This is a genomic window from Bacteroides ovatus (genome assembly GCF_001314995.1).
Lineage (GTDB): Bacteria > Bacteroidota > Bacteroidia > Bacteroidales > Bacteroidaceae > Bacteroides > Bacteroides ovatus.
This window is the reverse complement of the sequence record NZ_CP012938.1, coordinates 3,572,058-3,629,728: the sequence shown is the minus strand read 5'-3', so window position 1 is coordinate 3,629,728 and position 57,671 is coordinate 3,572,058. Positions and strand designations below refer to the sequence as shown.

Below are 57,671 nucleotides of genomic sequence, written 5' to 3'. Positions count from 1 at the left end.
CATCTTTATATGTCAGGCACAGCTGTTAATGGTGAAGATATTGAAATCTTGCCAATGGAAAGTCAGCCGAAGCGTTATGTTTCCATTTGTGACTTGAAGGCAGGTAACCTTCACTTCCCGATTGTTTGGAAAGATGAAAATAAGATTAATGCCATTTCACCAGTTACTGCAGAACAACAGATTACTGATGGAGCAATGGAAGCTAAAATTAAGGGAACAGATAATGCTGGATATTGGGTGATTCCTGAAGATGGGCAGTATCGTGTAGTGGTAGATTTTGAAACACGTACCGTTACTATAGGTTTGGCTAGTAATTTTATAGAAGCTGATAAAATCTATATTGCCGGAACTTGTGTTAGCGCAGATGTAGAGATGACTCGCACGATAGAAGATGAAAATCAATATGCGTTCCATGCAGAACTGCAACCTGGTACTATTTATTTCCCGATCTTGTTTAATGGACAGAAAGATATGGCTATTGCTCCCGAAGAATCGGGCGATTTTACAGATGGTACAGCAATGAATATCTCGACAATGAGCCCGGAAGCAGCTGCACTTGCTTATCATTGGAATATTAAGACTGCAGGTGTCTATCGTGTTGTGATTAATATAAATACTAAAAAGGTTACGATTTACTCCCCCGAAACAGATCCTAAACCAATGGTTGTTTCGTGGACATGGAATAATAATACGGTGACTACCACTATTGAAAGAGTCTTTATTTGGGGACCATACGATGGATGGGCTAAAGATGGCACTGGTGATACAGGATTCACTATGGCTCATTCTATGACACCTAGTTTGGCAAATCCTTATTTGTTTATATACAAAGGAGCGGAGTTACCCAGAAAGAATTCCATTAAAGACAAAGATGGAAATGCACATCCGGGTGGATTGAACTTTAAAGTCGGACCGCAAAGTGCCGGTTGCTATACCTTTGGTTCAACAGCAGATGCCATCAGAGGATCTTATGACGGTTGCCTTGATATTGCAGAGAGTGACTACAATCAGAAACAGACTGTAGTCGGTGGCCAAGCTAACAACCGCTATGCTTTCTTTAGTGTACCTGTAGGAGTTAATTACATAGAATTAGATATTAAAGAACTGACAGTATTCTTTGATAAGAGATAATCAAGCAGGATAAAATTAAGAGTGCTATATCAATCTCGTGATTTTTATATGAATAAAGAGAACAATGATATAGCACTCTTTAAAAAAACAATTAGTAGTATGGTTATAAGAAAGATTAGTTATTATAGAGTAATTGTGTCTCTTTGTCTGTTTATGTTCCTTTTATCTCCTGTTTTCGGAGACGAGAATTCAGCCGTTTCATTTGATAAGGAACTATCAGAGAATAACATAGTTACGATTCAGCCTGATTCTTTGCGTATTCTTCATAACCCGCTTACAGGATGGGTGCTCTATGCAAGTATGGGAGTGGATGCTGCAGATTTTTGGGCACAGTATGACCATATGTATATTCCTGAACTGGGACACAATGTTAGTGTGACAGATTATGCTCATACGCTTTATATTCGCGCTAGTTGGACAGATTTTAATCCACAGGAAGATGTATATGGTTGGAAGATTGATTCTAATTTGAGAGCATATATTGAAGGAGCTTATCAGCGGAATATGCGTTTGGCATTTCGTGTTGTAGTTGACAGTCGTGATAAGAGAACAGAATTTACTCCTCAATTTGTAAAAGATGCCGGTGCAAAAGGATTTATGAATAAAGGTAAATGGTCACCTTATTCTGACGATCCTGTTTTTCAGAAGTACTATACTAAATTTGTGAAGGCCCTGGCTAAAGATTTCAACGATCCTTCGAAAGTTGAATTTATAGATGGATTCGGACTTGGGAAATGGGGAGAATATCATACAATGATTTATTCAACAGGTGATGATACTCCAAAGAAAGCAGTTTTCAATTGGGTGACAGATATATATTCTCAAGCTTTTGATAAAGTTCCGGTAGTAATTAACTACCATAGATGGATTGGTGCGGGAAAAGATTGGGTAGATGATGAACATTTTGCTGCTGACAGTGAAGAAATGCTGGAAGAAGCAATCAAGAAAGGATATTCATTACGTCATGATGCATTTGGTATGACAACCTATTATGGTAGTTGGGAACGTAGGTTTGCAGAAAAATATCGTAATATATGCCCCATTATTATGGAAGGTGGCTGGATTGTCAAATCACATAATTATTGGCAGGATCCTAGAGGATATCGCAAGGATTCACACGAGGACGTAAGACGCGGTGAGTTTGATGACAGCAAAGAGGCACATGTCAATATGATGGATTTTCGTTTTGGTGATACAAAGTCCTGGTTTAAAGATGCTTTTGATTTAGTACGCCGATTCCTTCGGGAAGGCGGGTATAGGCTCTATCCCAGTGAAATCTCTTTGCCGTTAGAAGTCTCTAAAAAAACACCGCCGACTATTAAACATTGCTGGAACAATCTGGGATGGGGGTACTGTCCTACTAATATTCCGCAATGGAATCAAAAATATAAAGTAGCTTTCGCTTTGCTTGATTCTGAAACGAATGAGGTGCGATATACATTTGTGGATACGGATACAGATTTATCCAAGTGGATAAAAGGAAGTCCCGCTGAATATGTATTTGAGCCGGATATGTCCAAAGTTGAAACGGGTACTTATGTTTGGGCTGTGGGCTTGGTTGACCGGAGTAATAAAGATCTCGTAGGGCTGGATATTGCCGCCAAAGGGGATATATTGGATTCGGGCTGGTTAAAATTGTCGAAAGTAAGCATAAAAAAATAAGAGCTATAGGTATGAAGATTAATTTTCAAAATATGTGCAGTTTGAGAAAAATAAGTTGCGGGCTTATTTTTTCTATGGCTATATCATTAGTCGCTTGCGGCAGTGATAATGATGAAGAAGGAGGTGATAATGGTGATGATGGTTTGGTAGAAGATACTTCTATTCCTGGGAACAGCATTGTCACGGTAAAGCAGAATCGAAATATCATTTTGCATAATCCTCTTTCCGGATGGGTATTATATGCGGGTATTGGTGATGGTTTATCTTCCACATTCTGGCAGGATTATGATAATTTCCCGTCATCAGAAGGCACTGTAAAGGTCTCTGATTATGCAAATACCTTATACCTTCGTGGTGCCTGGGCTGATTTTAATCCTGAAGAAGGAAAATACGCATGGAATTCCGATTGTGATACCCCTTCGGCTAAGCGACTGAAGATGTTGATAGAGGGAGCTAAGCAAAGAAATATGAAATTGGCCTTTACTTTTGTGGTGGATAGCCGTGATAAGCACTATAATTTTACTCCGAATTTTGTAAAAGAGGCTGGCGCGAAAGGATATGAAACACAAACAGGTTCAGTAAAAGTATGGTCTCCCTATCCGGATGATCCTATTTTCCAGAAATATTATGAGAAATTTATCAGGGCTTTGGCTAAGGATTTTAATGATCCCGACAAAGTACAGTTTGTAAGTGGTTCAGGATTTGGAAAATGGGGAGAGTATCATAGTGTATGGTACTATCAGGTGCGTGAGTTGGGAAAACCGGAGCTGCCGACTCGTGAGGCTGTTTTCGATTGGGTGACAGATTTATATTCTCAAGTATTTGATAAAGTTCCTGTGTTTGTAAATTATCATCGTTGGATAGGTACAAGTAAGGAATGGGACGGCAATAATTATGATAAAGATACTGAAAGATTAATAGGAAAAGCAGTAGCTAAAGGATATTCATTACGTCACGATGCGTTTGGTATGAAAACTTACTATTCTACTTGGGAACGCAATTTTATAGCCAAGTGGAAGTATCTCGTTCCTGTAGTAATGGAAGGTGGCTGGGTGAAAAATTCTCATGGAAACTCGATTCTGGGAGATGGATATGCCAATTATGCAGAAGTACGTCAAGGTGAGTTTGATGAGGCTAAAACAGCTTGCGTCAATATGATGGATTTACGCTATAATTCAGACTTTCATAATGGAGAAGCTTATTCATGGTTTAATGAAGCTTTCCAATTAGTTAAACAATTCTGTACAGAAGGAAGCTACCGTTTATTTCCGGACAGAATTTCTTTGCCTACAACTATCTCTAATGGTAAACAGATTGAAATAGCGCACCGTTGGAATAATTTTGGTTGGGGATATTGTCCGACAAATATTCCCCAGTGGAAGAATAAATATAAAGTAGCTTTTGCTTTATTGGACACCAAGAATGATAAACCGAAGTATGTATTTGTTGATGGAGAACCGGAAGCTTGTGATTGGGTGAAAGGTGCGGCTAAATCATATACGTTTACAACCCGGGTTGAAGGCGTGGAGGCAGGTAAATACATGTGGGCTGTTGGTATTGTTGATACGACAAAGCAGAATGAGATTGGAATTCACCTTGCTGTGAAGAACAATGTGACATCTGCCGGATGGTTGAAATTATTTGAAGTGACAGCTCGGTAAGTCATAATCAATTGAAAAATAGAAATGATAACTAACCGACGAAAAAACAGATGAGAAAAAAAGTTTTGATTTTGGGATTGTGCCTATTGGGAGTCACACATTCTCTTTCGTCAAAAGATAAAAAGAGTATTCCTTTGTATAAGGATGCCAAAGCTCCAATTGAAAAACGTATTGATGATTTAATATCGCGTATGACATTGGAGGAAAAGATTTTGCAGCTAAACCAATATACATTGGGACGAAATAACAATGTGAATAATGTTGGCGAAGAAGTGAAAAAAGTACCGTCAGAGATTGGTTCTTTGATTTACTTTGATATAAATCCAGAGTTGCGTAATAGTATGCAGAAAAAAGCGATGGAAGAATCTCGTTTGGGCATTCCCATCATTTTTGGCTACGATGCTATTCATGGATTTCGCACCATATATCCTATTTCGTTGGGGCAGGCCTGTTCATGGAATCCGGGATTGGTAGAACAGGCATGTGCGGTATCTGCACAAGAAGCCCGCATGTCTGGGGTTGATTGGACTTTTTCTCCCATGATCGACGTGGCACGTGATCCTCGATGGGGACGTGTAGCCGAAGGATATGGTGAAGATCCTTATACAAATGGAGTGTTTGCCGCTGCTTCGGTGCGTGGGTATCAGGGAGATGATATGTCAGCAGAGAACCGTATGGCTGCTTGTCTGAAACACTATGTAGGTTATGGTGCTTCGGAGGCTGGGCGAGATTATGTTTATACCGAAATTTCAGCTCAAACTCTTTGGGATACTTATCTACTGCCCTATGAGATGGGGGTGAAAGCTGGTGCGGCCACTTTGATGAGTTCTTTCAATGACATCAGTGGAGTACCTGGGTCAGCTAATCCTTATATCATGACCGAGATATTAAAGAAACGCTGGAAACATGACGGGTTCATTGTGTCTGACTGGGGGGCTGTGGAACAGTTAAAGAATCAGGGATTAGCCGCTACAAAGAAAGATGCTGCTCGGTATGCTTTTAATGCGGGGCTTGAAATGGATATGATGTCTCATGCCTACGATCGTTATCTGAAAGAGCTTGTAGAGGAAGGTAAGGTAACAATGGCACAAGTTGACGAATCAGTCCGTCGAGTATTGCGTGTAAAATTCCGTCTGGGTTTGTTCGAACGTCCTTATACTCCGGTTACTAATGAGAAGGATCGTTTTTTCCGTCCGCAAAGTATGGCTGTGGCCGCTCAACTGGCAGCAGAATCAATGGTGCTGTTGAAAAATGACAATCAGATATTACCACTTACAAACAAAAAAAAGATTGCCGTAGTAGGTCCAATGGCAAAAAATGGTTGGGACTTATTGGGTTCCTGGTGCGGACATGGAAAAGATACGGATGTGGAAATGCTTTATGATGGGTTGACTGCCGAGTTTGGAGGAGATGCCGAATTACGTTATGCAATGGGATGCAAACCGCAGGGCAATGACCGTTCAGGTTTTGCTGGCGCATTGGACGTTGCTCGTTGGTCTGATGTAGTCATTGTTTGTTTGGGTGAGATGCTTACCTGGAGTGGTGAGAATGCTTCCCGTTCTACGATTGCTTTGCCACAGATTCAGGAAGAATTGGTGAAAGAACTAAAGGAGGCTGGTAAACCTATTATATTGGTGCTTTCTAATGGACGTCCCTTGGAATTAAATCGCATGGAACCTCTTTGTGATGCTATATTGGAGATATGGCAACCGGGAATAAATGGTGCACGTTCAATGGCAGGAATTTTATCCGGACGTATCAACCCTTCCGGTAAACTAGCCATGACGTTCCCTTATTCCACAGGACAAATTCCTATTTATTATAATCGCCGCAAGAGCGGACGCGGACATCAGGGATTTTATAAAGATATAACAAGCGATCCGTTATATCCGTTCGGGCATGGATTAAGTTATACCGAATTTAAGTATGGCACTGTTACCCCTTCTGCTACTAAGGTGAAGCGCGGCGATAAACTGTCGGCAGAAGTGACCGTCACCAACACCGGTGCCCGCGATGGAGCAGAGACTGTTCATTGGTTTATTTCCGATCCTTATTGCTCTATCACCCGTCCGGTGAAAGAACTGAAACACTTTGAGAAACAATTTATCAAAGCCGGAGAAACGAAGACTTTCCGTTTCGACATCGACCTGGAACGTGATTTCGGTTTTGTCAATGAGGATGGTAAACGCTTCCTTGAAGCCGGCGAATATCATATTCTGGTACAAGGACAGACCGTTAAAATAGAACTGATAGACTAAAAATGTAAAGAACAAAAGTGTGTGAAGAGCTGATAGCTAAGTTGGTTTTTACACATATTATATTAACACAGAATCACCATGAAAAAGAAAATAGGAGGCATAGGTTTATGTATGCTTGCATGGAGCATATTAACCTGTGCACAGACAATCACTCCCCAAGCCGAACAACGTGCGAAGGACATTGTATCAAAAATGACTTTGCAAGAGAAAATAGAGTATATTTCCGGATATACCAGTTTTTCTCTGCGTGCCATTCCCCGTTTGGGAATACCTGAAATTAAGTTGGCTGACGGGCCGCAGGGAATTCGTAATCATGCTCCCAAGAGCACTTTATATCCTTCCGGAATACTTTCCGCTTCTACTTGGAACCGGGAATTACTTTATAAGTTAGGGCAAGGCTTGGGACAGGATGCCAAGGCAAGAGGAGTTAATATTCTGCTTGGCCCGGGCGTGAATATCTATCGTGCTCCATTGTGCGGCCGTAACTTTGAATACTTCGGTGAAGACCCTTACTTGACAGGTGAAACGGCGAAACAGTATATCCTGGGAGTACAATCGGAAGGAGTCATTGCTACAATCAAACACTTTGCTGCCAACAACCAGGAATGGAGCCGCCACCATGCCAGCTCTGACATAGACGAACGTACTTTGCAGGAAATCTATTTCCCGGCTTTCCGGAAAGCAGTACAGGAAGCCAATGTCGGCGCCGTAATGAACAGCTACAATCTGTTGAACGGTGTCCATGCCACCGAACATAAATGGTTGAATATTGATGTCTTGCGCAATCTTTGGGGCTTCAAAGGTATTCTGATGTCGGACTGGACTTCTGTATATTCCGCCGTAGGCGCTGCTAACGCCGGACTTGACCTCGAAATGCCGAAAGGACGTTTTATGAATTTGGAGAATCTGTTGCCTGCTATCAAAGCCGGCACAGTGACAGAAGAAACCATCAACCTGAAAGTACAACACATCCTGCAAACTCTGATTGCTTATGGTATGCTGGATAAGGAACAGAAAGACAGCAACATCGCAGAGGATAATCCTTTCTCCCGCCAGACAGCTTTAGAACTGGCGCGCGAGGGTGTAGTCCTGTTGAAGAATGAAGGAAACTTGCTCCCACTGAAAGGAAAGACAGCCGTAATGGGGCCTAATGCAAATTTGATTCCTACCGGTGGCGGCAGTGGTTTTGTCACTCCTTTTTCTACCGTCTCAGTGGCTCAAGGCTTGAAAGAATTGAAGAAAAAGAATCTGTTACTATTGACGGATGATGTGATTTATGAAGATATTGTCCATGAGTTTTATACTGATGCTAATCGTCAGATGAAAGGCTTCAAAGCTGAATACTTTAAAAACAAGACCCTTTCGGGCCAGCCTGAAGTAATACGCACGGAATCCTCTGTTGATTATGACTGGGGATATGGAGCACCTTTGGACGGCTTTCCGACAGATGGATTCTCTGTCCGTTGGACAGCCTGCTACATGTCACAAACTGACGGGCAGTTGAAACTTCATATCGGTGGTGATGACGGTTATCGTCTGTTTGTGAATGACAAGCATATTACAGGAGATTGGGGAAATCATTCATACTCTAGCCGTGAAGTTGAACTGCCGGTTGAGGGTGGTAAGGAATACCGTTTCCGGATTGAATTCTTTGATAATATTTCTTCGGCCATCATTCGTTTTAATGCTTATAGCCTTAATGAGGCGAAACTTCGTCAAGGATTGGCAAAGGTGGATAATGTTGTGTTCTGCACAGGTTTCAATAGTAATACCGAAGGCGAAGGCTTTGACCGTCCGTTTGCCTTGCTTCGCTATCAGGAATTGTTTATCAAGAAGATTGCGTCTATGCATCCCAATGTTGTGGTTGTACTGAACGCCGGTGGCGGTGTGGATTTCACCAACTGGTATGATGCTGCAAAAGCGATTCTTATGGCCTGGTATCCGGGGCAGGAAGGCGGTCAGGCAATTGCTGAAATCCTGACCGGTAAGATTTCTCCAAGCGGAAAGCTACCGATTTCTATCGAGCGGAAATGGGAAGATAATCCAGTGCACGGCAGTTATTACGAGAACTTAAAGGCGGAGATTAAGCGTGTAGACTATTCCGAAGGTGTCTTTGTCGGTTATCGTGGATACGACCGTTCGGGAAAAGAACCTTTCTATCCGTTTGGCTACGGTTTGTCCTATACTACTTTCGCTTATAGTAATATGGCTGCGGAGAAAACGGGTGAGCATCAGGTTACCGTTAGCTTTGATATAGAGAATACAGGTAAGATGGATGCTTCGGAGGTGGCACAAGTGTATGTGCATGATGTACAGTCTTCTGTTCCCCGTCCGTTGAAAGAACTGAAAGGATATGAAAAGGTATTCTTGAAGAAAGGGGAGAAGAAGCGGGTTTCTGTTGTGCTGGATGAGGATGCATTCTCTTTTTACGATATGAATCAACACCGCTTTGTAGTGGAAAAAGGAGACTTTGAGATCTTAGTCGGTCCTGCTTCCAGTCAATTGCCTTTAAAGGCTATGGTTGAACTGTAATGACCGAATGATAAACAAATAAATATAGAATGAAAAAAACACTTTTATTGGGAGCGTCTCTGTTATGTTCCGTTTTTATAATGGCAACAGAGATTCCTTTTCAAAAAGCAGAAATAAAGTCTATCATGCGAAAGGTGGCGGATTGGCAGATTGCCAATCCACACCCCGCTCCTGAACATGACGACTTGAACTGGCCGCAAGGTGCTCTTTATGTCGGCATGGTGGATTGGGCGGAATTGGCTGAAAAAGAAGACAATGATGATACATATTATAAGTGGCTTACCCGTATAGGCCGACGGAATTGCTGGCAGCCGGACAAACGGTTTTATCATGCTGATGACATCGCTGTATCACAGTCCTTTTTGGATTTATACCGCAAGTACAAAGACGAAGCAATGATTATCCCTACGCTCGCCCGTACGGAATGGATTGTCAATCATCCATCCGAAGGTAGTTTCAAGCTGGTGGAGGGAGACTTAAAGACCTTGGAACGTTGGACTTGGTGTGATGCTCTCTTTATGGCTCCCCCTGTATATGCCAAACTGTATATGCTGACCGGAGAGAAAAAATATATCAAATTTATGAATCGTGAGTATAAAGCGACTTATGATTACCTGTTCGATAAAGAAGAAAACTTGTTCTACCGTGACTGGCGTTATTTTGATAAGTGCGAAGCCAATGGCAAGAAAGTCTTTTGGGGACGTGGCAACGGTTGGGTGCTTGGTGGTCTGGTTGAAATATTAAAGGAACTGCCCAAGAAAGATAAGAACCGCAAATTCTATGAGGAATTATTTGTAAAACTGGCTACCCGTGTTGCCGGATTACAGCATCCGGACGGTTTCTGGCATGCCAGTCTTTTGGATCCTGCCTCTTATCCATCACCGGAAACAAGTTGCACTACTTTCATTGTCTATTCCATTGCTTATGGAATAAACGAAGGTTTATTGGATAAGGAAATTTATCTTCCTGTAATGATAAAAGGCTGGAATGCATTAGTCTCGGCTGTGGAACCGAATGGGAAACTGGGTTATGTGCAGCAAATCGGTGCCGACCCGAAGAAAGTGACTCGTGACATGACGGAGGTTTATGGAGTTGGTGCTTTTTTGATGGCAGGCAATGAAATTTACAAAATGGCGAGATAATCTGTTCCCTCTGTGAAGATAGTAGACAATAATCATAAAAACGCTGTACTGTGATGAAAAAAATCTTATTGACATGCATAGCCGTAGCCTGTAGCCTTGTGGCTGTAGCCGAAGAACTGCTCATCGAAGCAGAAAGCTTCAGCCAGCGAGGCGGCTGGGTGCTCGACCAGCAGTTCATGGATCAAATGGGTTCGCCCTATCTCATGGCACATGGCATGGGCATCCCTGTGGTGGATGCTACGGCAGAAATCAACATTCCCCAGGCGGGCACTTACTACGTATATGCCCGTACTTACAACTGGACTTCACCTTGGACCGATGCCGAGGGCCCCGGAAAGTTCCGCCTGGCTTTAGGCGGCAAATTGCTGAAAGCTACATTAGGACATACCGGTAATTCCTGGCAATGGCAATTTGCCGGAAAGACAGTATTGAAAGCAGGGACTACCACCCTTGCCCTGAAAGACCTCACCGGTTTCGACGGTCGTTGCGATGCCATTTACCTTACGACCGATGCGAATACGCAGCCCGCTACCTGGGATGCGGCAGAGACAGCCGCACTTCGTACCCGCCTGCGACAACAACAGCCGGTGCCCGCTCATCAATACGACTTTGTGGTAGTAGGAGGGGGAATAGCTGGAATGTGTGCTGCCGCATCTGCTGCCCGATTAGGTTGTAAGGTGGCATTAGTGAACGACCGTCCTGTATTGGGCGGTAATAACTCGTCGGAGATTCGTGTACACCTCGGCGGTATCATCGAAATGGGACCTAATCAGGGATTGGGGCGTATGATACGTGAATTCGGTCATGAACGTTCCGGCAATGCCCAACCGGGCGACTACTATGAAGACCAGAAGAAGGAAGACTTTATAGAGGCCGAAAAGAACATTACCCTTTATGCTTCTCAACGTGCGGTAGCCGTGAAGATGCAAGGAGACCGCATTGCGTCAGTCACTATCCAGCACATCGAGACAGGCAAACAAACCGAACTTACCGCTCCTCTCTTTAGCGACTGCACAGGTGATGCTACCATAGGCTATTTAGCCGGTGCCGATTGGGCTATGGGGCGTGAAGGTCGCGATGAATATGGCGAGAGCCTTGCTCCCGAGCAACCCGACTCATTGGTGATGGGGGCTTCTATACAATGGTATAGTAAGGATATGAAGAAGAAAACCTCATTCCCTCATTTTGAATATGGCGTGCGCTTTGACGCTGAAAACTGTGAGCCTGTAACTATGGGCGAGTGGAAATGGGAAACGGGTATGAACCGCAATCAAGTCAGCGAAGCTGAACGTGTACGCGACTATGGACTTTTGGTGATATATTCCAACTGGAGCTATCTGAAGAATCACTATAAAGACCATAAGAAGTATGCCAACCGTTCCCTCGACTGGGTGGCGTATGTTTCAGGCAAACGTGAATCACGCCGTCTCTTGGGCGACTACGTACTGTCACAGGACGATATAGACAAGAATGTGGCGCATGAGGATGCTTCGTTTACCACGACCTGGAGCATCGACCTTCACTTCCCCGACAGCGTGAACAGTGTCCGCTTTCCCGGCAATGAATTCAAGTCGGCTACGGTGCATCGTTGGATTCATCCTTATGCCGTTCCCTATCGCTGCCTCTATTCGCGCAATGTGGACAATCTCTTTATGGCAGGTCGTAATATGAGTTGCACCCATGTAGCTTTGGGTACGGTACGTGTGATGCGTACTACCGGCATGATGGGTGAAGTAGTAGGTATGGCAGCCGGACTCTGCCACAAACGTAGTGTAGAGCCGCGCGATATCTATCATCATCACCTGCCCGAACTGAAGCAACTTATGCAAGCGGGTCTGGGCAAACGCGATGTGCCCGATAACCAACGCTTCAACGAACCCAACAAATTGTTGGAAGTTCCGGGAGCTTACATCAAACCGTAGACAAACTATGAGCAAAAAAAATATTATTACGATATTTCTATCGGCAATATGTACCTTGCCGCTTTGGGGAGGACAACAGTATTACGCTTTTCTGAAAGGTGACACGCTACGTATAGGCAATAACTATATGGAACGCGCCATGCTGTGGAATAACGGTGCACCCGTTACCATCAGCCTTACTGACAAGCAACACGGAAAAAACATTCCGGTACAGGGCAAACAACCCGATTTCTCGATTGTGAAAGGTATCCCTACGGATGCCACGCTCACCGTGAACGAGATACCGACGAACGGCATCCACGCCAGTTATCTGCAGGCTACCGTGGCTTGCACTATCGGTTCGCTGAATATAGAGCGTCGCTATCGCATTTATGCAGACTGTCCCGCCATTGCTTGCGACACCTATCTGAAAGGACAAGTGGAACTTTATCAGAATAAGGAGGATAACCGCTCTAACGCTGACCGCAAAAATATAGAGCACACGGCCGATATGGCTACGGGGGTGAAAACTCCCACGCTCGACAGGCTGCAACTATCCGGCAATCATTGGAGTGCCCGCACAATAGAGTTTTTCGACTACACCGATTGGAACGACAATCTGGTGACCGGGCGTACCTGGCTTCCTTACCGTCGCAATACGTATCGTGGTAATTTGCTTTTTGCTCATGACGTAGTTACGCGTCAAGGCTTCTTTTTTTTGAAAGAGGCTCCTAGCAGCAGTACCCAATTACATTATCCGGGTTCTGACTTCGTGGCGGACTTTAGCGATTTTATGGTAGTGGGGCTGGGCATTGCGTCTCATGATGTAAAGCCGGATAGCTGGACCCGCGTTTATGGATGCGTTACCGGCATCTATACCGGCGGCGAGCAAGAAGCGCTTACTGCCTTGCGCCTCTATCAGAAACAACTGCGTCATCATACCGCCGCACAGGATGAGATGATTATGCTCAATACCTGGGGCGACCGTAGCCAGGATGCCAAAATAGATGAGGCTTTCTGTCTGGCAGAACTAGACCGTGCCGCACGCATGGGCATCACCCTCTTTCAACTGGATGATGGCTGGCAGAGCGGAAAAAGCCCTAACTCAAAGACCGCCGGAGGTAGTTTTAAGGATATTTGGAAGAATACCGGTTACTGGACGCCCAACCCCACGAAATTCCCTCATGGTCTGAAACCTATTGTAGAGAAAGGCAAGAAATTGGGTATTCGCATCGGATTATGGTTCAACCCCAGCATACAGAATGATTTTGCCGATTGGCAAAAAGATGCGCAAGCCATTATCGGACTTTATAAGAAGTACGGCATCTGCTGTTTCAAGATAGACGGCCTGCAGATACCTACCAAGACAGCCGAACAGAATCTGCGCCGACTGTTTGATACCGTGTTGGAGCAAACCAACTATGAAGTGATTTTCAACCTCGATGCCACTGCCGGTCGTCGCGGCGGGTATCACTATATGAACGAGTACGGCAACATCTTCCTGGAAAACCGCTATACCGATTGGGGCAACTATTACCCTTATCGCACCTTGCGCAACCTCTGGATGCTGTCTCGCTATGTACCGGCGGAGAAGATGCAGATAGAGTTTCTTAATAAATGGCGTAATGCCGACAAGTATGACGCTGCCGATCCTTTTGCCCCCGCCCGTTACAGTTTCGATTACCTCTTTGCTATCACCTTGGCGGCACAGCCGTTGGCTTGGATGGAGGCTTCGAACTTGCCCGAAGAGGCTTATATTACGGCATCTCTGCTCAAGAAATACCAACCCTTGCAACTCCGGTTTCATCAAGGCGTCATACTGCCTATTGGTGAAGAACCCTCGGGACGCTCGTGGACCGGATTCCAATCGACCGTCTCCGGCACGCAAGGTTATCTTGTTGTTTACCGTGAAGACAACGAGCAAGCTAGGGGGACTATTGACACCTGGCTTCCTGAAGGCAAGAAAGTGGATTTTATCCCTGTGATGGGAAGTGGCAAGAAGTTTGCTGCAAAAGTCGGCGCACAGGGTAGAGTAAGTTTCGAGCTAAATGACAAGAACTCTTTCGCACTCTATCAATACGAAGTAAAACCATAAAAAGGCGGCTATCTGCATTCTACGCTAATAACGAGTGATGTGTTAACTTCTGATTCGCAGAGTAGTATGGTAGGTGGAGAGAAGCATTAATACCTCTGCTGTTGGATGTTAATAGTTGAGTTGTCAGGTATTAATAGCTGAGCGGATAGGTATTAATAGTTGAGATAATGGGTATTAATAGTTTGAGACAATGAGTATTAATAGCTGATAAATGGGATATTAATATAACAACGACAAATGAAATAAAATAGGGAACTATGGTAAAAAGTGTACGTTTTCTTCTTCTCCTGATAGCATTTGTCTCCATGCAGATAGTTGCATGGGGACAGCCGCAGGAAAGACTGGTTCAAGTGCAGGTCACTCCAGACCACACCAATTGGCTGTATAAACCGGGAGAAAAAGTGAAATTCAAAGTAGTGGTATTGAAATGCAATATCCCACAGGATAATCTGGAAGTACGTTATGAGATTTCGGAAGACATGATGAAACCTCATCAGACAGGCAAACAGCCTTTGAAGAATGAAAAGCTTGAAATTAACGCAGGGACTATGAAAAAAGAAGGGTTCCTGCGTTGCCGTGCTTTTGTCACTTGCCAAGGGCGTGAGTATGAAGGCGTGGCTACCGTCGGCTTTTCTCCTGAAAAATTGCAACCGACCACTCCGTTGCCCGTCGACTTTCTGGAATTTTGGAAAAGTACCAAAGAAGCCGCTGAAAAGTGGGCACTGGAACCGATAATGACTTTACTGCCAGAAAGGTGCACGGATAAGGTGAACGTATATCATGTCTCCTTTGCGAACAATGACTATGCGTCCCGTATGTACGGCATCCTTTGTGTTCCGAAGGCTTCCGGGGAATATCCGGCGATTCTGAAAGTGCCGGGCGCAGGCATCCGTGCCTATAACGGAGAAGCCGAACGTGCCGGAAAAGGTTTTATTATTCTGGAAATCGGTATCCACGGCATTCCGGTCAACCTGACGGGAGATGTGTATCACCGGCTTTATAACGGTGCTTTGAAGAATTACCACTCGTTCAATATGGACAATCGGGACAAGTACTATTACAAACGGGTTTATACAGGCTGTGTGAGAGCCATTGATTTCATTTACACACTTCCCGAATTTAACGGTAATCTGGCGACTTTTGGAGGAAGCCAGGGCGGTGCGCTTTCCATTGTAATTGCCGGACTGGATGCTCGTGTCAAGGGATTGGTTTCTTTCTATCCTGCTTTGTGTGATATGGCGGGTTATGCCCACGGTCGTGCAGGCGGTTGGCCGCATCTGTTTAAGGATGAGAAGAACCGGACACCGGAAAAGATTAAAACCATTCAGTATTTTGATGTAGTCAACTTTGCCCGTCAGGTTAAAGTGCCGGGATTTTATATCTTCGGATATAATGACAGAGTTTGTCCGCCTACCACCACTTACTCCACTTATAACGTGATTAATGCTCCAAAAGAACTGTTTGTAGCTGAAACGACCGCTCACTATGCCTATGCCGAACAGTGGAGCGCAGCCTGGAACTGGGTAATGAATTTCCTAAAAAATAAATCGAAATAGGCACGGATTACACGGATTAACACTGTTGTTTTACCTATTCTATTCTAAAAGCCGTGTAATCCGTGCCTGAACTTATTATATACACTAATTATAACAACATACTTAAATGAAAACAGGTGAGAAATTAAGTCTATGTCTATTGTTGCTAATCGCTTTTGCCGGAAGCGTTGCGGCACAGGAGCTGATAACGAATGTATATGGTCGCAACATCCATTCGCTGAATGGTAAATGGAATGCCATCATCGACCTGTACGACCAGGGACAACGGATGAAAATCTATGAAAACCGGCAACCGGAAGGAAATATTGATTTCTACGAATATGCGTTTGAAGGCGGGTTGCGTCTTAATGTTCCGGGAGACTGGAACTCTCAATCACCCGAATTGAAGTATTACGAAGGCACTGTATGGTATGCCCGTCACTTTGATGCCAAACGCTTGGCAGACAAACGCCAGTTCCTTTATTTCGGTGCTGTCAGCTATCGTAGCAAAGTCTACCTGAACGGAAAAGAGATAGCAGAGCACGAAGGCGGTTTTACTCCTTTCCAAGTGGAAGTGACAGACCTGTTGAAAGACGGTGACAACTTCTTGGCGGTAGAAGTGAACAACCGCCGTACCAAAGACGCCATTCCCGCTATGGCATTCGACTGGTGGAACTATGGCGGCATCACAAGAGATGTATTGCTGGTGAAAACTCCCCGGACATTTATAAAAGATTATTTCATCCAATTGGATAAAAACACTCCAGACCGCATCATCGCCCGCGTGCGTCTTTCTGATAAAAAGGCTGGTGAGAAAGTAACAGTTGCCATCCCCGAACTCAAAATCAACGCGGAGCTCACCACCGACGCAGAAGGAAAGGCGGAAACCGTATTGAATGCGAAGAGGCTGCAACGCTGGTCGCCGGAAGAACCGAAACTCTATGGCGTGACTGTATCTTCAAGTGCCGACCGTGTGGAAGAGCAAATCGGCTTCCGCAATATCACCGTGAAAGGAACTGATATTTACCTGAACGGGAAGCCGACATTTATGTGCTGTATCTCTTTTCACGAAGAAATCCCGCAACGTATGGGACGTGCTTTCTCGGAAGCCGATGCGGCCATGTTGCTGAATGAAGCGAAAGCGCTTGGCGTGAACATGATTCGCCTGGCTCATTATCCGCAGAATGAGTACACGGTACGCCTGGCGGAAAAGATGGGCTTCCTTCTCTGGCAGGAGATTCCCATTTGGCAAGGCATTGACTTTACAGACAATGATACCCGTAAGAAAGCGCAGAGGATGCTTTCTGAAATGATTAAGCGTGATCAGAACCGCTGCGCGGTAGGTTATTGGGGTGTCGCCAATGAAACACAGCCTTCCAAAGAACGGAATGAATTCCTTACTTCCCTGCTCGAAACGGGAAAGCAACTGGACACTACCCGCCTGTATGTTGCCGCTTTCGACCTTGTGCACTTCAATAGCGAAAAACAGCGTTTTGTAATGGAAGATTCTTTTACTTCCCAACTGGACGTCGTAGCTATCAATAAATATATGGGCTGGTATCATCCGTGGCCTGTGGAACCGAAAGACGCTATATGGGAAGTAGTGACGGACAAACCGTTGATTATCTCGGAATTTGGCGGCGAAGCATTGTACGGTCAGTCCGGTGATGAGAACGTAGTCAGCTCTTGGAGTGAAGAATACCAGGCACGCTTGTACAGAGACAATATCCGTATGTTCGACAATATCCCGAACCTGCGTGGCGTATCTCCCTGGATTCTGTTCGACTTCCGTTCCCCATTCCGTTTCCACCCCACCAATCAGGATGGCTGGAACCGCAAAGGGCTCATATCCGACCAAGGTATGCGTAAGAAAGCGTGGTATCTGATGAGAGATTATTACATGAAAAAGAGAAATAACCGATAAGTTTAGTTATATTTGAATGTGATGAAGCAATATAAGATTGTAGTGATTTGTATGTGCATACTGCTCCTTCTTGCCGGAGGAGTGTATGCGCAGCAAAAAACGGTCAGGATACTTGCCATCGGCAACAGCTTCTCCCAAGATGCCGTGGAGCAATATCTGCATGAACTTGCCGAAGCCGAAGGCATTTCAACCATAATCGGCAATATGTTTATTGGCGGCTGTTCCCTGGAACGTCATGTGAAAAATGCCCGTGACAATGCTCCTGCCTATGCCTACCGGAAAATCGGTACAGATGGAAAAAAACGGGAAAAGGGTAAGATGTCTTTGGAAACGGTGCTTGCAGATGAAGACTGGGATTACGTCAGCCTGCAACAGGCAAGTCCTTTTTCGGGAATGTATGAGACGTATGAAGCTTCTCTTCCCGAGCTCATAGAATATGTAAAAGCACGCCTTCCAAAGAAAACAAAGCTGATGCTGCACCAAACCTGGGCGTATGCATCTACTTCCAGGCATAGTGGATTTAAAAACTACAACTGCAATCAACTCACCATGTATCAGGCTATTGCCGATGCAGTGAAGAAAGCGGCTAAGGCGAATAAGATAAAGATTGTCATCCCTTCGGGCACTGCCATACAAAATGCGCGCACCTCTTTCATCGGCGACCACCTGAATCGGGACGGCTATCATCTGGATGTGAAGATTGGACGTTATACCGCTGCCTGTACCTGGTTCGAACGCATCTTCAAACACAATGTAGTCGGGAATCCTTATACCCCGGAAGGGCTGGATGAGGCACGAAAAGCTGTTGCTCAGAAAGCTGCCCATGCAGCAGTAAAGCATCCGTATAAGGTAACCGATCTGTCTATTACTAACTAACAATGGACATTGCCGCCCGTCTTGCAGCAGAATCCATGGTATTATAGATGACTTGATTCAAATGTAAATGCAGCACACCAAAGGCGATTTGATTGCTCGTGGCAACCCGATGGTGTACTGCATTTATTTTTCGTATATTGTATGGTTTACTCCATTAAGAACTGGCGTATAGAACAATGGCGTATACCCTCGTAGCTATTTCCGCTGAATGTATCTTCTGTTACCACTATTTTGGGATAGTTGTCCTGTATCTTTAGCAGGTTTCCAAATTCTCTTTCTGCTGTCTTGTCGCTATCTATTTTTAAAGCGACCTGTATATATAGTTTTTCTCCATTCTTTTCTCCGACAAAGTCAATTTCCTTATCTCCGTAATAGCCAACCTTAATATCGTAACCTTTGTATAAAAGGTGGTTATACACTAGATTTTCCAATATTTTGGCTTTGTCTGTAATGCGATATCCGATGACAATGTTCCGGATTCCCATATTTTCGAAATAATATTTCTCTCCTATCTCAAATACGCGTTTCCCAATTAAATCATACCGCTCTACTCGGTGGATAAGGAAAGCATTGTTTAAATATTCTGTATAGCTTTGTATTTGGTTTACTGATATGGCGGTATGTTGTGATTTTAAATAATCACTGATATTCTTTGCCGAGAAGAGATTGCCTATGTTTTCGGATAAAAATTGAATCAGTTTCTCAAGGAACAAAGTATTGCGTAACTTGTATCTACTGACAACATCACGAAATACAATCGTGGAATATACACTCTTCAAATATTCATTGACTGTTTCATCTTCGAGAGGTAGATTTAATAAATAGGGAAGTCCGCCATAACGGCTATATAATTCGTAACTCGTTTCACTTTCAGTTAATCCGTGGAATTCAAGAAACTCAGAATAGGAGAGACTATATATTTTGAATTCGATATATCTGCCACTTAAATAAGTGGCGAGTTCTCCTGAAAGCATCTTGGCGTTACTACCTGTAATGTATATATCATTATCTTCATTGAGTAGGAGCGAACGGATGACTTTTTCAAACCCGGGAATATCTTGTATTTCATCGATAAAGATATAATTCTTAACTTTTTCTTTGCTATGAGAAATGATGTACGAGTGTAAATCTTCTGCTGTTTGTAGAGAACTGAATGTAAAATCTTCAAGATTGACATAGATAATATTCGCATCCGGTTCTTCTGCTAAAATTTCTTCAATAAGTTGGTAAAGGAGGAAACTTTTGCCTACACGGCGTTGCCCTGTTAACACCTTGGCTACTGATTTTTGCATAAAAGGTTTTATTCGGTCAATATAACCTTTTCTTTTTTTGAGGATTCGAGGAAAGTTCATGGGCCTGAAAGTTTTAATTATACCTTAAACTCTTGCGAATATACGGAAAAGTTTTAATTATACCTTAAACTTTCGGAGATTTAATGGAATGTTTTAATCAAAACCCTCTTATTGAACTTTCATGCTATAATCCGCTTTCAGCCGTTTCTGCTTTATCTGTAAACGCTTTGCTGGAAGGAGATAGCGGCTGAAACCGGAAAATATCATCCCTTGCAGGAAGGTACTGTAGGCAAGGGGGAGTGCTTTCAGCGCATTCAGCTTTTCAGGCTTACTAGTAGAGCTATATATTCAGCGTGATGGGTATATATACTCACCATGCTGAATATACATGTCCACCAAGCGGGATCTATAGATCCACCACGTGGGCAAAAGTGAGGTGAAATGTGGGCTTATGGCTGCTTGCGCGTGGGCTCGAACACGCCAGCACGTGGGCTGAACAAAACAGAGCCTGTATTTGGGTAAAACAGAGGCTCTGTTACAATGAAATGCAGGCTCCGTTTTGTTACAACAGAGCCTCTGTTGAAAGTAAATATGGCAAAAGGAACTGGAGTTAAACACTTTTGCTTTCAGGAGTGCTTTCAGCAAAAATCACCGATGAAAAGGGGCTTTTTTAAAGAACTGAAGGCTGAAGGCGGTTTTTATTCTAATAGTTAGTAAGGAATTTGACTGTAACAAGAAAGGGAATCAAGTTTCTTTCTCCATCTTTTATTTTTCATTGCAACAAAAGCATGCTTTCTTATAGGGAATCAGTCCTTTTTACAGTTGAATTCTGAAGGCAGGCATCCGAACTCTTCTTTGAAATATTTAGCGAATTGTTTGGGTGACAGTCCCACTTGATAAGCTATTTGAGAAATGCTTTCCTGACTCTGTTCTAATAATTGCTTTCCTCTTTTTATGCGCAAGACACGGATAAATTCAAGAGGGGACTTGCCTGTTATCGTCATTAGTTTTTTGTATAAGTGACCACGACTCATTCCGACAGTCATGCTTAGGTCTTCGACAGAGAAATCTGTATTGTCCATATTCTCTTCCACTGCTTGTATGGCTCGCTCAATAAGCCTTTCATCAATAGTGCTGATGGTAATCTCGGCAGGAGACACTTCAACTTTTCCGAATCGTTGATGGTTGCGGCTACTCCATTCTAACAGCTTTTGGATACGGAGTAGAAGAATATCCAGATTGAAAGGCTTGGTTATATAGTCATCGGCACCTTCACGCAATCCTTCCAGCATATGTTCCTGGGCGGTTCGTGCAGTTAGTAAAATAACAGGGATATGTGAGTAACGGAAGTCTCCCTTTATCTTATTACATAGCTCCAGTCCGTTCATTATCGGCATACGGACATCGCTTATCACAAGGCTGATATCATGCAGGGCCAATATCTCCATTGCTTTTTCACCTTGTTCGGCCTCATAAACAGTAAATCGGTCTTTCAGGCAGTCAACAATGAATTGTCGGAAATCTTCGTTGTCCTCCACAATAAGTAATGAACGACCTGTTGGCGTTTTTGCTTGCTCCGGTTCTTCCTGTATGTCTGGTCTTTCAGTTGGCGTTGCCGTGGGATTTATGTTCTTGCATTCATGTCGTATGGGGAACATAAATTCAAAGATAGTACCTTGGGGATGATTATCGCGAATTTGAATGTCGCCATTATGGAGAGTAACATATTCTTTGACTATATGCATGCCTATGCCACTGCCGATATAATCAGTGGATGAGTGCTCTTCTTGATAGAAACGGTCGAATATTTTAGCTTTGTTTTCTTCACGTATCCCGATTCCGGTATCCGCCACTTGGATGCAGGCATATTCTCTTTCATCTTTTATGATACGATCCAGCACTACGTTCACGCTTCCGTGATTCACGTTGTATTTGAATGCGTTCGATAATAGATTAAGCATTATGCGCTGCATTTTATTCTTATCAAAGTCTGTTTCCAGATTATCGGTTTTCAATGAAAGGCTGAAGGCAATATTCTTTTTGTCGCCGTACGAATAGAAAGAATCACATACTTCTTTGATGAAATCTGCCAAATCACCGTGGGAAGGATTGAGTTGGGCTTTACCATTATCCAGCCGACGTAAATCAAGCAGTTGGTTGATAACGTCCAGGAGTGCCAATGCATTGCGATGAATCAACTTCAATTCCTTTTTTATGTCTTGTGCCGTATTAGTAGCCAATATTTGCTCAAGAGGAGTGATGATAAGTGACAAAGGAGTGCGCAGGTCATGGCTTACATTAGTGAAAAAGCGTAATTTGGCTTCGTCAATTTCATGCTGCTGCACCGTTTCCATATCACGTTTTTGTTGAAGCAATAATCGACGGTGTTTCCGTTTCATGTGGATAAAGATAAGTGATATGGCACTCACCAACAGTAATGCATAGATGCTATAAGCTATATTAGAAAGCCAGAATGGCGGATACACATTGATGGAAAGTGTAGCACTTGCATCGTTTTCATAATCATGAACCTTCATTACCCGTACTTGAAGTTGATAAGTTCCGGGAGCCAGTTTATTGAAATAAATCCGGTTTCCCTCCAGCTTTGTCCATTCTTCGTTTTTATTGAGTCTGTATTCGTATTGTAGCTTGTGCAGATTGCCATAGTCCATAGCCGAGACTTCCACAGCAAAACTGTTGTCTGAATAGTTCAGGTTGAGGTTGTTAAGCAACTGGATGTTCTTTGTGAGAATGATACGTCCGTTGTGTGCGGGCCTGTTTGCATTGACACACTCATTATCAATATATAAGTCGGTGAATATTACTTGGCGGTCGAAGTAAAACAAGTCATTGCCGCGTGGGATAATTTTTACGTATCCTCCTCCGCCTCCGGCAATTACTTCATTCCTGTGATTGCAGAAGATTGAAAAATTATTGAAAGTAAGGTTACCGATTCCATCCTCTTCATAATAAGGGTGGCAACGGAAGTCGGGCATACTGGTAGCATCGGATTCCACTACTTCCACGTGGGTGATGCCATGGTCTGTAGTGAGCCACATATTGTGAGATGCATCTTCGATAATGGCACGTATATATGAATGGGAAACACCGTTTGCGGTATTCAAATTGATTAACTTATTTTGCTTCGGGCTATACACATTGACCCCTTTCCGTCCGCCTATCCATAGTAGTCCGCGTGAATCTTGATAGATGCAATTGGCGAACTTATCTTGTATCACTTCTTCACCGTCGGCAGTTTGTTCCAATATCGTCATTTCCCGGGTGGAAGTATTCATGTGGTACACTCCGGAACTGGTAGCCACATAAAGAGAATGACCATCAACATATGCCAGGTCGGCAATGTAATTGGTCAGTAAAGTTGAATTACTCATTGTATAATCTTTGAGCATTCCGGAAGGTTCCAGGCAGTAGAGTCCTTGCGAGTAAGTGGCAAACCATAAGTTACCGGCATTATCCTGTGTGATACGACGTATGTATTGAGGCAGTTCCACCGGATTATTTTCCGCCGCTTTGAGCGGAGTGAACTGGCCGTTCTGATAATAAAACGCTCCACCGCCGAAACTTCCCCACCACACTCTGCCTTTGTTGTCATGGAAAGAACAAACAATCAAGTCGGAAGGAATTTCTTTGTTCTTTGATTTATAATAAGTATAGGTGTTTTTATCCTTGTCGTAACTGGCTATGCCTTCACCGTCAAATCCCAGCCATAGTTTGCCCTCTCCGTCTTCGTAGAAACAACTGACATCCTCCAGTTGGGGACAATAATGGTTTTCGAATATCAGATTGTTCAAACCTGAATAGGCTACGCCCTGTTTGCCGGTTCCTATCCATATCACGTCGCGGTTGTCCTTATAGATATAGGTCACGTGATTGTCCGGCAGGGAATATAATTTGTCGACATCCTTGAATAGACGCGTCACCTTGCCCTTTTCTTTATCATACGGGCATATGAATATTCCTCTGCCATCGGTTCCTATCCAGATATTCCCTTTGCCGTCGTCGGTTATTGTGGTAATCATGGTTCGTTCTCTACTGAGTTCCGTTCGGGCGGCAAAGTCAATCCAGTTGTTTTCTGTCAGAGAATAACATTTGACATCCGCGCTGTGCGGGGCGTACACCCAAAGCTGGGAAGAAAAGTCCAGATAAATGTGAGGCACATAAGTGGTATGTATTTCCGTATGAAACAGTTTGGTTATGGATTTATGCATCCAGTCTATGTTAATTACATTTCCATCGGTCATGAGAATGTAACATCTTTTGTTGCGGCATGCCATGTCGGCAATGTTTACGCTGCCCGGAAGTGACTGTTTGTACAGCGTTTCATCGGAGAAGATGTAGTAATACAATGTGTTGTCTGCAACACACCACAGGTTCTTGTCGTCATCTATGAATAATTGCCTGGGGCTTTCAAAGATACCTATCTTGTGCAGAAGAAGCTCCGTTCTGTTATCCAGTTCGTCCATTTCACGGTCATAAAAACAATAGTTAACCGGAGTTTTTATCCATATATTGCCTGCTGCATCTTCTGCTACCCATTCTACGCTATTGTTGTAAGCTCCTTGCCGGAGGGTGGTATAAGTCTTGAAATGATACCCGTCATAGCGGTTCAGGCCATCACGGGTAGCAAACCACATGAACCCATATTTATCCCGTTCTATCGCCTGAATATAATTGTCGGACATGCCTGTTTTTACTCCCAGCTGGTGAAAACTCATTTCGTTTGAAGCGTATGATGCCAGGCTATTCAGCAAGGAGATAAGAAGAAACAAAGGAATTCGTAAGTGTCTTTTCATAATTGTATCTTTTCACGTTGCTAAGTTAAGAATTCCGTTCATAAATCCCTTATCCCGAATGTATCATTTTAGGGGAAGATATGTGTCTTTTGTATCTTTTTCTATCCCGAATCGATTATTCTCCGGTCGGGATACAATTCGGATAGTTTGAAAATCAAATGAGAAATAGGCGGTACTTTTTTATTCGTACATTTGCCACAGTCAAAAGGAAGTCCTTAAATCGACAGAATAAAAACCTATCAAATATTTATATTATGAATCTAAAATCCAGAAAAACAGTATTTATCACAGGGCTCTGCTTGGCATCTCTGGTTAGTGGTGTTCCTCTTCCCGCTAATGCGTCTGCCGACACGACAGCAATGATACAACAGCAATCCGTTAAAATAAAAGGACGGGTGACGGATGCTTCGGGAGAACCGGTGATTGGTGCAAATGTAGTACAGAAAGGTACGACAAACGGAACTATCACTGATTTGAACGGTGATTTTACATTAACCGTTTCGCAAGGGGCGGTTTTACAGGTCAGCTTTATTGGCTATAAGCAGCAGGAAGTATCCTTAAAGAACGGACAGGCCCAGGTGACTGTTGTTCTTAAGGATGATGCGGAACTGCTGGACGAGGTTGTCGTAGTGGGTTATGGTACAATGAAGAAACGTGATTTGAGCGGTGCCGTTTCGCAGATAAAAAGTGACGACCTGATGAAAGGCAATCCTACTGATTTGAGTAAGGGGTTGGCGGGCAAGATTGCCGGTGTGCAGGTGAATCAGAGTGACGGCGCTCCGGGGGGCGGCATCAGTATTCAGATTCGCGGTACGAACTCTTTCTCTACCAACTCACAACCTCTTTATATTGTAGACGGCGTGCCGTTTGATACGGGAGATACCCCAGCCAGTGACACAAATAACAGTCAGAATAAATCAAACCCATTGGCATTTATCAATCCGCACGACATTCAGAGTATTGATGTCTTGAAAGATGCTTCCGCGACTGCCATATATGGTTCCCGTGGGGCGAACGGGGTTGTTATCATAACCACCAAACGAGGTGAGAAGGGAAATGAAAAGGTGGAATTCAGTGCCAACTTTACATTCTCGAAGATAGCGAAACGTATGGATGTGCTCGACGCATTCACTTATGCCAATTATCAAAACGAACAAGTGCTTAATGATTATAAATATAGTAATAAACCTTATGGCAAGCTGCCGTATCCCGGGGCTTGGGAATATCCGGCCTTGCCGGGTGGCGGAAACGATACTTCTGCTGGCAAATACCTGCCGGCACCGGAAGACTTCCTCCGACCGGGTGATTATGTAGATGAATATGGTAACATTTCCTATGTGGGGGTGGCCGACTGGCAGGATTTGATTTATCAGAACGGCTTTTCGCAGGAATATAATATCAGTGTATCGGGCGGTTCGGACAAGGGTTGGCACTCATTCTCCGGTAATTTCCTCAAACAGGACGGTATCATCAAGAATTCCGGTTTTACCCGTTATTCATTACGTTCCAATATAGGCAGGTATATAACCAAATGGTTGGAAATGGGCATGAATACCAGTTTCACACATACTGATACGGATTTCTCGAAGACCAACTCTTCTGATTGTGGTGTTATCCGTTCTGCATTGGTGTTTCCCTCGACGTATGATCCGCAGAAGAATAAGGCGGAAACTGGTGAATTGAGCTGGCTTGCATCTAATCCGTTGGCTTATATAACCAACACAAAAGATAATTTGCGCAGCATAAATGTGTTCAATTCAAGCTATATGGAGGTTAAACTTTTGTCTTTTCTGAAGTTCAGACAGAATTTGGGTATCAGTTATACTAACAATGACCGTGGCATGTACTATGGCCGCGAAACGCAGGAAGGTTCGTCCACTACTAATATCAATGGCAAGGCCGAACAGTCAAGCAACTGGTGGTTGGGAATCACCGCCGAATCACTGCTGACGTTCGATAAGACGTTCGGTATCCATAGCGTTAATGCGGTGGCAGGTTTTACGGCAGAGAAATCCAGTTGGGGAAGCAAAGCAATGTCGGCCACGGGATTTCCCAACGACATCACTCAGGATTTCGATATGAGTTTGGGAGCTAATCCGGGCAAATTGAGGTCTGACAGGGGAGATGCAGCTTTAGCTTCATTCCTGGCACGTGTCAATTACACTCTCATGGATAAATATATCCTTACTGCATCCTGTCGTGCTGACGGTTCGAGTAAGTTTACCGATAAGAACAAGTGGGCTAGTTTCCTTTCTGGAGCTGTTGCATGGCGTATGTCGGAAGAGAAGTTTATCAAAGATTTGGGGATATTCAGTAACTTGAAGTTGCGCCTGAGTTATGGTGAAACGGGTAACCAAGGTATCGGAAGTTATCGTACGCTGCCAATGCTTAATATGGCAAACTATCCTTTTGGCGGGGCTATCAACAGCGGCTTTGCCGAAGTGGACTGGAGAGGCCCGGTTTCCGATGACTTGCGCTGGGAGACGACTGCCCAATATAATGTGGGAATTGATATGGGATTCTTGAATAACCGTATTAACCTGACGGTGGATTATTATCATAAGAAAACACGCGATTTGCTTCAGGATGTGAAAATCCCTTCAAGTACCGGCTTCGGTAGCATGATGGTCAATAGCGGACACATCACTAATGAAGGGCTTGAACTGACCGGTAAGTTCTATGTGTTGCAGAATACACCGCTGAAATGGAATATCGATGCGAATATCTCGTTCAACCGCAACAGGATTGGCGGACTGAAAGCAGACCAGTTTGCGCAGAAATTATGGAGTTCGGCTGATGAGGTGTTCATACAGCGCAACGGTTGTCCTATCGGGGCTATATATGGTTATGTAGAAGATGGATTCTATGATAATCTGGCAGAGGTGATGGCTTCGCCCAGTGCAGATATCCGCGCAAAAGGCGCCGGTATGATTGGTGAAATAAAATACAGGAACTTTGATGATAATCCCGATATTACTTCGGCCGACCGGGTGATTATCGGAGATACGAATCCTGATTTTGTTTATGGACTTACCAGCAACTTCGAGTGGAAGGGCGTTACATTGAGCTTTTTCCTGCAAGGAAGTCAGGGAAACGACATTTTCAATGGCAACCTGATGGATATGAAGATGGGGAATGTGGGTAATATCACCCATGAAGCCTATAATACCCGCTGGACAGAAGCCAATGCCGCCCAGGCAAAGTGGCCGAAAGCCGTTTCGGGCTACGAACGTAATATGCTTATCTCTAACCGTTATGTAGAAGACGGCTCTTACTTGAAGCTGAAAAGCTTGAATATCGGGTATGTCTGGAAACCTAATTTCAAAGGTATCAGCAATGTCAATGTGTATGCCAGCGCAACCAATCTCTTCACCATTACCGGCTATAGCTGGTTCGACCCCGAAGTGAATGCTTTCGGTTCGGATGCCTCCCGGCGTGGTGTTGATGTGTATTCCTATCCCAGCAGCCGCACATTCTCATTGGGCATAAAAGTAGATTTTTAAGATGATAAACAATTAAATGTAACTCCATGAAACTGAAAAAAATATATATCCTGTTATCTCTTTCTTTAGCAGGCATGACAACTTTCTCCGCTTGCCAGGATTTCTTGAGCGAAAAGCCATATTCTTTTGTGGGCCCGGAAGAGGTGGGCAACGATGATGCTGCAGTCAGCCAATGGGTGACCGGCGTGTACAGTAAATGGGCGGACGATATGTTCCGTTGGGGGAATTTCCCCCGCGTGCTTGATATGGACTGTGACTATGCTTCCGGCCCTGACTGGGCATTCAGCAATGCAGGTGCCGGCAATTATCAGGGAGATGATGTGACCAATACCATTTGGAAGGGTTGCTATAACTTGATTAATCGCGCTAATGTGGCTATTAAATATATCAATGCAATCACGGGTGCCGATGAACGGGTAAAGACGAACGGTCTGGGTGAGGTGTATTTCCAAAAGGCTTTTGCCTATTTTATGCTGGTAAAGGCGTATGGTGAGATCCCGTTGTTTGACAGGGCTGTCACGGACGGGACGGGATACAACAATCCTCGCCGTCCGATAGCCGATGTCTATGCTGAAATAGTTCGTCTTTTGGAAGAGGAAGCCATTCCCCGTCTTTATAAGAATACGGATGCGGAGTATCAGACAGGACATGTATGTGCAGGAACAGCTGTCGGACTGCTCGCTAAAGTATATGCAACCATGGCTTCCGGTGCACTTCCTGCAGGTGAGAAAATGACAGTGATGACCGGTTCGTCTTATTCATACAATGGTGACGATAAAGTCTTGGATATGCCTGTAAGGCGGGAGTTTGTAAAGACTCAGGTGAAAGGTTACGAGAGTTTCGATTGGAGGGATTGCTATGAAAAAGCTGCCAAATGGGCGGGATATCTGCTCTATCCTACTCCGGACAACAACTACGGCAGCCATGACCTGCTTCCTTATGACCAACTGTGGAAGCGTTCCGGACTGGGGCAAAGTACCGAACATCTGTTTGCCTTGCAAGGTGCCAACGGTGATGAACTTTATGGAAACAGTATCTTTGAATGGTACAATGGGATTGACAATGGACGCGGTGTAGTGGCCAGCGGTCTGTATATCGGCAACCGTTATCACTGGTATACTCTGTTCACCTCTCAGGATTACCGTGTCACACAAGGAGTGAAACATCGTTTTATAGTAAGCTATCAGGACGAAGAGGGAAAACCGAAGAGCGGCTTTTTCTATCCGAATACGCCGGAGTACGTGCTGAAGGCCACAGGCTATGATGCTAACGGAAATTATGTGGCAGAACCGGAAGCTCCCTACAACGACGGACGTAACTATTACTTTAACGTATCGAACGAGTGTCTGGCATTCACCAACAAATATGCAGACGTTACAGACGCCACACAGAAAAAATCGGATGCCTACTGGCCTTTCCTTCGTCTGGCTGACATCGTGCTGATTTACGCAGAAGCGAAATGTGAATTGGATAATGGAGTATCTTCGGAGGCTATCAGTGCATTGAATAGGGTACGTATCCGTTCGAATGCCACTCTTGCATCAAGTTCCGGTGATGGAGCCATTGCTTCCAAACAAGCCCTGCGTTCCGCCATTTTTGAAGAACGTGCCAAAGAACTTGCGCTGGAAGGAGACAGGCGATGGGATTTGATTCGTTGGGGAATCTATGTGGAAGTGATGAACTCTATCGGCGGAATCAACAAGGACGGTTCTCAAACCCACTACGATGAAGCCGGTGTGAACAAACATCGTGAACAGCGTCATTTGCTCTTTCCATTGCCTTCTGATGAGGTTTCTACTAATGAAGCGATTGACAGCAATAATCCGGGTTGGAGTTAAAGTGCCTTCCCTATTCTAGAATAAAGTCAGAAATTTAAAATCAATATTTCATGAAAAGATTATCTTTCAAATCCATAACTCTTATGTGCTGTATGGCGTTGAGCTTTGGTGCTTGTCAGGACATAGTGACCTATAATGATAATTATGATGACGAAATGGCGTCAAGCGGTGCCCCCGTTATTGACGCTGTGTATGACTCCAAAGACAGGGATAAATTGTTGCCAATCACTGACGGAAATCTGGAGCAGATGATTGTACTCGACGGTTCCAATTTAAGCCGTGTGAGGAAAGTGATGTTCAATGATGTTGAACTTCCTGTCGGTGAGGTATATGCGACTGCCAGCAGTGCCTATCTTCCCATTCCCCGTCAGATTCCGTTGGAAGTGAATAATAAGCTCTATTATGAAACGGAGTTGGGAAGTACCACTTATGATTTCACGGTGTCTGTACCCTTGGTTCAGGTGGACGGTCTATATAATGAGTTTGCTCTTCCCGGCACATCTGTACAGCTGAAAGGTAAATACTTCGACCTCTATGGGTTCGGAGGCGCGAATTCCACTTCTACTGTCAAAATGAATGGTGTCGAGCTTGAGGTAGATTCCATCTCGGACAAATATATGTCAGTTGTCATTCCTGAAGATGCTCAGGATAACTCTGTCATCGAAGTGAGTTATATGGGAGCGGGTTCTGTTGCACATACCGAAAAAATCCCTTATCGTATGACGGATGCGATTATCTGGAACCTTTCTCATCCTGATGATTACGGACTCTGGGCAGGCAAAGAACTTATCATCAATGAAGCAGGCGACAATGAGCCCGAAATTCTCTATGGACCTTATTTTAGGGTAACCGGCAGTTATGGTGCCTGGAATTGGACGAATCTTGTTTGCGGAGGATTCAACTGTCCGGCTGATGTGGCGGCAGCTCCTGCCGATTACAATTTTAAGTTTGAGGTTTACTCTCCTACGGGACATCCGTTCTACGATTCGGCTGGATATGGCTATCTGATTCAGCTTAATAATGGCAATTATCCGTGGAATCCTTCTGCGAATGGCAGTTTCAATACTTACGGGAAGTGGTGTACTGTTTCGATTGATTTGCAGACCGTGTCGGGTAATGCTTTCTCGGAAGGATGGACAGGGTTGTCATTCATTCTCCAACCTAATTCGGATTGGAACGTAGACCACAGTTTCGCCAATATCCGTATTGAGAAGAAAATCCGGTAAATGATTATAGAAAATAGGTATGAAGAATATATATAACTTTTTGATTTATTTCATCTTTTGCGGCATAGGAGCAGGATGCTCTTCCTCGTCCGGGGAAGACTTTCCGGCTCCGGAGTCGGAACCGGTGGACAATTCATTGATAAAGAAAGAACTTTGCACCGAAGGTGCATCCGTTGAGGCTAAGAAAGTGTATACATATCTGAGAAACTGCTGGGGGAGAAAAACTTTGAGCAGTACAATGGCGAACGTGACATGGAACGTCAATGAAGCAATATGGGTAAACCGTCAGACCGGGAAGTATCCTGCCATTGCCTGCTTTGATTACATGAACCTTCCCGCTTCACCGGCCGACTGGATTGATTATAATAAGATATCGGTTGTTGAAGACTGGTGGAATGCCGGAGGATTGGTTGCTGCTTGCTGGCATTGGAATGTGCCGGTCACGGAAAATAGCAGTGAGTATAAATGTATGATTAGTGAAACGGATTTTGACATCACCAAGGCATTGCAGGAGGGAACCCGGGAAAATGAAATCATTAAAGCCGATTTGGAAGAATTGGCGGGTTACTTACTGCTTTTGAAGCAGAAGAATATTCCTGTAATTTGGAGACCGTTGCACGAAGCTGCAGGCAAATGGTTCTGGTGGGGGAAAGATGCAGCTTCATACAAACGGCTCTGGAAACTCGTATATGAGACTTTCAAGCAGAAAGGGCTGAACAATCTTATCTGGGTATGGACTAGTGAAACGAACGACAGGGACTGGTATCCTGGTGATGCATACGTGGATATTATCGGACGGGACGTGTACCACAAGACCAGCGCTGCCGGACTGGCAACGGATTTTGATGCACTAAAAAAAGCTTTCCCGGACAAGCTGATTGCACTTAGCGAATGTGGTGATGTGGCAACCATAGACAAGCAACTGGCAGCCGGAGCCCAATGGGCATGGTTCATGACTTGGTATGATTATGAAGTGACAAAGGACACTACTGCGCCTGTTTTTAATTCCGGACAGCACGAACATGCCGACAAGGCTTGGTGGAACAACGCTTTCGGCCAGCCTGGTGTGATTTGCCGTAGTGATTTGCCTTCGTTTAAATAACAGACTATTCAACTTTTATGATGAAATATATTATTCTGACTATTAATGCGATATTTTGCCTCCTCTTGCCGACTGCATGTAGCGGAAGTGGAGAAACCGGTGAAAAAACTCCGGAAACAGTTGCCTTGTTGCAAAACTTGAAACAGGCGGAACGGAAAGGCATCCTTTTCGGTCATCATGATGATACTGCTTACGGAATAGGTTGGGAAGGAGATAAGGGTCGTAGCGATGTTAAAAGTGTCTGCGGTGCCTATCCGGGGGTGATGTCTTTCGATTTGGGCGAGATTGAACTCGGAGGAACACATAATCTTGACAAAGTATCCTTTGCGCATCTTCGTGAATATATTATCGAGCAGTATGCCCGTGGCGGCATGATTTCGCTCAGTTGGCATGTACGTAATCCGAAAACGGGCGGTGACTCATGGGATGTGACCGATAGCACCGTAGTGGCTTCTGTCATGCAAGGGGGAGAGAACCATGTGAAAATGCTCGAATGGATAGACCGTGTGGCCGATTTCCTGCTTTCGCTGAAGACAAAGGAGGGTGTACTCATTCCTGTGGTGTTCCGCCCTTGGCATGAACATACCGGAAGCTGGTTTTGGTGGGGAAAGGATTTGTGCTCTTCGGAACAGTACAAGACCCTTTGGCGGATGACTAATGACCGTTTGCGTCTGAAGGGAGTGAATAATGTGCTGTTAGCTTACTCTCCGGGAATGGAATCTGATACGGTTGAGGAATATCTTGAACGCTATCCGGGGGATGATATTATAGATGTTCTCGGTACGGATGTATATCAGTTTGAACGTTCCCAGTATATCAAGCAATTGAACAAGATGCTGACGATTCTGACCGAGGCGGGCAAGAAGCACGATAAGCCTATTGCCCTGACCGAAACAGGATTGGAAGGCATTCCCGATTCTTTATGGTGGACAGGGACTCTGTTGCCTGTCATTGAGAAATATCCCCTCAGTTATGTACTGGTTTGGCGTAATGCGCGTGAAAAGTCCACTCATTATTATGCTCCCTATCCCGGACAAGTATCTGCCGATGATTTTGTGAAATTCAGTCGGTCTCCGAAAATATTGTTTGTCGGAGACAATTTTGAACTCTATAAATAAGGAAACATGATGAAGAACCTGATTAGAATCTGCCTGTTTACTATGCTTTTGTTTGTAACAGGAGACCTGGCTGCCCAAAATATACATTTGTCAACCCCTCGTACCTCACTGGTGCTCTCGGCTCCGGCGGGAGGAGAGTTGAAGTATGTATATTATGGCAGTAAGCTTACTGAAAATGACTGTCGCGAAGTTTATAATGCACCTACCATGCAACATGGGGCTTATCCGGTATATGGTATGAACTGCCCGGGTGAGTCGGCGCTGGCAGTGACTCATGCCGACGGAAATATGACTTTGCAAATGGAAGTGGCTGGTACGGAAATAAAGAACACTGACGGAGCAGTTACTGCTGTCATTAAACTGAAAGACAAGGTCTATCCGTTTTCTGTGAATGTGTGCTACAAGGCCTACTCCGATGTCGATATCATAGAGACTTGGACGGAGATAGCCCATGCGGAGAAAAAGAACGTTATGTTACGTAAGTTTGATTCGGCTTTTCTGCCTGTGAGAAGGGGAGATGTATGGTTATCAAGTCTGTATGGCTCATGGGCCAACGAGGGAAGGCTTGTGCAGGAACCTCTTGAACCGGGCATGAAAGTGATAAAGAACCGGGACGGTGTGAGAAATTCACATACGGCACATGCCGAGGTGATGTTCTCGCTTGACGGGAAACCTCAGGAGAACTATGGCAATGTCATTGGTGCAGCTCTTTGTTATGGCGGAAACTACAAACTGCGCATTGATACGGACGATAGTGAATATCACCAGTTTTATGCCGGCATAAATGAAGAAAATTCAGTTTATAACTTGAAGAAAGGAGAACTTTTCATAACTCCGGCTTTAGCATTGACTTACAGTGCTGAAGGGTTGAGCGGATGCAGCCGTAACTTTCATCGTTGGGCGCGCAAATACAAACTGGCGCATGGAAATTCTCTCCGTAAAATATTGCTGAACAGTTGGGAAGGAGTGTATTTTGATATCAACGAGAACGGTATGAACCAGATGATGGGAGATATCGCATCTATGGGCGGTGAACTGTTTGTGATGGATGACGGGTGGTTTGGCGATAAATACAAACGTAACTCTGACAATTCTTCATTGGGCGACTGGAAGGTGGATACCGGGAAGCTGCCCGGTGGTATCCGTAAATTGGTGGACGATGCCCGCCAATATAAGGTGAAGTTCGGTATATGGATTGAACCGGAAATGGCCAATACCACTAGTGAACTTTACGAAAAACATCCGGAATGGATATTGAAAGCTCCCTTGCGCGAACCGGTATTGGGGCGTGGAGGGACGCAGGTGGTGCTTGACTTGGGTAATCCGCAGGTGCAGGATTTCATATTCAATCTTGTAGACACTTTGATGACCAATTATCCGGAAATAGATTACATCAAATGGGATGCGAACATGGCTATTATGAATCATGGGTCGGACTATCTGCCGAAGGATGAACAAAGTCATCTGTATATTGCCTATCATCGGGGATTTGAGAATGTTTGCCGCCGGATACGTGCCAAATATCCGGAACTCACCATACAGGCGTGTGCCAGTGGAGGCGGGCGTGCCAATTATGGAGTGCTTCCTTACTTTGATGAGTTTTGGGTGAGTGACAATACGGATGCGTTGCAACGAATTTATATGCAATGGGGAGCCTCTTATTTCTTTCCGGCTATAGCTATGGCTTCACATATCAGTGCTGCGCCCAATCATCAGACTTTCCGCACCATTCCTTTGAAATACCGTATCGATGTGGCTATGAGCGGTCGTTTGGGAATGGAAATACAGCCCAAGAATATGACAGGCGAAGAGAAAGAGCTATGCCGTAAAGCTATTGCTGATTATAAAATGATTCGTCCTGTGGTACAGTTGGGAGATATTTACCGGTTGCTTTCTCCGTATGACAGGCTGGGGGCAGCTTCGCTGATGTATGTTGCACCGGAAAAAGAGAAGGCTGTGTTCTATTGGTGGAAGACCGAGCATTTTTGCAATCAGCATTTGCCGCGTACCAGGATGGCGGGGCTTCATCCGGATAAGATTTATAAGGTGACCGAGCTGAACAGGATAGACAACCAGCCTCTGGATTACGAAGGAAAAGCTTTCAGCGGCGCGTATCTGATGGCGAACGGGCTGGAAATGCCTTATAATCACAAAGTGGATTACCATAAGTTGAGTGATTATTCCAGTCGGGTACTTTATCTGGAAGAGGTTAAGTGAATATATATAAGAGAATAACGACATTTAATTTGACGATTGATATGATTACATTTAAAGAGAAGTTGAATACTCTGTTTGATGATTACAATAAACTGATTACCAGCAAGAATGTGCCTTTGGAAGACGGTAACGGTATTCTCACCCGTTATAAGTATCCGATACTGACGGCTGCCCATACTCCTGTCTTCTGGCGTTATGATTTGGATTCTGAATCCAACCCTTATCTGATGGAGCGTATCGGCATGAACGCTACATTGAATTCCGGCGCTATTAAATGGAACGGCAAGTACCTGTTGGTAGTACGTGTGGAAGGTGCCGACCGTAAATCGTTTTTTGCGGTGGCCGAGAGTCCTAATGGCATTGACAATTTCCGTTTTTGGGATTATCCTATTACGATGCCCGAAGATGTGATTCCGGCTACCAATATTTATGATATGCGCCTTACGGCGCATGAAGACGGCTGGGTGTACGGCATTTTCTGCGCGGAAAGACATGACCCGGCAGCGCCGGCGGGCGACTTGTCGTCGGCAACTGCCACTGCTGCCATAGCTCGTACCAAAGATTTTGTGAACTGGGAGCGGCTGCCTGATTTGAAGACCGGAAGCCAGCAACGCAATGTCGTGCTTCATCCCGAATTCGTCAATGGGAAATATGCACTTTACACCCGTCCGCAGGACGGATTCATCGATGCCGGAAGCGGAGGGGGAATCGGCTGGGCATTGGTGGACGATATGACTCATGCGGAGGTAAGAGAGGAAACGATTATTGACCGGCGCTATTATCATACCATCAAAGAGGTGAAGAACGGAGAAGGACCGCATCCTATCAAGACTCCTAAAGGGTGGCTGCATCTGGCACATGGGGTTCGCGGATGTGCCGCCGGGTTAAGGTATGTTCTTTATATGTATATGACTTCTCTTGAAGACCCGACGCGTGTGATAGCTTCTCCTGCCGGGGCAATCATGGTTCCCGAAGGCGGGGAGCGTGTGGGAGATGTTTCGAATGTACTGTTTTCCAATGGCTGGATTGCAGATGAAGACGGAAAAGTATTCATTTATTACGCTTCGAGTGATACACGTATGCATGTGGCAACTTCTACCATAGACCGATTGGTGGATTATTGTCTGAATACTCCGCAAGACGGTTATTCTTCATCTGCTTCTGTGGAAATACTGAAACGCCAGATTGCGAAAAACCTGAAATTGATGAGTTGATGCACAGCATCCTTAAATAACGGTCTACCATGATAAAACTAAAAGAAAAGATTGGCTACGGTTTGGGAGACATGGCTTCCTCTATGTTCTGGAAGTTGTTCGGCTCTTATCTTATGATATTCTATACGGATGTATTCGGGATGTCTGCAGCCGTTGTGGGGACTATGTTCCTCGTCACTCGTGTATGGGATTCGGCATTCGATCCTATTGTCGGAATCATTGCCGACCGCACTCATTCACGGTGGGGGAAGTTCCGCCCTTATCTGCTATTTCTTGCTTTTCCGTTTGCCTTCATCGGAATCCTTACTTTTACTACTCCCGAATGGAGCATGACGGCGAAGATTGTATATGCTTATATTACTTACTCACTGATGATGATGGTTTATTCTGCTATCAATGTGCCTTATGCTTCTCTGTTAGGTGTAATGAGTGCCGAACCGCACGATCGCAATGTACTGTCTGTCTACCGCATGGTATTTGCCTATTTGGGCAGTTTCATCGCATTGCTGCTGTTCATGCCTATGGTGAATGCTTTTAGCGAGGGACATGGTGAGCAATATGGTTGGGAAATGGCTGTAACTGTGATTGCTGTCATGTGTACTGTCTTTTTTATCGGTTGTTTTGCTTTGACCCGTGAGCGTGTGAAACCTATAAGGGAGAAGCAAGCCCCGCTGAAAGATGATTTGAAAGATTTGTTGCACAACCGTCCCTGGTGGATTTTGTTGGGAGCGGGTATTGCTGCCTTGATTTTCAATTCCATTCGTGACGGTGCCACTGTGTATTATTTCAAGTACTTTATTGTAGAAAACAGTAATGAGCCGGTTACTTTTCTAGGTATCCCATTTGTATTAAGCGGACTGTACCTGGCTATTGGACAGGCGGCTAATATTATCGGAGTGGTTTTGGCCGCTCCGGTCAGTAACCGTATCGGGAAGAAAAGAACTTATATGTGGGCTATGGTAGTTGCAACGGTGCTCAGTATCGTTTTCTACTGGTTCGATAAAGAGAATCTCGTACTCATTTTTATTTTCCAGATACTTATCAGTATTTGTGCCGGCAGTATTTTTCCTCTTTTATGGAGCATGTATGCCGATTGTGTAGACTATTCCGAACTTAAAACGGGTAACAGGGCTACCGGACTGATATTTTCTTCTTCATCCATGAGCCAGAAGTTCGGGTGGGCAATCGGCAGCGCTGTCACTGGCTGGTTGTTGGGGTACTTCGGTTTCCAGGCGAATGTGGTGCAAAATGACCAGGCTATTAATGGTATCAGGATGTTTCTCAGCTTTTTGCCTGCCATAGGTACCTTATTGAGTATTTTATTTATCAGCATGTATCCGCTATCCGAAAGAAGAATGAAAGAAATCATCGGGGAACTGGAACAGAAGAGAAACCAACATTAAACATTTAGGATTATGGAAACTACTATTGAACGCCTGAAAGAGGAGGTGCAACAAGTGCTTACCACTAATATTCTCCCTTACTGGATAGAAAAAATGCAGGATAGAGGGAATGGAGGATTTTACGGTCGCATCACAGGGCAGGAATGTTTGGTTGCTGAAGCGGAGAAGGGAGCTGTCATGAATGCACGCATCCTGTGGACGTTCTCTGCTGCTTACCGCCTGTTGCATAAGACCGAATATCTGGAAATTGCCACTCGCGCCAAACGTGAAATAATCGACCGCTTTTATGATACACAATTTGGAGGAGTTTATTGGAGCATAGATGCTCATGGGCAGCCTTTGGATACAAAGAAGCAGGTCTATGCTATCGGATTTGCTATTTATGGACTGAGTGAGTATCATCGGGCAACGGCGGACGACGAGGCTTTGGAATATGCTGTCCGCCTTTTTCATGACATCGAATTGCATTGTTTTGACAAAGGAAAAAATGGGTATTATGAAGCGTTTTCCAGAGAATGGGGAGAAATAGCAGATATGCGTCTCAGTGACAAGGATGCTAATGAACGCAAAACGATGAATACTCATTTGCATATTCTTGAGCCTTATACCAATCTTTTCCGGATATGGAAGGATGAAATGCTGAAAAGCCGGTTGCATAATCTTATCCGTTTGTTCATTGATGAGATTATGGATATGGACACAAGGCATCTGCAACTTTTCTTTGACGACAACTGGCGAAGCAATTACCATATTATATCTTACGGTCATGATATTGAAGCGTCGTGGCTTATTCATGAGGCGGCACTCGTACTTGCTGACCGCCAACTATTGACCGAAATAGAAATGTATATCGTTGAGATGGCTGAAGCTGCTGCGGAGGGCTTTCTTTCCGACGGAGGAATGATTTACGAATTACGGACTGACAGTTCGTCTATTGATGCCGACCGGCATTGGTGGGTACAAGCTGAAACAGTGGTAGGATTCATGAATCTATATCAACATTTCGGTGACAAGCTATCTTTGTCACGTGCTGTCCGGTGTTGGGAGTTCATCAAAAAGTATTTAATTGATTATGCAAATGGAGAATGGTACTGGAGCCTTTCGGCTGATGGGACTGTCAACCGTGAGGATGATAAAGCCGGATTTTGGAAATGTCCTTACCATAACGGGCGTATGTGTATGGAGATAATGGAGCGCTTTTGATTTCATTGCAACCGTTTAGTTCCAACCCTGTTTGGAACTGTTTGTTTCTCGGCGTGAAACACTTTGTTTCCCTGCTTGAAACATTTCGTTTCTCGGTGAGAAACAAATGGTTTCATGGCATGAAACAAATCACGGCTTGTGGGGTGACGCCCAGTATGCTGTGGGATGACTGAAGATGACCTTTAAGCAAACTTGAGGTGTATTTATAATGAAAGCTGGAGAAAGGGATTGTTTTATCTTTCCTCCAGCTTTTATATTATTGATGAGCAGTGAATTACTTCACTTCCCAAGTCTCATTAGTCATCAACAGCTCCTGGAAATTGTGATATTTCTTCTTGCCTTTGATTTCTTCGATTTGTTCAACGACAGCATCATTGTAAGTCGGAGCGTCTACATCACGGATTACACCGAGCGCAATCGGGAAGTCGGGACCTTCCATCAAAGCCAGTTTCAGTTGCAGTGTATTGTCCTGACAGTGTGCGTCGTGGATAAGGATATCTTTTTCTGTGATACCGTTCTCACCCAGTTTCACTACTTTCAGCCCGAAGCCTTCCTGCATCAATCCGAATTCCTTGTTTTCGCCGAACAACATCGGTTTGCCATGCTCCAGATAGATAGCATTCTTGGCACGTCCTTCTTTGGTGGCAACGCTGGCGTGAGTTCCGTCGTTGAAGATCACGCAGTTTTGCAGAACTTCTACAACAGAAGCACCTTTATGGTTGGCTGCTGCTTTCAATACTTCTACCGAAGCGGCACCATCTACTGCAATACAGCGTGCGAAGAAGCGTCCGCGGGCGCCGAATGCCAGTTCAGCGGGACGGAAAGGATCTTCCACGGTTCCGTAAGGAGAAGACTTGGTTACAAGTCCGCGTTCCGAAGTCGGTGAATATTGTCCTTTTGTCAGACCATAGATACGGTTGTTCAACAGAATCATATTCAGGTCGATATTACGGCGTAAAGCGTGGATGAAGTGGTTACCACCGATTGCCAGACCGTCACCGTCGCCGGAAATCTGCCAGATAGTCAAATTTGGATTGGCTACTTTAGCTCCTGTTGCAATAGCGGCTGCACGTCCGTGGATGGTGTGGAAACCATAGGTATTTACATAATAAGGCAGACGGGAAGAACAACCGATACCCGAAATTACGGCAATATCGTGCGGAGCTGTTCCCAGTTCGGCCATGGCTTTGTGCAGTGAATTCAGGAAAGCGTGGTCACCGCATCCCGGACACCAGCGTGGCTGACCTGATTTATAATCTTGTACGGTATATACTTTATCGCTCATCTTTTATTCCTCCAATAATTTAGTGAATGCATCTATCAATTCTCTCGTGACGAAAGGCTGTCCTTTCACCTGGTTGAACTGGCTGATGTTCAATCCGGGCACTTTCATGCGCAAGTAACCTGCAAATTGTCCCAGATTCTGTTCAGCTACCACGATTTTCTTATATTTACGCAACACATCGGCAGTGTTCTTCGGCAGCGGATTGATGTATTGGAAGTGAGCGAAAGCCACTTTCTTTCCATGTTCGCGCATATAGTCCATAGCCAGACGGAGATGTCCGTAAGTACCGCCCCAGCCAACAATCAGCAAGTCTGCGTCCTCGTCACCCAATACTTCGAGTTCGGGGATATAGTCTGCAATCTTATCCACTTTGGCCTGACGCAGATGAACCATCTTATTGTGGTTTTCCGGTTCGGTAGAGATAACGCCTGTTTCGTTGCTCTTTTCAAGACCACCGATGCGGTGCATGAATCCTTCAGTTCCCGGAGTAGCCCAGTAGCGTACGCCTGTTTCCGGATTACGTTGGTAAGGAGTCCAGTTGCCGGCCATATCCGGGGTCACATACGGAGGATTGATGGCAGGATATTCATCCAGGTTAGGAAGTTTCCATGCGGCAGAACCGTTAGCTACGAAAGCATCAGTCAGCAATACAACCGGAGTCATGTGTTCCAAGGCAATCTTGCATGCCATATAAGCGGCGTCGAAACAGTTGGTCGGCGATGTTGCAGCGATTACAGGCATCGGGCTTTCGCCGTTGCGTCCGTAAAGGGCTTGTAATAAGTCGGTCTGTTCTGATTTAGTAGGAAGACCGGTAGACGGACCGCCACGCTGTACATTGACAATCACCAATGGAAGTTCACCGATTACAGCAAGGTTCATCGCCTCACTCTTCAGGCAAACACCGGGGCCGGAAGTCGTAGTCACTGCCAAAGCACCGGCAAAAGCGGCACCAACTGCAGAAGCACAACCGGCTATTTCATCTTCGCACTGTACGGTTTTGACTCCCAATGATTTATGTTTAGCTAATTCGTGCAGAATATCAGTAGCCGGAGTGATAGGATAAGAACCCAGGTAGAGCCCCAGACCTGCTTTTTCAGCTGCGGCAATCAGTCCGTAAGCGGTTGCTTTATTACCGTTGATATCTGTATAAAGTCCTTTTGATTTCGGAGCTTTGCTTTCAATCTTATAAGTAGAGACAGAAGCATGAGTGTTTGCTCCGTAGTTGAAGCCATCGTTCAATACCTTAATATTAGCTTCTGCTATTTCGGGTTTCTTGGCGAATTTCTCGCGCAGCATTTTTTCAGCAGCAGCAAGGTTACGGTTGAACAACCAGCAAACCAATCCGAGTGCAAACATATTTTTGCAACGGAGAATCGATTTGTTATCCAATCCGGAGTCTTTCAGGCTCTCTTTGCACATGGAAGAGATAGGAACTTCCAATACTTCCTGTTTTATTCCTAATTCTTCAAAGGGATTGTTGGTTTTAAATTGTGCCTTTTCCAAATCTCTGGCTTCGAATGAGTCGGAGTCGGTGATGATAAGTCCTTGCGGTTTACAGAATTTGATTTGTGTTTTCAGTGCGGAAGGGTTCATAGCCACCAATACGTGGCAACGGTCTCCGGGAGTGTAAACTTGTCCGGCGCCGATGTGGACCTGGAAACCGGAAACACCGGTTAGCGAACCTTGCGGGGCGCGGATGTCTGCCGGATAGTCAGGGAATGTACAGATGTCATTTCCCACTGTAGCCGACACGTTCGAGAAGATGTTGCCGGCCAGCTGCATACCATCGCCGGAGTCGCCGGAGAAACGTACTACTACTTCCTCCAATTCTTTAACCATCATTTCGTCTGCCATAACTTTAATTACTATATTTAATTTAAAAACTGATTTTACTTTCAATTTGTGAGCGCAAAGGTCGGAAAGTTAATCGAATTATCAAAATAAATCCTACTTTATTGTCCTATTGACGCCAATTATTTGAAATATCTGAAAGGAACCTGCATTTTTATTCTTGTTAAATCGACAGAAACCGTTATCTTTGCAAACAAATTTGAAGCGGCCTTGTAGTTCAACGGATAGAATAGAAGTTTCCTAAACTTTAGATAGGGGTTCGATTCCCCTCGGGGCTACTACAGAAGAATCTATGAGAGTGGTGTTGTTTTGCTTTCATATTGTATCAAGTTTTAAGTGTAACAATAGCTTCTTTTAAGATGAACGTCTTATAGCTTCTATTTGTTTTAATAATCAATAGAAAAAGCCTCTACCGAATGTTCGGAAGAGGCTTTTCTATTTGTGGAGTTTATTATTCTTCCGTAGCTGGTACTACGACTTTTTTGTTCTTCATCATGTTGTATGCAATCGGAGATGCAATGAACAGTGATGACAATGTACCGATAACAACACCCAAGATCATTGCGAATGCAAAGCTGCGGATTGAATCACCGCCAAGGATGAAGATACACAGCAATACGATCAATGTACTTAATGATGTATTGATAGTACGTGCAAGTGTAGTATTCAATGAATCATTGAACAACTGACGTTTGTCACGTTTTGGATACAGGCCGAAGAATTCACGTACACGGTCGAAGATTACCACCTTGTCATTGATAGAGTAACCGATAGCTGTCAGGATAGCACCGATAAACGTTTGGTCAATTTCCAGTGAGAATGGAACGATACCCCATAACAATGAGTAAGCACCGATAATCATGATGGTATCGCATGATAGAGCTACAATAGAGCCAATACTATATGCGATGTTACGGAAACGGATTAAGATATACAGACCGATAGCGATCAAAGCCAGTACTACGGAATAGATGGCACCTGTTTTGATATCGTCTGCGATACTCGGACCCACTTTTTGAGAACTTACAATACTACCACCAGTGTGATTGTCACGGTCGATAAAGGTAGCTAGAGTGATGTTTTGAGTCAGCACAGGTTTCAAAGTCTCATATAAATATGCTTCGATTTGAGAGTCAACATCGTTTCCTGCATCTTCAATACGGTAGTTGGTGCTGATACGTACAGTTTTCTTATCTGTACCGATAGCGATAACACTAACGTTAGCATCACCGAACTTGCTGGAGATCAATTCACGAATCTGTTCGGGTTCTACCGGATTCTCGAACTGTACCTTGAAGTTACGTCCACCGGTAAAGTCGATACTCTGGCTTAAACCGCGCATGGCAAATGAACCGATACAAACGAGGATGATGGCTACAGTGATGATAAGGGATTTTTTGTTTGTTCCCATAAAATCAAAACGTGTGTTGGTCATCAAGTTTCTTGAAACAGGGGTTGTGAATGTAAGGTTCAATAGTTTGTCCTTGTTCATGAAGTGTTCGTAAACTATACGGGTCATGAACACAGCGGTGAAGAAGGATACTAGAATACCGATAATCAATGTCGTAGCAAAACCACGGATCGGACCGGTACCGAAGTTAAACAGAATGATACCTGTGATGATGGATGTCAGGTTCGAGTCGAAGATAGCGGAGAATGCGTTGGAATAACCGTCAGCAAGTGCTTTCTTCACACCTTTACCGGCACGAAGTTCTTCTTTTGTACGTTCGTAGATAAGTACGTTCGCATCCACTGCCATACCTAGTGACAACACCATACCGGCAATACCGGACATTGTCAATGCTGCCTGGAAGGAGGAGAGGACACCTAATACGAAGAAGAAGTTCAGGAACAATGCACCATTGGCAATCATACCCGGTATGAAGCCGTACATCATACACATATAGATCATCAACAGAATCAGAGCCACTACGAATGAGAATACACCTGCATTGATAGATTCCTGACCCAATGACGGACCAACGATATCTTCCTGTACGATGTGAGCCGGAGCCGGCATCTTACCTGATTTCAATACGTTTGCTAAGTCCTTTGCCTGTTCAGGAGTGAAATGACCTGTAATCTGTGAACGTCCACCTGTGATTTCAGAGTTTACGTTTGGTGCAGAATATACATAGTTGTCAAGAACGATAGCGATAGAACGACCGATGTTCTGTTTGGTCAGCTGTGCCCAACGACGTGCACCGTCAGAGTTCATTGTCATGCTGACAGCCGGTTTGCTGTATTGGTCAAATTCATCTTTCGCGTCTGTTACTACATCACCTTCCAACGGAGCTTTACCGTTGCGTTCGGTAGACTTGATAGCATATAATTCGAACGTCTGTCCTTTCTTGTCAAATTCAGAAGGAGAAACACCCCATTTCAAACGAAGGTCTTTCGGGAGTTCTGCTTTAACTTCCGGCATAGCCAGATATTTGTTGATATCAGCAGTGTCTTTGTAGTTAGCGTAACCGATCACAGGACCTTGTCCGCTAGAGTTCAACTGCAGGATAGCCAACAGAGGGTATTGCTTTTTAATTTCTGCCAGGTTAGCTGTTGAATTATCTTCAGTAGTTGTAGCATCTCCTTTCAGGGCAGCAGCAAGACTGTCGGCAGCACTTACGCTTTTCTTGGCCGGAGTAGCTTCTGCAAGCGGAGCTTCTTTGGTGGAATCTACAGCGGTAGAGTCTGCATCTGTCTCCTGCGCTAATACAGCACGCAATTTAGCATCAGCAGATTGCATGGCAGGAAGAACTTCTTTAGCTGTATAAGTTTCCCAGAATTCTAGGTTAGCAGAACCTTGGAGAAGTTTTCTCACACGTTCCGGCTCTTTGATACCCGGCAATTCCACCATGATACGACCCATTTTGTCTTCCAGGCTCTGGATATTCGGCTGAACAACACCGAAACGGTCGATACGTGTACGAAGTACGTTATATGAGTTTTCAACAGCAGCTTTTACTTCTGCTCTCAATACTTTTTCAACTTCTGCATCCGATGATTTCTGGTTAACTTTGTCTTTCAACTGTTGTGTTGCGAAGAGTTCGGAAAGTTTTGCGTTAGGAGCAGCTTTGTGGTATTCTCTGACAAATAGCGTGATGATATCATCCTGGCTGTTTACAGCCTGTTTTGCAGCTTCTGCCAATGCATTGTTGAAAGCTTCATCCGGCTTGTTGTCAGCCAGTGCTTTGATAACATCAGGTACAGAAACTTCAAGGATAACGTTCATACCACCTTTTAGGTCCAAACCTAAACTAATCTCCATCTCACGACATTGTTTCAGCGTCCAGTTACCCAACCACACTTTCTCATTGGAGAGAGAGTCGAGGTAGTCTTGTTCCACTTTCGGGTCGCCGTTCGCAATTTCTTTCGCCTTGTTGGTATAATGGCGTGTTACGAAGGAGAAGGAGAGATAGAACACACATACCAGTGTGAGTAATACCGCAAAAACCTTTACAAATCCTTTGTTTTGCATTTTACTTTTAATTTATGATGATTACTTTTTTAATTTAATTTTCAGTTAAATTCTGTCGTACACAAGTTCTTTTTGCCGCATACAAGGCTGCAAATATAGTTTTTTTTTCACATTCATGTGTAATAAGCCCTCAAATATTTGATGTTTAAGGGCTTTTTTGCTGAATTATTTCATTCCTCTGTTTTTCAGTAGTGGTTCCAGGCTTGGTTCCGCTCCACGGAAATTCTTATAAAGCACCATCGGGTCTTCGCTGTCTCCCTTCTCCAATACGTTATGGCGGAACAGGTCGGCGGTGTTTTTATCAAAAATACCATGTTCTTTGAAAGCTTCGAAAGCATCATTGTCCAATACGTTGGCCCATAGGTAACTATAGTATCCGGCTGCGTATCCGCCAATGATATGATTAAAGTAAGTCACGCGATAACGCGGTGCTATTTCGGGAATCAAGTTAAGCTTGTCCATCGCTTCTTTTTCGAATGCAAGCATATCCAGATTCTTTACATCTGTTATCGTGTGCAGGTTCATGTCGAGGATGGCGGCGGCCAGTAATTCGGTGGTCATGAAGCCCTGGTTGAAAGTTTTCTGTTGCAGTATCTTCTCGATGATTTCGTCGGGTATCACTTCTCCTGTCTGATAATGTTTGGCATACATTTTCAGCACTTCGGGTTCAGTCGCCCAGTGTTCGTTGATTTGAGAAGGAAGCTCTACAAAGTCGCGTACCACGTTGGTTCCCGATGTTCCTTTGTATTCGCATTTTGTCAGCAGTCCGTGCAGGGCGTGACCAAATTCGTGAAACAGGGTTTCCACTTCATCCATGGTCAATAAAGAGGGGGTGTCGCCTACCGGCTTGGTAAAGCTGCAAACGTTGCATACCAATGGACGGGTTGTTCCGTGTTGCTCACGATAGTTGCTCATCCATGCACCACCGCTTTTCCCGGGACGTGGGAAATAGTCTACATAGAAGATACCGAGCTGGGAACCGTCTGCGTCTTTCACTTCAAAGACTTCTACATCAGGGTGATAAGTTGGTATGCCTTCCAGTTTGCTTAGGGTGATGCCATATAATTTGTTGGCTACGGCGAAAGCACCATCGCGTACATTCTCCAGTTTGAAGTAAGGTTTTGTATCCTCTTCAGACAGGTTGTATTTTTCTTTCCGCAGTTTTTCGGTATAATACCACCAGTCCCATGCTTCCAGTTTTTCTCCTTTTCCTTCCTTATCCATTAATTTCTGAAGTTTGGTAGCTTCTGCTTTTGCTTTTGGCAGTGCGTAGCTCCAGAGGTTATTTAAAAGGCTCATTACGTTGTTGGCGTTCTTTGCCATGGTTTCATCCAGGACGAAGTTTGCATAACAGTCGAAACCTAATAAGTTCGCTTTTTCCAGGCGGAGAGAAACGATCTTGCGGATGTTTTCCTTGTTATCGTTCCCGTCGTTGTTGTTGCCGCGGTTGATATAAGCTTTGTATATTTGCTCCCGGAGCGGGCGATTTTCAGAATATTGCAGGAAAGGCAGACGGCTGGCATTGTGCAGGGTGAACAACCATTTTCCCGGTTGTCCGGCTGCTTTCGCTTCTTCGGCCGCACTTTGGCGGAACCATTCAGGCAATCCTGCCAGATCTTCTTCCTTGTCAACGAAAAGTTGGAAGGCATTATTCTCATTCAGCACATTGTTGCTGAAAGTGATGCCAAGTGTAGAAAGCTCCTTGTTGATTTCGCGGAGGCGAGCTTGGTCCTTTTCGCCAAGGTTCGCTCCGGAACGGATAAATCTTTTATAAGTCTTGTCCAGCAGACGTTCTTGTTCCGACGTCAGGTTCAATGAATCTTTCTTTTGGTAGACATCGTTCACCCGTTTGAATAGTTTCCCATTCAGGGAGATATTGTCATTATGTTCCGAAAGAACCGGTGCCAGTTTGATGGAAAGTGCGGTCAGCGAATCAGTCGTTTCCGCATCTGTCATATTGAAGAAAATGATGCTTACCCGGTCTAAGATGGGTGCGCTGTTATCCAAAGCCACAATCGTATTTTCGAATGTCGGAATTTCCGGGCTTTCGATGATGGCTTCGATATTTTGATTCTGTTCTTCTATACCTTTTAGAAAGGCAGGTTCATAGTGCTCTAATTTAATCTTGTCGAAAGAAGGAACACCATACTCGGTTTGAAACTCTGTAAAGAAAGGATTGCTTTCTGTTTTCGTAGCACAGGAGTACATCATACAACTTACTGCTAAAATGGTTAGTGTCTTTTTAATCATCATAAGTGTTTTTTATTAGAGTTTTCAGTTCTTATCGTTTACTGATATAGCACCAGATCGGGTAATGGTCTGATGCCTTGATAGACCGGTCTACCGTGCAATTGTAGGCTTTCAGGTTGGGGCTGATCAAGATATTGTCTATGCGGAAATAGAACTTGTTCTGATTGTAGGAAATACCCAATCCTTTACCGGACTGTGTGAATGCATCGTCTAGTTTTTGAGTCAGGATGCGATGGGTATATGAGATAGAACCGTCGTTGAAATCGCCGCATACTATGGTTGTCGGATATTTACTTTCTGCAATGGTTTTAGCCACAGAATCTGCTTGTGTAGCCCGGATAGCCGATGCTTCCGCCAGTTTTCTTATTAATTGCCTAAGTCCGGTTTTTACTTTCTTGGCATTCGGGTCTTTAATCATATCCTCATACATCCCTCTGTCTTCTTTGGTGAGCTTGTTGGATTCCAGGTGGTTGTTGATTAATGTAAGAGTGTCGTTATTCACATTCAGTACATATTTCATGGAGCCGTTATAATTACTTTCATATTCGATGGGATGTATCGAGAGTATGGGGAACTTGGAGAAACAGGCAAGTTGCACATCTCCTTTCCCTTGTTGGTGGACGGATTGGTAAGGATAGGCTTTCAATGCTTTTTTAATGTCCTGTTCCGTCAGGTATTTCTTGTTGGTAGCGGTGTTATATTCTTGCAGACAGATAATATCGGCGTTACTATCTACAAGATAAGACAATACCGGGTTTTTTCCATCTTTCTTCTCCAAATTGTTGAAACTCATTACGTTGTAGGATAGGATTTTGATGCTTCCTTCCGGTATGGTTTTAGTGGTGGAGTTAAAAGGAATATAAGTCCGTATCTGCGGAATACAAATTAGAAAACCGATGGCAGGCAAGAGCGCATAGCGGTAATTGACAAATGCCCAGAAGCCGATAAAAATCAGATTAATCGTCAGGAATATCGGAAATGCAAGTCCCAAGCTGGAAGCAAGTGGATTTATTTTCGGGTTAAGGTAAGGGCTATAAGCGCTTAATATCAACGTTCCCACGAAGAGAGCGTTGACAGCAAGTATCAGATATGCGACAAATTTGCCAATATGTTCCATTCCTTTATCTTTTGCTTGCGTCGAACAAGCTTTTCTTTTCTTCAGTTGTCAGACTGTCGTAACCGGATTTCTTTAGTTTTTCCAAAATACGGTCCACTTCATCAGACTGTGCTTTTTTGTGAGCATTGTAATCATAATCCTTCTCGCGACCGGTGGCACTGTTTCCATAGTGTACCTTCATTTTCGGTTTCCGTTTCCATGTTTTCTTTTGAAACAAGGAGGTGAAACCATCCAGAATCCAGTTGATCCAGGAAGTCAAATCAGTTCCTTTACTTAGGCTGGCGGCAAACCAAAGTCCTGCAAGAGCACCGCCCAGGTGGGCGATATGTCCTCCGGCATTACTTGAGGTGATGGATAATACATCGATTCCGATAACAACCAGTGCCAGATATTTGAGACGGATAGCACCGAAAAGAAAAAGTTGCACCCTGTAATTTGGTTCACGATAAGCCGTAGCAGCTACGATGGCTAATACGGAAGCTGATGCTCCTACCAATGTTGCACCCGCCACTTGCGAACTGAATAAAGGAAATACATTGTAGGCAACCATATACAGTAAACCTCCACAGATACCTCCTAATACATATAGTCCTCTTAAATGCTTGGCCGAGAAAAAGTAGAGAAACAAACTTCCGAACCAATACAGCCAAAGCATATTGAATAGAATATGCAGGATACCGGCATGCATAAACATATAAGTAAATAACGACCACGGCTGATGAATAAATCCGATAAAGGATGCCGGCAGGGCAAATATACCGAATATATCGGGGGTACTTACTTCAAACAGTCGCAAGAAAACGTTAATCAACGTGCCGATCAGAAAGATGCCTACGTTGATATAAATCAGTTGGATGAAAATATTTCCTCTTCTGAATGTCTCCTTTAAATCAGCTATAATATGTCCCATTGTTATTGCTTTTTTTTCTCCAATACAAAATCAGGATCAATCCAAATAACATTCCTCCCAGGTGAGCAAAGTGAGCGACATTGTCTCCGGCGCTATTGGCAAGTCCTGACCATAATTCAATCGCGGCGTATCCTATAACGAAGAACTTCGCTTTGATAGGAAATGGCAGCGGGAAGATAAACAACCGGTTATTGGGAAATAACATACCGAATGCCAGCAATATGGCGTAAACGGCTCCCGAAGCACCTACGGTGGTCATCATGTTCAGATACTCTTCCATTGGGATAACACCTGTACCTATATTCACTTGTGCGTAGTGGCTAAGTTCCGTTACATATTGAATATACTGTACCCCTTCCTGGATAAGTCCCGCACCGATACCGCAGAGAATATAGTAAAAGAGGAAACGTTTGGGTCCCCAGGTTTGTTCGAGAATCGGTCCGAACATAAAAACGGCAAACATATTAAAGAAAATGTGGCTGAATCCGCCGTGCATGAACATATAAGTGATAAGCTGTGCCGGATTAAAGTCACTTGCGAGGAAAAAATGTAATCCCAGATAATTCGTTAAATCCAGGCCGTAACGTTGGGCTACGATTGTCCCGAAAAATACTAGTACATTGATAATTATCAGGTTTTTAGTTACAGTTGGCATCATTTTTATTTCTGAATATTTAGATAATAGACGCAAAAGTACGAATAAATTCTGTTTTAAAGCATGAAAAACGCTTCCTATTAGCTCTTTTTCAATAATTTGCTGCGTTTTTTTTATGTTTTTATTTGATATGTTGTTTTGTTCGGCTATATTTGTGGAATTAATCCATTGTGGGATAATCTTTTGTGTAACATATATATTAATTAATCATTTTACGTATTATGAATAAGTCTGATCTTATTAGCGCAATGGCTGCTGAAGCTCAAATGAGCAAAGCCGATGCAAAAAAAGCACTTGATGCTTTCATCACTTCAGTTACTAATGCTATGAAAGCTGGTGACAAAGTATCTCTCGTAGGTTTTGGTACTTTCTCAGTAAGCGAAAGAGCTGAAAGAACTGGTATTAACCCTTCTACAAAGGCAACTATTACTATTCCTGCTAAGAAAGTAGCTAAATTTAAAGCTGGTGCTGAATTATCTGCAGCTGTTGAATAAGATAGATAGTTGAAAGAAATTAGGAGAGGAGACGCGATGCGTCTCCTTTTTTTGTATCTTTGCGCGCAAGAAATAACTTGATTATGAAGATAGAAGATAAACTTGTAGCGTCCGTTATTAGTGGACTGAAAGCACTCTACGGTCAGGAAGTCCCTGAAAAGATGGTGCAAATGCAAAAAACAAAGAAAGAATTTGAAGGACATTTGACACTGGTCGTGTTCCCTTTTCTGAAGATGTCAAAAAAAGGACCGGAGCAAACAGCACAGGAAATCGGTGGATATCTGAAGGCAAACGATCCGGCTGTAGCAGCGTTTAATGTGATAAAAGGGTTCTTGAACCTGACTATTGCATCGGCTACATGGATTGAATTGCTGAACGAGATTCAGGCGGATGAACAGTACGGCTTAATGCAGGTCACTGACGCTTCTCCATTGGTGATGATTGAGTATTCTTCTCCGAATACAAACAAACCGCTTCACTTGGGACACGTGCGTAATAACCTTTTAGGCAACGCATTGGCTAACATTGTAGCGGCAAACGGCAATAAGGTAGTCAAAACAAATATTGTAAACGACCGTGGTATCCACATCTGTAAGTCCATGCTGGCATGGAAGAAATACGGAAACGGTGAAACTCCTGAAACTTCGGGTAAGAAGGGTGACCACCTGGTAGGTGATTATTATGTATCTTTCGATAAGCATTATAAAGCGGAAGTAAAAGAGCTGATGGCTAAATTTACAGCGCAGGGAATGAGTGGCGATGAAGCGAAAGCAAAGGCTGAAGCTGAATCTCCATTGATGCAGGAAGCCCGCGAAATGTTGGTGAAGTGGGAAGCCGGTGATCCGGAAGTACGCGGATTGTGGGAAATGATGAACAACTGGGTATATGCAGGATTCGACGAAACCTACAAGAAGATGGGGGTTAGCTTTGACAAGATCTATTATGAATCCAATACTTACCTCGAAGGAAAAGAAAAGGTAATGGAAGGTCTGGAAAAAGGTTTCTTCTACAAGAAAGAAGACGGTTCCGTATGGGCCGACCTAACTGCCGAAGGACTGGATCATAAGCTCCTTCTCCGTGGTGACGGTACTTCTGTCTACATGACTCAGGATATCGGTACGGCTAAACTTCGTTTTGCCGATTACCCGATTAATAAGATGATTTATGTAGTAGGTAACGAACAGAACTATCACTTCCAGGTGCTTTCTATCTTGCTCGATAAACTTGGTTTCGAATGGGGTAAGAGTCTGGTACACTTCTCTTACGGAATGGTGGAACTGCCGGAAGGTAAGATGAAATCCCGTGAGGGTACGGTAGTTGATGCTGACGACTTAATGGAGGAAATGATTGCCACTGCTAAAGAAACTTCACAAGAACTAGGCAAACTGGATGGTTTGACACAGGAAGAAGCTGATGATATTGCCCGTATTGTGGGTCTGGGAGCATTGAAATATTTCATTCTGAAAGTCGATGCCCGTAAGAATATGACATTCAATCCGAAAGAATCTATCGACTTCAATGGTAATACAGGTCCGTTTATTCAATATACTTATGCACGTATCCAGTCTGTACTTCGGAAAGCTGCCGAATCAGGTATCGTGATTCCTGAACAGATTCCGGCTGGTATTGAATTGAGTGAAAAGGAAGAAGGGCTGATTCAGATGGTTGCCGACTTTGCTGCTGTTGTAAAACAAGCCGGTGAAGATTACAGCCCGTCTATTATTGCTAATTATACTTATGACTTGGTGAAAGAATACAATCAGTTCTATCATGACTATAGTATTCTGCGCGAAGAGAATGAGGCGGTGAAAGTATTCCGTATCGCTCTGTCTGCTAATGTAGCTAAAGTTGTTCGCTTGGGAATGAATTTGCTGGGTATCGAAGTTCCTTCCAGAATGTAAGACTTTCTCTGAACAAAATAGACTTCTGCGGGGTTTCTTTTATATATATATAAAAGGAACCCCGTATGTTTTACTCCCCCCATCCATTGCTTCGGAAGAGAGAAACGGAAACTGCTACTGTCTCTTATTCCGAACTGCTGTTTGACCTGATTTATGTTTTCTCGGTCACGCAACTTTCACATTATTTGCTTCATAATCTCACTTGGGAAGGATTATTGAAAGAAACAATCCTGTGGTTTGCAGTCTGGATGTTGTGGCAACATACCATCTGGGTGACTAACTGGTTCAACCCGGATACCCGGCCGATACGTATTCTTCTTTTTATCAGTATGCTGGTGGGGCTGGTGATGGCGGCTGCCATTCCTTATGCCTTTACTTACCGGGGATTGATATTTGCTGTCTGCTATGTTCTGATACAGGCAGGGAGAACACTTTATATTATCGGGGTGTTAGGAGATCATCATCTGGCTGCTAATTTTAAGCGAATTATGGGCTGGTTCTGTATATCTGCCGTCTTTTGGATTACGGGTGCCATATTGCAGGGAGAATGGCAAATTCTACTGTGGATTATAGCCGCTATCTGTGATTATACAGCCCCGATGCACGGATTTGCTTTACCTCGTCTGGGACGTTCGGACAGTAGCAAGGAATGGACTATTGAAGGGCATCATTTGGTGGAACGTTGCCAGTTGTTTGTGATTATTGCTTTTGGAGAAACTCTATTGATGACAGGAGCTTCTTTGAGTGAAGTAGAAGAATGGACGCCTCTCGTGATTATTTCTGCTGTCATATCTTTCATTGGTAGTTTGGCTATGTGGTGGGTTTACTTTGATGTGAGCAGTGAAGCCGGTAGTCGGAAAATACAGGAAGTGAAAGATCCCGGAAAGCTGGGGTTGATTTATAATGCAATTCATATCGTACTGGTGGGAGCATTGATTATTTGTGCGGTAGGAGACGAACTGATTGTTGCCCATCCCGAACAAGAAATGAGAGCGGAAGTTGTTTTTGTTCTGATTATCGGACCAATCGTTTATATTCTGGCAAATAGTATCTATAAATATGTCACGTGCCGTATGCTTCCTTTATCACATATTATTGCTGTAATAGCTTTGGCTTTACTGCTTCCCTGGCCTTATCACATTTCTTTATTGACGATGAATATCTTGGTAACATCTGTTTTTATATTCGTGATTGTGTTTGATATGCTATTCCCTAATAAAGGTTTTAAGATAAAATGGGAGCCGAAGATTTAATGATGAAAGCCCATTCATAACGGATAATACTTATATCCTATAATATTGTGGCTTAAAATAAAAACACAGTTCACACGAATTCTTGGTGAGTATTCAAGAAGTTGTGTGAACTGCGTAATTCGCGCCTTTCTAAACGGATGTCTATTATGTCTTTTTCATCGATGGTTCGCAATGCGAAGTCCCGATAGCGATTCCGTACAATATCCGGGCTGCTCTTATTTAAATCGTATCAATCTTTATTTGTACCAATCTTTATTTTGTTTCCCATTCGATGATACCCATCCAGAGAACTTGGGATATGATTGATCGATTCGTTTCCCTTCCTCTGGAACCGGGAGATTACTTACTGGCATATTGATAGCAAACGGCATCAAGTCTGCAGAAACATAATACATCCCTTCTTCTGGTCTGTAGATGTCTTTTCCGGTTCCCAGTAACGATAAGTCGGCTTTGTCAGTCGGGGGATAATTTATCAGATGTAATTCTTTGCCTCTACCCTCGTTGGAACTGATGAAGATAAACGGGTTGTAAGGAGGTACCACCTCTTTCTCACTAGCTCCATCAAGCGTGATGGTTACAGTATATTCTTTCTTTGATTCATCAGTGATATTTTTGAATTTTGTCATGTCGTCATACAACAATATGGTTGGGTGAGACTGTCCAGGCTCTGTTTCTTTTCCTTCCATGTATATAGAACTTGATAAACCACTGGCATCAGGCCCCGTTATTTTTACACTCTTGACATTGCTGTTTGAGAGCTTGTGTAATTGATATCCAAATCCGTTTTGCAGATAACCGCCACAGTGCTGTAAGATAAACTTGTCTTCAATTTCGTAAATGCGATTGTCAAGAGCATTTCGGGTCATCGTACTGGTGTACTTTACCATTACGTCATTCATATCGTAATCACCTAACTTAGCCCATAAGTCTTCAAAAGCCAGTGTACCGGAATAAGAAATTTTATATTGCTCGGGGATTGCTTCGGGGTCTTCAGGCAATGGAGGCAATATCGGGTCAATAGCATTCTTTTCTGACGTATGAATATAGAAGATGGCATCTGCATAATCGAAGTCAATATTATCTTCGAATCCTACTGCTACAATCTGCCCGGACTTGGAATCACGGAGAGATACAGTTCTTTGTGTATTATTCGTGTTTAGATTCCTGGTGGAGTAGCGTGCCCCCATACCTTTTATGATATCGCCCACTTTGTCTTTATCTGTTTCTGAGGTGAGTTTACTCTTGAATCCCATACCTTGAAGGCACCAGCCAATTGTGACTCCTGCAGGAAATTTGTCTTCGTATTCCTGTGTCTCTTCATTCCAATATTTGAGTTTTATTTCTTCGCCACACACTAATGCTCCTACCCCTAAAGTCTTGTAAACAGGAGAGGTGTTTGGGAATGCAATTATTTGTTTTATATCACTCGTGCTCTGGGGCGGATTGTTGGTCGGATAGGTGTAATATCCAACTGTATTGTACCATGCAGCAGAGCTGTTTATAAATACGAGGCTTACTTCGGTCGGGTTAACAATTGGAATATCTGAAGTCATTTTGATGGAACCATCAAAAAACTCCGGATAATTCTGACTGATGTTCATAACCTTGCTTTTACCGCTCTCATCTTTGACTGTAACCTTTCTGAAAACATACTTGATGTTGTATAGTACGTCTGCCGGAGGTATATTTATTTTAGGTTCCAGGTTGGTTGGTCTTCCGCTGTCATCCCAGTCTGCATTGGGAAGAACATGCCATTCTTTTAGATAGGTATGTTGGTTCACGGTCACTCCTCTGGTTTTTGATGCCGTTTGTGAACGTAAGGTAGCGATATATGCATCTTGATTAAATGAAAGCCGACGACTGTCGTCAATCGTTAGTTTAAGAGGAGATACGGTGGCTAAATAATCCGATGATAACCATACTTCCGAGAGGTCCGCCGGAATATTCATTTCTCCGCTGAATTTGCCTTTTTCGTCTGTAACTGCACGGTAGATAGGCTCTATGTCCTTTTGGGACACGCTGCCGTCAGCTGAGTATTCAATGGGATCTTGCTCGTAAATGTTAAAAAGAACACGATAATTTTCGCTTTTGAAACAATAATTGATATCCAAAGCGACAGCTTGGGTCATGTTGAAGTCGAAGTATGCTTCTTTTGGCATATGCCTTCTCTCCCAAGATAAGTCACGCTCTTTGTCCATACAACTGATGGAAGCTATGGTAAGCACTCCTATCATTAAATACTTTAAATTTGTTTGCTTCATAAGTTTGTGTATTAAAAGATAAAGAGCAAATATATACATTTAATTATATAATTTGCTCTTTTTCTAGTTTTTTTATTTCTTTTTTGCGAATCGTCCTTTTTTTGTGGTCGCTGGTCCTTTTTCATCTTGTAATTTGATGAGTTCCAAACAGCTAGCCAAACTCAAATCCTGCGGGACGATATCTTTAGGAATTTTATAATTGGAACCCTTATAGGTAATATAAGGTCCGTAACGTCCGTTCAGAATCTCAAGTTCCGGCTCCTCTTCAAACTTCTTGATGTGGCGTTCCGTTTCTTTCTGGCGTTTCTCCAGAATCAGCTGTTCTGCCTCTTCCAAAGTAATTTCCATCGGATCAAGTGTTTTCGGGAGCGATACATATACCTTATTGTGCAGGACATACGGACCGAAACGGCCTACGCCTACACTGACTGATTTTCCTTCATATTCGCCCAGTGTACGAGGTAATTTGAATAATTCCAGTGCTTCTTCCAAAGTGATGGTTTCCATGGATTGACCTTTCTTCATTTGTGCGAAGCGTGGTTTTTCTTCATCTTCTACAGTACCAATCTGTA

Annotated in this window: 34 protein-coding genes and 1 tRNA gene (2 of these 35 cut by a window edge); 24 read left to right on the top strand and 11 right to left on the bottom strand. The window is 43.9% G+C overall.

Features of this window, described 5'->3' with window-relative positions:
* The 11 genes from Bovatus_RS14310 to Bovatus_RS14260 all read left to right on the top strand — a co-directional run.
* Window positions 1-1,131, top strand: partial view of a SusE domain-containing protein gene (locus tag Bovatus_RS14310; protein WP_004296516.1) — the 3' portion only. Its footprint begins 510 nt before the window's first position; the window shows 1,131 of its 1,641 coding nt (coding positions 511-1,641); its start codon lies beyond the left edge, outside the window; the stop codon is at window positions 1,129-1,131.
* Window positions 1,132-1,230: 99 nt separating this feature from the next.
* Window positions 1,231-2,793 carry a hypothetical protein gene (locus Bovatus_RS14305; protein ID WP_004323060.1) on the top strand — a complete coding sequence of 521 codons (1,563 nt, stop codon included), beginning with the start codon at window positions 1,231-1,233 and terminating at the stop codon, window positions 2,791-2,793.
* 11 nt (window positions 2,794-2,804) lie between these two features.
* The gene (locus Bovatus_RS14300; RefSeq protein WP_004296514.1) at window positions 2,805-4,454 is read left to right on the top strand and encodes a hypothetical protein; all 1,650 of its coding nucleotides are present in this window, start codon (window positions 2,805-2,807) and stop codon (window positions 4,452-4,454) included.
* 50 nt (window positions 4,455-4,504) lie between these two features.
* Window positions 4,505-6,712, top strand: coding sequence for a glycoside hydrolase family 3 N-terminal domain-containing protein (locus Bovatus_RS14295; RefSeq protein WP_004296513.1), 2,208 nt, complete (start codon window positions 4,505-4,507; stop codon window positions 6,710-6,712).
* Between the two features lie 78 nt (window positions 6,713-6,790).
* Window positions 6,791-9,244 carry a beta-glucosidase gene (locus tag Bovatus_RS14290; RefSeq protein WP_004296512.1) on the top strand — a complete coding sequence of 818 codons (2,454 nt, stop codon included), beginning with the start codon at window positions 6,791-6,793 and terminating at the stop codon, window positions 9,242-9,244.
* A gap of 29 nt (window positions 9,245-9,273) precedes the next feature.
* A complete protein-coding gene (locus Bovatus_RS14285) occupies window positions 9,274-10,386 on the top strand; it encodes a glycoside hydrolase family 88/105 protein (protein ID WP_004296511.1) in 1,113 nt (370 codons plus the stop codon).
* Window positions 10,387-10,439: 53 nt separating this feature from the next.
* Window positions 10,440-12,308: an FAD-dependent oxidoreductase gene (locus tag Bovatus_RS14280; protein WP_004296510.1), complete on the top strand. Its 1,869-nt coding sequence runs from the start codon at window positions 10,440-10,442 to the stop codon at window positions 12,306-12,308.
* Between the two features lie 7 nt (window positions 12,309-12,315).
* The gene (locus Bovatus_RS14275; RefSeq protein WP_004296509.1) at window positions 12,316-14,382 is read left to right on the top strand and encodes an alpha-galactosidase; all 2,067 of its coding nucleotides are present in this window, start codon (window positions 12,316-12,318) and stop codon (window positions 14,380-14,382) included.
* Window positions 14,383-14,639: 257 nt separating this feature from the next.
* A complete protein-coding gene (locus Bovatus_RS14270; RefSeq protein WP_004296508.1) occupies window positions 14,640-15,938 on the top strand; it encodes an acetylxylan esterase in 1,299 nt (432 codons plus the stop codon).
* A 106-nt stretch (window positions 15,939-16,044) separates the two neighbouring features.
* On the top strand, window positions 16,045-17,841 hold the full coding sequence (locus Bovatus_RS14265; RefSeq protein ID WP_004296507.1) for a glycoside hydrolase family 2 protein: 1,797 nt from the start codon (window positions 16,045-16,047) through the stop codon (window positions 17,839-17,841).
* Window positions 17,842-17,862: 21 nt separating this feature from the next.
* Window positions 17,863-18,717, top strand: coding sequence for a DUF4886 domain-containing protein (locus Bovatus_RS14260; protein ID WP_004296506.1), 855 nt, complete (start codon window positions 17,863-17,865; stop codon window positions 18,715-18,717).
* A gap of 146 nt (window positions 18,718-18,863) precedes the next feature.
* On the opposite strand, the gene Bovatus_RS14255 is transcribed toward Bovatus_RS14260, so the two are convergent.
* Complete coding sequence (locus Bovatus_RS14255) at window positions 18,864-20,069, bottom strand: ATP-binding protein (RefSeq protein ID WP_004296504.1); 1,206 nt, start codon at window positions 20,067-20,069, stop codon at window positions 18,864-18,866.
* A gap of 746 nt (window positions 20,070-20,815) precedes the next feature.
* Window positions 20,816-24,823 (bottom strand): hybrid sensor histidine kinase/response regulator transcription factor, encoded by a 4,008-nt coding sequence (locus Bovatus_RS14250; RefSeq protein WP_074726655.1) that lies wholly within the window; start codon window positions 24,821-24,823, stop codon window positions 20,816-20,818.
* A gap of 254 nt (window positions 24,824-25,077) precedes the next feature.
* Here Bovatus_RS14250 and Bovatus_RS14245 point away from each other — a divergent pair, with 254 nt between their 5' ends.
* The 9 genes from Bovatus_RS14245 to Bovatus_RS14205 are packed head-to-tail and all read left to right on the top strand — an operon-like array spanning window position 25,078 to window position 39,647.
* Window positions 25,078-28,326, top strand: coding sequence for a SusC/RagA family TonB-linked outer membrane protein (locus Bovatus_RS14245; protein ID WP_004296499.1), 3,249 nt, complete (start codon window positions 25,078-25,080; stop codon window positions 28,324-28,326).
* A 26-nt stretch (window positions 28,327-28,352) separates the two neighbouring features.
* Window positions 28,353-30,164, top strand: coding sequence for a RagB/SusD family nutrient uptake outer membrane protein (locus Bovatus_RS14240; RefSeq protein WP_004296498.1), 1,812 nt, complete (start codon window positions 28,353-28,355; stop codon window positions 30,162-30,164).
* Window positions 30,165-30,214: 50 nt separating this feature from the next.
* Window positions 30,215-31,390: a glycan-binding surface protein gene (locus tag Bovatus_RS14235; RefSeq protein ID WP_004323073.1), complete on the top strand. Its 1,176-nt coding sequence runs from the start codon at window positions 30,215-30,217 to the stop codon at window positions 31,388-31,390.
* Between the two features lie 19 nt (window positions 31,391-31,409).
* The gene (locus tag Bovatus_RS14230; protein WP_004296496.1) at window positions 31,410-32,492 is read left to right on the top strand and encodes a glycosyl hydrolase; all 1,083 of its coding nucleotides are present in this window, start codon (window positions 31,410-31,412) and stop codon (window positions 32,490-32,492) included.
* Between the two features lie 17 nt (window positions 32,493-32,509).
* A complete protein-coding gene (locus Bovatus_RS14225) occupies window positions 32,510-33,610 on the top strand; it encodes a glycoside hydrolase family 26 protein (protein WP_004296495.1) in 1,101 nt (366 codons plus the stop codon).
* A 6-nt stretch (window positions 33,611-33,616) separates the two neighbouring features.
* Window positions 33,617-35,827, top strand: coding sequence for an alpha-galactosidase (locus Bovatus_RS14220; protein ID WP_004296494.1), 2,211 nt, complete (start codon window positions 33,617-33,619; stop codon window positions 35,825-35,827).
* A 41-nt stretch (window positions 35,828-35,868) separates the two neighbouring features.
* The gene (locus Bovatus_RS14215) at window positions 35,869-37,041 is read left to right on the top strand and encodes a glycoside hydrolase family 130 protein (protein ID WP_004323080.1); all 1,173 of its coding nucleotides are present in this window, start codon (window positions 35,869-35,871) and stop codon (window positions 37,039-37,041) included.
* Window positions 37,042-37,070: 29 nt separating this feature from the next.
* Window positions 37,071-38,444 (top strand): MFS transporter, encoded by a 1,374-nt coding sequence (locus Bovatus_RS14210; RefSeq protein ID WP_004296492.1) that lies wholly within the window; start codon window positions 37,071-37,073, stop codon window positions 38,442-38,444.
* 12 nt (window positions 38,445-38,456) lie between these two features.
* A complete protein-coding gene (locus tag Bovatus_RS14205) occupies window positions 38,457-39,647 on the top strand; it encodes an AGE family epimerase/isomerase (RefSeq protein WP_004296491.1) in 1,191 nt (396 codons plus the stop codon).
* Window positions 39,648-39,921: 274 nt separating this feature from the next.
* Here Bovatus_RS14205 and Bovatus_RS14200 read toward each other — a convergent pair whose 3' ends face one another.
* Both Bovatus_RS14200 and Bovatus_RS14195 read right to left on the bottom strand, forming a co-directional pair.
* Entirely contained in the window at window positions 39,922-40,932 is a 1,011-nt protein-coding gene (locus tag Bovatus_RS14200) for a 2-oxoacid:ferredoxin oxidoreductase subunit beta (protein ID WP_004296489.1), read from the bottom strand.
* Between the two features lie 3 nt (window positions 40,933-40,935).
* Window positions 40,936-42,786: a 2-oxoacid:acceptor oxidoreductase subunit alpha gene (locus Bovatus_RS14195; protein WP_044919250.1), complete on the bottom strand. Its 1,851-nt coding sequence runs from the start codon at window positions 42,784-42,786 to the stop codon at window positions 40,936-40,938.
* Window positions 42,787-42,989: 203 nt separating this feature from the next.
* Here Bovatus_RS14195 and Bovatus_RS14190 point away from each other — a divergent pair.
* Window positions 42,990-43,061, top strand: a tRNA-Arg gene (locus Bovatus_RS14190).
* A gap of 173 nt (window positions 43,062-43,234) precedes the next feature.
* Here Bovatus_RS14190 and secDF read toward each other — a convergent pair.
* The 5 genes from secDF to Bovatus_RS14165 form a co-directional block, all read right to left on the bottom strand.
* Window positions 43,235-46,258 (bottom strand): protein translocase subunit SecDF, encoded by a 3,024-nt coding sequence (secDF, locus tag Bovatus_RS14185; protein ID WP_004296487.1) that lies wholly within the window; start codon window positions 46,256-46,258, stop codon window positions 43,235-43,237.
* A 165-nt stretch (window positions 46,259-46,423) separates the two neighbouring features.
* Complete coding sequence (locus Bovatus_RS14180; RefSeq protein ID WP_085939354.1) at window positions 46,424-48,508, bottom strand: M3 family metallopeptidase; 2,085 nt, start codon at window positions 48,506-48,508, stop codon at window positions 46,424-46,426.
* Between the two features lie 31 nt (window positions 48,509-48,539).
* Window positions 48,540-49,625 carry an endonuclease/exonuclease/phosphatase family protein gene (locus tag Bovatus_RS14175; RefSeq protein ID WP_004296485.1) on the bottom strand — a complete coding sequence of 362 codons (1,086 nt, stop codon included), beginning with the start codon at window positions 49,623-49,625 and terminating at the stop codon, window positions 48,540-48,542.
* Window positions 49,626-49,629: 4 nt separating this feature from the next.
* On the bottom strand, window positions 49,630-50,535 hold the full coding sequence (locus Bovatus_RS14170) for a rhomboid family protein (protein WP_004296484.1): 906 nt from the start codon (window positions 50,533-50,535) through the stop codon (window positions 49,630-49,632).
* On the bottom strand, window positions 50,516-51,190 hold the full coding sequence (locus tag Bovatus_RS14165; RefSeq protein ID WP_008776855.1) for a rhomboid family intramembrane serine protease: 675 nt from the start codon (window positions 51,188-51,190) through the stop codon (window positions 50,516-50,518). Before Bovatus_RS14165 ends, Bovatus_RS14170 begins: the two co-directional genes overlap by 20 nt.
* A 221-nt stretch (window positions 51,191-51,411) precedes the next feature.
* On the opposite strand from Bovatus_RS14165, the gene Bovatus_RS14160 reads away from it, so the two are divergent.
* The 3 genes from Bovatus_RS14160 (at window position 51,412) to Bovatus_RS14150 (ending at window position 54,838) form a co-directional block, all read left to right on the top strand.
* On the top strand, window positions 51,412-51,684 hold the full coding sequence (locus tag Bovatus_RS14160) for an HU family DNA-binding protein (RefSeq protein WP_004296482.1): 273 nt from the start codon (window positions 51,412-51,414) through the stop codon (window positions 51,682-51,684).
* Window positions 51,685-51,767: 83 nt separating this feature from the next.
* Window positions 51,768-53,585 (top strand): arginine--tRNA ligase, encoded by a 1,818-nt coding sequence (gene argS, locus Bovatus_RS14155; RefSeq protein WP_004296481.1) that lies wholly within the window; start codon window positions 51,768-51,770, stop codon window positions 53,583-53,585.
* Window positions 53,586-53,650: 65 nt separating this feature from the next.
* Window positions 53,651-54,838 (top strand): low temperature requirement protein A, encoded by a 1,188-nt coding sequence (locus Bovatus_RS14150; RefSeq protein WP_004296480.1) that lies wholly within the window; start codon window positions 53,651-53,653, stop codon window positions 54,836-54,838.
* Window positions 54,839-55,074: 236 nt separating this feature from the next.
* Here Bovatus_RS14150 and Bovatus_RS14145 read toward each other — a convergent pair whose 3' ends face one another.
* On the bottom strand, window positions 55,075-57,099 hold the full coding sequence (locus tag Bovatus_RS14145; RefSeq protein WP_052587850.1) for an LruC domain-containing protein: 2,025 nt from the start codon (window positions 57,097-57,099) through the stop codon (window positions 55,075-55,077).
* A gap of 72 nt (window positions 57,100-57,171) precedes the next feature.
* Window positions 57,172-57,671, bottom strand: the final stretch of a protein-coding gene (gene topA, locus Bovatus_RS14140; RefSeq protein ID WP_052587840.1) for a type I DNA topoisomerase. 1,846 nt of this gene lie beyond the right edge of the window; only the last 500 of its 2,346 coding nucleotides appear in the window; its start codon lies beyond the right edge, outside the window; its stop codon occupies window positions 57,172-57,174.

What these genes read in the sequence shown, in the direction of transcription:
- Bovatus_RS14255 (WP_004296504.1), bottom strand. Translation starts at nt 20,069, where the DNA reads ATGAACTTTCCTCGAATCCTCAAAAAAAGAAAAGGTTATATTGACCGA.
- Bovatus_RS14170 (WP_004296484.1), bottom strand. Translation starts at nt 50,535, where the DNA reads ATGGGACATATTATAGCTGATTTAAAGGAGACATTCAGAAGAGGAAAT.
- Bovatus_RS14210 (WP_004296492.1), top strand. Translation starts at nt 37,071, where the DNA reads ATGATAAAACTAAAAGAAAAGATTGGCTACGGTTTGGGAGACATGGCT.
- Bovatus_RS14275 (WP_004296509.1), top strand. Translation starts at nt 12,316, where the DNA reads ATGAGCAAAAAAAATATTATTACGATATTTCTATCGGCAATATGTACC.
- Bovatus_RS14205 (WP_004296491.1), top strand. Translation starts at nt 38,457, where the DNA reads ATGGAAACTACTATTGAACGCCTGAAAGAGGAGGTGCAACAAGTGCTT.
- Bovatus_RS14245 (WP_004296499.1), top strand. Translation starts at nt 25,078, where the DNA reads ATGAATCTAAAATCCAGAAAAACAGTATTTATCACAGGGCTCTGCTTG.
- argS (WP_004296481.1), top strand. Translation starts at nt 51,768, where the DNA reads ATGAAGATAGAAGATAAACTTGTAGCGTCCGTTATTAGTGGACTGAAA.
- Bovatus_RS14265 (WP_004296507.1), top strand. Translation starts at nt 16,045, where the DNA reads ATGAAAACAGGTGAGAAATTAAGTCTATGTCTATTGTTGCTAATCGCT.
- Bovatus_RS14260 (WP_004296506.1), top strand. Translation starts at nt 17,863, where the DNA reads ATGAAGCAATATAAGATTGTAGTGATTTGTATGTGCATACTGCTCCTT.
- Bovatus_RS14180 (WP_085939354.1), bottom strand. Translation starts at nt 48,508, where the DNA reads ATGATTAAAAAGACACTAACCATTTTAGCAGTAAGTTGTATGATGTAC.
- Bovatus_RS14160 (WP_004296482.1), top strand. Translation starts at nt 51,412, where the DNA reads ATGAATAAGTCTGATCTTATTAGCGCAATGGCTGCTGAAGCTCAAATG.
- secDF (WP_004296487.1), bottom strand. Translation starts at nt 46,258, where the DNA reads ATGCAAAACAAAGGATTTGTAAAGGTTTTTGCGGTATTACTCACACTG.
- Bovatus_RS14300 (WP_004296514.1), top strand. Translation starts at nt 2,805, where the DNA reads ATGAAGATTAATTTTCAAAATATGTGCAGTTTGAGAAAAATAAGTTGC.
- Bovatus_RS14305 (WP_004323060.1), top strand. Translation starts at nt 1,231, where the DNA reads ATGGTTATAAGAAAGATTAGTTATTATAGAGTAATTGTGTCTCTTTGT.
- Bovatus_RS14280 (WP_004296510.1), top strand. Translation starts at nt 10,440, where the DNA reads ATGAAAAAAATCTTATTGACATGCATAGCCGTAGCCTGTAGCCTTGTG.
- Bovatus_RS14225 (WP_004296495.1), top strand. Translation starts at nt 32,510, where the DNA reads ATGATGAAATATATTATTCTGACTATTAATGCGATATTTTGCCTCCTC.
- Bovatus_RS14200 (WP_004296489.1), bottom strand. Translation starts at nt 40,932, where the DNA reads ATGAGCGATAAAGTATATACCGTACAAGATTATAAATCAGGTCAGCCA.
- Bovatus_RS14250 (WP_074726655.1), bottom strand. Translation starts at nt 24,823, where the DNA reads ATGAAAAGACACTTACGAATTCCTTTGTTTCTTCTTATCTCCTTGCTG.
- Bovatus_RS14240 (WP_004296498.1), top strand. Translation starts at nt 28,353, where the DNA reads ATGAAACTGAAAAAAATATATATCCTGTTATCTCTTTCTTTAGCAGGC.
- Bovatus_RS14215 (WP_004323080.1), top strand. Translation starts at nt 35,869, where the DNA reads ATGATTACATTTAAAGAGAAGTTGAATACTCTGTTTGATGATTACAAT.
- Bovatus_RS14295 (WP_004296513.1), top strand. Translation starts at nt 4,505, where the DNA reads ATGAGAAAAAAAGTTTTGATTTTGGGATTGTGCCTATTGGGAGTCACA.
- Bovatus_RS14285 (WP_004296511.1), top strand. Translation starts at nt 9,274, where the DNA reads ATGAAAAAAACACTTTTATTGGGAGCGTCTCTGTTATGTTCCGTTTTT.
- Bovatus_RS14175 (WP_004296485.1), bottom strand. Translation starts at nt 49,625, where the DNA reads ATGGAACATATTGGCAAATTTGTCGCATATCTGATACTTGCTGTCAAC.
- Bovatus_RS14165 (WP_008776855.1), bottom strand. Translation starts at nt 51,190, where the DNA reads ATGCCAACTGTAACTAAAAACCTGATAATTATCAATGTACTAGTATTT.
- Bovatus_RS14235 (WP_004323073.1), top strand. Translation starts at nt 30,215, where the DNA reads ATGAAAAGATTATCTTTCAAATCCATAACTCTTATGTGCTGTATGGCG.
- Bovatus_RS14230 (WP_004296496.1), top strand. Translation starts at nt 31,410, where the DNA reads ATGAAGAATATATATAACTTTTTGATTTATTTCATCTTTTGCGGCATA.
- Bovatus_RS14195 (WP_044919250.1), bottom strand. Translation starts at nt 42,786, where the DNA reads ATGGCAGACGAAATGATGGTTAAAGAATTGGAGGAAGTAGTAGTACGT.
- Bovatus_RS14150 (WP_004296480.1), top strand. Translation starts at nt 53,651, where the DNA reads ATGTTTTACTCCCCCCATCCATTGCTTCGGAAGAGAGAAACGGAAACT.
- Bovatus_RS14145 (WP_052587850.1), bottom strand. Translation starts at nt 57,099, where the DNA reads ATGAAGCAAACAAATTTAAAGTATTTAATGATAGGAGTGCTTACCATA.
- Bovatus_RS14220 (WP_004296494.1), top strand. Translation starts at nt 33,617, where the DNA reads ATGATGAAGAACCTGATTAGAATCTGCCTGTTTACTATGCTTTTGTTT.
- Bovatus_RS14290 (WP_004296512.1), top strand. Translation starts at nt 6,791, where the DNA reads ATGAAAAAGAAAATAGGAGGCATAGGTTTATGTATGCTTGCATGGAGC.
- Bovatus_RS14270 (WP_004296508.1), top strand. Translation starts at nt 14,640, where the DNA reads ATGGTAAAAAGTGTACGTTTTCTTCTTCTCCTGATAGCATTTGTCTCC.